The organism is Anaerovibrio sp., from assembly GCF_045637405.1.
Classification (GTDB): domain Bacteria; phylum Bacillota; class Negativicutes; order Selenomonadales; family Selenomonadaceae; genus Anaerovibrio.
Genome location: NZ_JAZTZI010000139.1, coordinates 1 through 40,477 on the forward strand (window position 1 = coordinate 1; position 40,477 = coordinate 40,477).

Consider the following 40,477-nt stretch of genomic DNA (forward strand, 5'->3'; position numbering starts at 1 on the left):
GGCTATGGCGTGGTTTTCTTTATACAAAAAATCAGCCCCCTCCGAAAGCAGCGGACACAAAGTTTAAATAAGAATATTAGTTGCCTTCTTCACTTGAATTAACAACAACAGCAACAGCACCGTCACCAGTAATGTTAACACAAGTACGGAACATATCCAGTACACGGTCGATACCAGCTACAAGAGCAAGACCCTCAAGAGGAAGACCTACAGACTGGAGAACCATTGCCAGCATGATAAGGCCAGCACCTGGAACACCGGCAGTACCAATGGATGCCAAGGTACCAGTTAAAACAACCATCATCATCTGTTCAAAACCAAGTGGAACACCATATACGTTGGCAACGAACAGAGTACAAACACCCATGTAGAGAGCAGTACCATCCATGTTAAGGGTAGCACCCAAAGGAAGTACGAAGGACGCAATTTCGCGTTTTACCCCTAACTTCTCCTGGCAGTTCTTCATGTTTACAGGCAAAGCTGCAGCAGAAGAACAAGTAGTGAATGCAATCATCATCTGCTCAGACATGCCCTTGAAGAAATCGATAGGGCTATGATTGCCGAAAATACGTGCCATGGTGGAATAAACACCAATAGCGTGAATTGCACAACCTACAGCTACGCAGACGATAACGGTAAGCAGCGGAAGCAATACCTTAGGACCATTTGCAGCTACTACAGGAAGCAGTAAGCAGAATACACCGATAGGAGCAAGATCCATTACAATGGCGATAACCTTGTAGCAAACCTCAGCACCTGCATCGAAGAACTTGATGAGAAGCTCCGCCCTCTCACCACCTACTTTTACGATACCTACACCGATAAAGAGCGCAAACACGATAGTTGGCAGAATAGCGGCTTTAGCCATAGAATCAATAGGATTAGAAGGAATCATGTCAAGGAGCACCTGCATAATATAAGGGGCTTCCTTAACCTTTGGCTGAGCACCGGCAACGAAGTCAGCACCTACACCAGGACCAACAATACCAGCTACCACAAAGCCGATGGTGATAGCAATGGCAGTGGTAAAGAGATAAATACCTACTGTCTTAAAACCGATACGGCCCAACTTTTTGGTATCACCTAAGCTGGTAATACCCACAACCAGGGAGAAGAATACTACTGGTACGATCATCATCTTGATCAGATTGATGAACATAGTACCAATTGGTGCAATCCACCATTTGATAAATGGCAGACCTGCTTCACCGGCAATCAAACCGACAATTACGGAGAGAACCAGTGAAATGAAGATTTTTACTGATAAGTTCATAAAAATACCCCTCCTTCTTAGATTATGTTAACCTATTTGTAGTATAACATAACAATATTATCTGTTTCAACTATATAATGCTTTTTTTCTATAGAAGCATAAATAATAATTATACTTTATATACTTTATTATATATAAATTGAATTTATTAACAATTATATTGTATAATGATTACATCAGGAAAGGAGTTTTGTCTATGGATTTAGAGATTATGGGATTTTTAGCCATTTTCGGGTTTTTGGGTGCATTTATTGATGCCGCAGTGGGTGGTGGTGGACTCATTACCATTCCGGCCCTTATGTGGACAGGACTTCCACCGGTTACAGTTCTGGGTACCAATAAAGTGGCTGCTTCCATGGGCTCAGTTTTCAGCTTTCTAACTTTTGTCCGCGCTGGAAAAATGGATATATCCCTTATGAAAAAGCTGTGTCCACTATCCCTTATCGGCTCATTTGCCGGTGTGTTATTAGTTCAACATATATCATCAGAATTCCTGCGTCCTTTGATAATTGTTATGCTGGTTTTGGTATTTTTTTATACTGTATTTAAAAAGGATTGGGGCAAGGATTCCAAACCACAGAAAATAACCGGTAAAAAAATGGTTTTATGCCTGATTATGGCTTTTACATTGGGCTTTTATGATGGCTTCTTTGGTCCGGGCACCGGCTCCTTTATATTATTTTCCTTCATTATGATAGGCTTTGATTTTATATTTGCCACCGGTAACGCCAAGGCCATGAACTTCGCCAGCAATATTGCGGCTGCAATTCTGTTTACGTACTTTGGCAGTGTGGACTTCACCTATGCAGTTCCCATGGGTGTTTTCATGATAATCGGTGCCGTTGCCGGCTCTAAAGTAGCCATATCCAAGGGCGTCAGCTACATACGGCCACTTTTCATCATCGTCACCGCCGTACTTATCGGAAAACAAATCATGACCATGTTTGGATGATTTCATCTTCCGTATGCAACTAGTATAAATATAAAAATAAACCCGCCGTAGGAGCCTCTCTACTCCATCGACGGGTTTTGTTATGCAATGAAAACTATTTCTCTTTATTTATATTTATGGCACCATTATCGGTTTCATATTTTTGGATACCCTTTATTACAAAATATTCTATTTGTGAATTTAATGAACGAAGCTCTAATTCAGAAATCTGCTTCAGTTTCGCGTGAGTGGATTCATCCAATCTAACCTGTAGTGCTATTCTACTAGAAGCCATAGTATAATCACCATCCTTATTAGTATCATAGTATAAGGATTATTATACCGATAGTTTCTTAATGGAATTATAATGTAGTTCAAATTGACTATTTAGTATCTAAATAGTATCATAATGATGTTATTAGGCTAAAGTAAACTATATTAAGTTATGGGCATGTAATTAAATATGAAAGGATGAAATATTGTGAAAAAAGGTATTCGTAATCTATGTGTTGCAGCTACCGCATCAGCGTTGTTGTTCTCTGCAACCCCAAGCGTTGAGGCAGGCATTAACTGGGGAAATATTGCCGGTAGTGTTATCGGAGCTATAGCTGGCAGCGGAAATAATAGCAGCGGCGGTAATAGCAGTGGCGGAAATATATTATCTGGGTTGTCTAATCAAAGCCACGCACATCCAAATCCAACAAATAATGAAAAAGCTTTTTTGCTAGCTATTACTAAAAATGACATCTCCACTGCACAAGCCCTGCTAGATTCAGGTATTGATATAAATGGTGTATATCTATTTTATGATGGTTTTTTAGAAGGAGAAGCAAACTATACCCCATTAGCTGTAGCAATTAAATATAATAAAAGAGATATGATGCAATTCCTTTTGGAACATGGCGCAGACGTGAATGGTTTTTATAATTTAAAAGGAAATTACGTTAACCATTTTGTTTATGCTGCTCATTATGGAGAGCAAGAGTTATTGGAATATTTACATAATTGGGGTGCTGACATAAATGGCAGACATTCAGATTCAAAAGAGAATGCCCTTGATAATATGTATAACACTAAATATGGCAGTAATCTACGCATAAATTGTGCTAAATATCTATTAGAAAATGGCATAAATCCAGATAATGTTCCAAAATCTGGGAAACCAATATTTACCCGTGCTGTAGAATACAAAGATTATGAAATGATTGATTTATTATATAGTTACGGAGCTGACATTACAATTAAAGATTATAAAGGAAGGTCTGCCGTTGACATTGCATTAAACAATCGTGATTTACAGCTATATAAATACCTACAAGAACTATTAGCCAAGGGCCAGCAGCCATCAAAATACCGTGCAGTAAAAGAAGCCGTTCAGGCAGAGGCCAAAGCAAAAAAAACTAGAAATGAAGAACTTGCTGCTTTTGGCAAAAATTTAAACAAAGCCGTACTTAGCTATAACGACTCAATAAAAGCATTTAATGACAATGCAGAAAAAATGCACAAATATCCTGTAAAAGACAGGGTAAATAAGGCCAATAAAATGCTTGCCAACATTAACCATGCCCTACAAATAATCGATGACAATAAAATTTCACTCAGTCATTGTACAACTGAGGAACAGGCTATTTTTAATGAATTGAAACAGACCACCAAAGACGCATTTTTAAAGGAAAAAGAGTTTATAGAAATTTTCACCTCTGAAAATGAATTGTCTCCTGACGACATTCTAAAAGCTGGGGAGCTTTCAGAAGAGGCAACTGAATTATGCAGAGTAGCCAACGAAAAGAAAAAGGCTGCCGAAGAATACCTTAAAACAAAGCTTTAATTATGGTTATTGCTAATTGTCTAAATAACATCACCTGATATGGAGGCAGTAAAATGAAATATACAAAACTTGTATCACTTATTTTATTGATTACGTCAATATGTTTAATAACATTTGGTTGTGGTATAAATAAGGATAAATTTGAAGGAACATGGTCCGGCATAGTTCCAAATTCAACTCGTTTTTTCAAGGAGCAGGAAACGTGGAATAGCATTGTAAGAGTTAAAATTGAAAAAAATGGTGATTCATCGTATTTGATAAAAATGGATACATTGTGTATAAAGGGGTATGTTGGTGATAAAGGCGAGAACGTAGTTGCCCATTGGGTGCATTCCGTTAATAAAAAGACTTATACTGCAACAGCAAAAGATAACATATTGACGGTTAATGGGCCGGAACATCTTACATACACTTTTCTGGAAAAAGATAATACATTGTTGATTCCGGAATGTTTTGGATTAAGCTCAGCCCCTATAACCAAGGATGATGATGGCAAATTGTATGAAAAATATAAAGATGATTTAGCTAAAGATTACCTTGATTCCAACGCAAATGATAAATACAATAGAACATATACAGTATCAGATAAAGTAGTTGAGAGATAATATTAACAGGCCGTCAGCCAAATTTGCGCTGACGGCCCTTTTATTCTGCCCAATCCTCTATTTGCAGTCCTTCAACACGGGAAAACTCACGAGTATTATGAGTCACCAGCGTCAAGCCTAATGCTCTTGCATGAGCAGCAATTAGCATGTCATTGCCACCAATAAGAAGACCTTTTGCTTGAAGTGTTTCTCTTATAGCGCCATATTCCAGTGCAGCTCCTGCATCAAAAGGAAGAACCTTTATACCAGTTAAAAACATCAATAGAGCTATACGGTTTATCTCTGGTTTAGAACTATGACAAATGCCATATTCCAATTCTGCCATGGTAATTGATGAAATGGAAATTTCAGAAGGGTCATGACTCAGCAAGCGTTGTAATACTTGAACAGGTCTTCTTCTTTTTGCGTATGCAATGATATTTGTGTCCAGCATATAATGAATCAAATAATCTCCTCCCGCTCCTCTACAGGTAATTTCTGTATTTCATCCGACAAAAAATCTTCTGTAAACATATCCAGGCTACTCAACAAGCTCTGCCAGCGTTCATCCTTTGGAAATAGAATTACAACATTTCCAATATGATTTACATACACCTCATCACCATTAAATCGACAGTTTTTAGGAAGACGCACGGCCTGGCTGCCACCATTGCTAAATAATTTTGCTGTATCCATAGTAATCATCTCCTTAATAAAAATATATACTAAAATATATACATTTGCAAGGAGATCCTTTGAAGATTGCCAACAACTAAATTATAGCATTCGTCACCCTTTAAATCTACTTTATATAATTCGTATTTTATAGCAATATAAAAGAGACTGTGGTAAAAATCTTAATTTCACCACAGTCTCTTTCTTATTTTACCTTATTTTCTTCAATGAGCTTTAGTTTTTCAACCCTGCTCAATTGTTTTATGTGCCATTCCCGACTCATAGCTGTTTCCTTATCTTTACATTCCTCAAGATAAACCAGCTTTACGGGAAGACGACCTCTGGTATACTTGCTGGCCTTGCCACTATTATGGGTGGCGAGGCGCCTTTCCACATCCGTAGTATACCCAGCATAAAGAGTACCATCAGCGCACTCCAATATGTAAGTGAAAGCCCTCATTTAGCTTACCTGCATATCCAGATAATTACTCAGCAGCCTTAATCTTAATGCTGTTGATAACCACCTCATGCACTGGACGATCCTGAACGCCAGTCTTGGTGTGACCGATTTCACGGACCACATCCATTCCCTTAACAACCTTGCCAAATACTGCATGGTGACCATCAAGCCAAGGAGTAGCTGCAAGAGTGATAAAGAACTGGGAACCACCGGTATTTGGACCTGCATTGGCCATGGACAGAATCCCCTCGCTGTCATGGCGGAGATCCTTGTGGAACTCATCCTTAATGGTATAGCCAGGGCCACCCATACCAGTACCAGTTGGGTCACCGCCCTGAATCATAAAGCCATCAATAATACGATGGAAGATAACTCCATCATAAAAGCCCTCTTCGCTGAGTTTAATAAAATTGCCAGTAGTATTAGGAGCCTTGTCCTCAAAAAGTTCAATTTCAAAGGTTCCCTTGTTGGTATCAAATACCGCAATACGATTTGCCATTTTTCCATTCTCTCCTTTTTCCTTGTCTGAAGCCATACAGCCAGTGGTCATAACCAGCAGAAGCATCATGGCCAGAGCTAAAATCTTTTTCATAATCTATGTACCTCCTTGTCCTTAACGGCTTTTCAGAGCTTCGAAGCCGTAATCAAGCAGCATAGCGCCTTCCGTAAATCTGGTATCAGTATCCTTTGAATGAAGGATTACCACCAGCACCTCTTCCCCATCACGCTGTGCCACCGCCATCAGACAGCCACCGGCAGCGTCGGTATAACCCGTCTTGCCACCAATGCACCCCTGATAATCAGTAAGAAGCTCATTGGTATTTTCACAATGAAGGGTTTCCCCCTGAGGATTTATACTGAAAAAAGTTTTTTCTGGAATAGCTATTATTTTTCTGAACTTTGGATTTTCCATAGCATAATGAGAAATAACAGCCAAATCCTTTGCTGTTGAATAATGCAAATTGGAAGTGAGACCATTGGCATTCTCAAAATGAGTTCTCTTTGCCCCCAACTCCTTGGCCTTGGCATTCATCATCTGCCAAAACTGCCATGCACTACCATTCCCTACAGCCTCAGCCAAAGCTGAAGCTGCCACATTGTCAGAAATCAACATCATCTGGGTCAGCATATCATACTGACGCATGCTCTGACCAGTATAGCAGTAAGAATATGGCTTCTGTCCAGCCCATGGACTCACAGTGATAATTCGGTCATCCCTATCATCCTCCAGCACCAATATAGCTGTCATTATCTTGGTAAGGCTTGCTGGATGCTCACTTTTATCACCATTTTTTTCATAGATGATTTCGCCTGTTTTATTGTCCATGACCACCACAGCATCGGCAGAAACCTGAGGAGCCGCCGGCATAACCCGCTGAGGCTGTTCCGTTTTCTTCTCCTTGCCATGGATTGCCCTTGCATAATCACTATGTACCACTGTCTTAGCTACAGCCATGGATGCCACAACAGAAATTACTGACATGGCCAAAAGCAATGTAACCGCCAAAACAGTTGTCTTTGTATCTTTCTTAAAAATCAAAACCTATCACCTATTTTTCCTGTCAATTCGTTGGCAAACCACCATAGTTAAACTTCTTGGCAGGCTCTTGTTCTTTCTCTTCACCGGTAATAATAATCCCCGGATCCTCAAGGTCCAGATTGGTATAAGTCCAGCTCAAAAGATAGCGATTTTCGGGCTCCATCTCTATAAGCATCTTTTCATTTGGTTCAGCAGGATTGTAGTAAATGTAATAAACATTACCGTCCAAATGCTTGTGCTCTGCCTTGCCAAATGCCTTGCTAAGACCAGCCCTGGTAGCACCATAGGTTACTCCATGAGGCCCCACATAATGCTTGCTTTTGCAGAACATTTCCACCACGTTTTTATTCATGGCATCCACATAAATTTTTTGATCAGCAGAATATGTATAGCGTATAACCTGGACGCCACGAAGATACATATCAGTATCAAAATCAGGCTCCCCCAGCTTTTCCACCATAGTATCGTAGCTGTCCCCAAGTCTCAAGCCTTTAAACTGGAAGTCCTCCGGATTTGCCGCCAAAGCAACAGAGGAGATAATCATTAAAAGCAGGAATAACATCAGCCCTGCTTGGAAGCCTTTTGTTTTCATCATTAAAATATCACCTTACTTAGTCAAGGAAGTCCCCTTGTCCACAACCATATCAATCCATTCCTCATGGAAGCCTGCATCCATCAGCACTTCCTCAAGGGATGTAAGACGATGCTGGGTAAGGAACATGGATACTCGTTCCTTTTCAATGGACTTCTCCATGTAAAAATCCTGACCCTCAGAAGACTCATCCGGGAAGGCCACAGTATATTCATGATATTCCTCGTCAGACATGGAATCTGGCAGACTACAGGAATGGGCCACATTCGCCTTCCATGCAGGTGTCTGCTTTTCCAAAAGCTGCTTTGCTTCATATATTATAGGCTGAATGGTATCCCTATACTCCTGCAGAGCATCCTCCACAGCCTTGGTATCCTGCATAATCACTGCGCAAATAAGATCACGAAGGCTTTCTCTGGTAGACAGATCAAACTGCATCAGATAAGATGACTCTGTAATACCATCCAACCATTTTTGCAGGCTGTTGGTCATATACTTCTTTGCCTTGGCGGCCATAAGCTCATCCTGCATGTGAAGCTCGTGGCACAAATTATAGATGTGCTGGCCATCCTCCTGGGATTCCATAATATCCTTCTTGGCACATTCACTGCATATACCTATTATATGATAGGTAAACGGCTGCTCCATCAATTCCCAATTTGCCGGAAAATCCAGTCCCAAATCCTCATAAACCTTTTTCTGGGCAGCAATACGGCTCTTGGAAAAATAAGTGATACCATCGTTGTCATTACGATATTTAACAGTGAACTCACCCTTGCATTTTGGGCAGTGATACATCTTGTCCACTAGCTTTACCCCAACATACATAGCATCATTTGGCTTATAAAATCCATAAGGCATTGCATCTATAAATGCGTAATTATATACGCTCATGAGATTATCGGTAATTCTTGTCATGTCTATTTCTGGCATCGTCTTTCTTACACCTCGTTAAAAAATTCACTTGAATATTATACCCCAACTGATGATTTTTTGCCATAAGCAATATTTTGATGCGTACTTCTAATTTCCTATTTTTCTGCCTTTAAGGATATTTTAATGATGACTATGATATAATAAATGAAGTAAATAAATAAAATTATAAGGGGCGATTTTAATGTTTAATTTTAAAAAGAAGCTTTCCAAACTCATTGCCAGTGCCATGCTGGTGACTATGCCTATCTTTGCCGGTGCTCCTTCCCAGGCTGATGCAAACTGGCTGGAAGCGGCCATAAATGTAGGTATTGCAGGCTATCAGATGTCTGAGTATAACAAACAGATCGACAAAATCAATAATACCGAGGAAGGTAGACAGCAGTTATATGCTCAGATGAAGGAAAAACAGGGTGTTGACAGTGACCCATATCTTAATCAGCGACTTGATAGTATAATGTCCAACCTTTCCACTGCTGTGGCTGTAACAGAGCCTGCTATCAACGAAAAGCCTTTCCTTTATTTTATTAACCCAAGCAATGAATTTAACGCTGCCTGCTCCTTGGGCCATGTAATGACTGTAAATGCCGGTATCTTCGATTTATTGCGCACTGATGACGAGGTAGCTGTTGTACTGGGCCACGAAATGTCACACGGTATGCGTGATCACGTGGTTAAGGGCTTCAAGAAGTCTGTACCAGTAACCCTCATTGCCACTGCCATTGCTTCCAATACTAATGGTGTGGGCATAGCCGTAACCAATGTAGTTGCCAACTACGTGGATAAGGTTCATATTACCAAGCCTATGGAGTGGGAAGCAGATAACATTGCCTTCCAATACATGGCAAATTCCCACTACAATTTAGGTGCCTGTGCCGCAGTATGGCAGCGCGTAATTGAAAAATCAGGCAGTGATAAAATGACCGGTGACATCTTCTCAGTTTCCGATCATCCATCCCATGCTGAACGCCTTGAAAACTACGTGAAGAAAATGAAGGAATACAGTGGTAACAAGGTTGATGTTAAGGGCAACGCCGTTTATGTCAACGATAAGGAATTTATCGTTCCTGCTGCTACCGAGGAAATGTCTGAAAAGGTTCGTGCCTACTATGTAGCCGGCAATCTTGCCAGAGCCTTCCACGATAACGGCGGTGTTGATGCCACTACCTACAATGGTACTGTTTACATGGGCAACCAGGGTATAATCACCTCCCTGAACACCGATGCCTCTGCCGAGGAAATTGCAAATAAACTTAACAGCATCAAATAATAAAAAGAAAAAGGACTGTGTCAAACGATACAGTCCTTTTAATATGCCTTGGAGGTGACACCCAGATTCGAACTGGGGAATAAAGGTTTTGCAGACCTTGGCCTTACCACTTGGCGATGTCACCATAATAAAAAAATGGAGCGGAAAACGAGACTCGAACTCGCGACCCCCACCTTGGCAAGGTGATGCTCTACCAACTGAGCTATTTCCGCACATTTATTATCAATATTAAGTTAAAACCTTAACTCTCTATCTCTCACAGTTAGTGATTATAGCATTTATGCTGGTTCCGTGTCAAATGCAATTTTAAAAACGCCACTATCATTTTTTATTATTTTATTATGACATAAATCCAATGTACAATATTTTGCACATCCTGATAAAACTAAAAAACGGCTTAATCACCGGATAATCCGTGACTAAGCCGCTTTTATCTGCAGGTTTTCAAACCTTTATATCATTTCAATACTGGAAGCTCCACCAGGACGAATGGTCAATGAGTATACCCTAAAGAGGTCTAATCCCATCCAGTAATCCTCAACACCATTGTCATATACTACCTTTACATCCCAATACTGTACTCCATCTTTTGGGCTAAAGCCAAGAAAGATGTCCTGACCTGGATAGAGAACATTGTTAGGTCCCAGCTCATCCTGATAAATCCAATCATTTTCATTAGTTGGACTTAAATAAATGTAGGTAATAACCTTACCAGTGCCATTTACCAGAGTAAAATCCTGGCTTCCGGCAAAAGCTGTCCCCTGAATACCAACTGCCATAACTACGGCTACCAAGAAAACCTTTAATACATTTAATACCCTCATGTTTTATCCTCCTTTTGTATATATAAAAATAAACAACAATTTGATATGGAGCTTACTTTCCTTTCAACTCCTATTACATCCATATATACGATTGAGTATTATATCTGTTACAGTTTTCTATAAATCATATAAGAGGTAATAATTATTCTCGCCCTAAAATTTGTCGCATAGTGCCCATGGCCCTAAAAAGAATAACACCTACATTAGCCGAAGATATTCCAAGAATTTCTGCTATTTCCTTATTACTCAAATCTCCCCAAAATTTCAATTCAATAATTTGCTGTTCTCTTTCAGAAAGTTTTCCAAGGGCCAATAATAACTCTTTCTTTCCCTCCTGCTCCAATAGCTGTCCATCCGGTCCATCCTTCTCATCCACCTTAGGTGAAAACACATCATCCCATTCAACATTTTGCCGATGGCTTTGCCAACGATAATAATCCGTCAAAGTGCGGGTTGCTATCCGACTCAACCAAGTCGCAAAAGAAGCCTTGGTACTATCAAAGGTATCTAAATGAGTTACCATCTTTTCAAAAACATCACTGACAATATCATCGGCAGTGGCAGCATCCTTTACCCTGACATAAATTAAATTATATATACGAGGAAAAAAATGTTCATATAGCTCATCAAAAGCCAAATCATCCTGCAGAGCTTCCTTGGCTATAATATTCCAATCCTTTTCTTCCATGCTTTCCCACTCCTATGCCACTTGCCGTCTTACCAGCTGTGCAAAAATTCCATTTTTGGCTACCAATTCATCATAGGTGCCACTTTCCACCAGTGAGCCCTTATCCATCACCAAAATTCGGTCACACTCCTTAATGGTGGACAGACGATGAGCTATTACCAGTCTGGTTGTTTTCAACTTATTCAAGCTTTCCGTAACAATGGACTGAGTGCGATTGTCCAAAGCACTAGTAGCTTCATCAAATATTAATATGGCAGGCTTGGCCGCCAGGGCTCTGGCGATCATTATTCGTTGACGCTGACCGCCGGATATATTCTCAGAGCCTTCACTGATTACAGTATTCATTCCCATAGGCATCGCACGAATATCGTCAGCAATACCCGCGGCTTCAGCAGCTGCCCAGGCATCATCCTGAGTAAGTGCCGCCTGCCCCACAATATTAGTGAAAATATCTCCGGACATAAGCTGCCCATTTTGCAATACTACACCCATTTGGGAACGAACCGACGGCAGTGACAATTCCGCCAAGGACTGTCCATCGTAATAAATTGCTCCGCTTCTAGGTTTCTCAAAGCCCAACAGCAAACGCACAAGCGTGGATTTGCCACAACCTGAATGCCCCACTATAGCCACATTTTCACCTGCTGCAACCTGAAAGCTTATATCGTGAAGCACATCTTTATTATCCTCTCCATAAGCAAAGGATAAATGACTCACCTCTATGCCTCCGGATAACGGATCAGCCTCCACTTTATCAGTAGTATTTTCCGGTATTTCCTCCAGGATCGGCCGCAAATTTTCTATATGAGGCTGTATTGAGAAAAATTTCCCAATTAACGGAATCACGGAATTCAATGTGGAATTAAATGCCGTAAACGCCGCCTCAAAGGCCAAGAACTGAGCATAGCCAATACCAATAATCACCTTTTCAGTATCGGCAGCAGCATGGGATGAATCCTGCAGTCCATAAACTGCAAAATAATACAACGCCATGGTCAGAATAAAGGGCTGAGCCGCACCTATAATACTATTATAATTGTTCTGCCATCTTAAGGCTAGATTCCAACGCCAAGTTTCACCAAAAACTTTGCTCCAAAGATTATACGCCTGCTCCTCTGCACCATGAACGCGAAATTTTCCTAAGCCTGCAAATATTTGCTGAACTAGTCCAGCCTCAGCATTGGTAGCAGCTATCAGTTTACGTTGATAACTCAGTACCCTCCAATAAATTACCACAGTTATGACACACCAAACAGCCCAAATCACAACTGCCACGCCTGTTAGCTTTAGGCTGTACCAGCACATTAAAAGCAAGCTCCAAAAAGAAAAAAGTGTGTTAAATACTGTTGACACAAAGGTTCCGCTAAGCACTTCTTTTATGGCTTCAAAGCCTCGCATACGACTGGCCAGCTCACCGGTGGTAAATCTGCGGAAAAATTTCTCCGGCATATTTAGAAGTCGTCCCCACAAGGCCGCTTCTACGGACATATCCAGTCTTGAACCAATTCGTATAACTGATACTGACCGAATCATGCTAAGTGCCGCCATAGTAAAACTTGTTACCATAAGGACCTGAGTAACTGATACCAGCCCTTCTCTATCCATAATAGGTATTATATTTTGGAATACTGTTTCTGTTATAACAGGAGTTATCAGGGGAATAATACCGGCAAAAAAGCTTACCACCAAAATTGTCCGATAGTCGATACGCCAGCACTGACGGAACATAAACCGCAGCAAATCCCTAAAAAGCATTTTGCGCCGTGGAAAACCGGCATAGCACAAAAAGGCATCCATATCCAGCTTCTCAGCCTCGGCTTCAGTTATTTTAATGCCATCCGGCATAGATTTGGTAACAAGCCTGTAATGCCCAGGTGCCTGGGGTATTATGGCCGCCATTTCCTTTTTTGCACCATAATATCCTATCATAGTGCCACAATCCTTTGTATACCAGTTTTTTTCCAGCTTAATCAAACGTAACTGAACATTTGCCTTTTGAGCCACCCGCCGAATGAGGCCAATGCTATCCAGCTTCTTCACTCTTTCAGGTGGAATACTTATATCCGATTGCCCCATGAGCAGGGATTTCTGTACCAAATGTATAATAAAGCTGGCCTCCTCCAGATTTTTGGTACGTTGCTCTGTATTCCGTTCCTCATAGAATATCTCTTCTTCTCCCAATAGGTTATCGATAGCATCACTAACCAACCGTTCTTTTTGGTGGCTGATAATATTCTGTCGACGCTCCAGTCGCTTATCGGCAGACAAAAAGCGAATACCCTGTAGCATTGAGAAGATTCGCTGTTTTTCTTCAAAGCACTTTAATAAATCGCTGGATGAAGCAATATTTTCATCCAGCAGCATACCATTCTGGTCCAGGCTGTTATCACCTAAATCAGCCAGGCTTTTTACCCATCGAATGCCAGAAAGCTGCTTAAACCAGTCCTGCATTTGCGGGTACAAGGCTTCCTTGGAGATGTTAGCTAATTTTTCTACTTGAAGCTGACAGTCCTCCAGCGCATATATGAGTATATCTATTTCCCCAAATTCATCAAATGCGGGAAAAACTGCCTGTCCCGCCTTTAATAGAAAAAGGTATTCCTGACGATATGATTCCTGACTTGCCGTAACGGCATAGACTTCAACCACGCCCTGCTGCACCAGCAAATATTCATCTTCATTTTTTAATCGCCAGCGTTTTCCAGCTTGTAGTTCCATATATCACAACTCACTAAAAATATTATTTACTGTCCCGTTCTTCAATCAATCTACGATACGGGCCATCGTGCTTCATCATATCACGATGACGTCCCCTCTCCACCACTTGACCATTTTCAAGAACAATTATTTCATCTGCGTCCCGAATAGTAGACAGGCGATGCGCAATAATAACACAGGAGCAGCCACGATGTCGGATATTTGTAAGCACCTGCTCCTCAACAACCGGATCCAAAGCACTGGTAGCTTCATCCAGTATTAACAGGGAAGGATTAACTGCCAACGCCCGGGCTATTTCCAGTCGTTGACGCTGTCCTCCGCTAAAATTCAGTCCACTTTCTGCCACCCTGGCATCATATCCGCCATCCAGCTGAAGGATATCATCATGGATGCAGGCATCCATTGCTCCATGTATAATATCACTTTGCCTTAAGGAGTCATCAAAAAGCGATATATTCTGTGCTACAGTTCCAGTTATCTGAAAGATGTCCTGGTCCACAGCTGCCAAGGATGAGGTTATTACATTGCGGGGTATTTGGCGACGGGGTTTACCATCAAAAAGCACCTGTCCATCCCATTCCTCATATAATCCCGTAATGAGCTTGGCTACCGTGGATTTACCACTGCCGGATGAGCCCACGATGGCCACCCAATGTCCCGGCTTTAAATGAAGATTAAAATCCTGTAATAATGGTGGCTCCAACGGACTGTAACCAAATGATACATGCTCCATGGTCAGCTCACCGGACAACCGCTTTTTTGCTTCAATATTTGATATTCCTTCTGATGGATTGGTACCAAAGCTATATTCTTCTCCATCTGGATAGTTTAGTGTATCAATACCATAGCTCCGCACATCATTAAGTCTCTGCATCTGCATTTCAGTAGTCTGAAGGCTGGTATAAAGACCAGTCAGATTATTTACAGGAGCCTGAAAATTCGTCATTAAATGCTGAAAGGCTACGAACATACCTGCCGTCATGGCTCCATCCATAATGGAAAAGCCACCAAAGGTCATTATAAGAGCTCCATTCAAGCCAGATAACAGGGTGGGCAGCATGGTCACGGACAACATCCAGATTTGGGTCTCCTGCATACCATTTAATACCTTTGCCCTGTATCCCGCCCATTTCATGAAGAAATCGCCTTCATTACCATTGGCCTTGATACTGTCAATCATGGTGAGACCATTTATACTTACACCATATTCCTTGCCTGCATCCTGCTGTATGCGCATGGTCAAATCCGTTAGGTGTCGGCGTGTCAGCAGAAGAACCCCAATATTCATCAATAGAAATATAATACCAATAAGGGTAAGAGTAACGTTGTATTGTAATAACAGCAATAAAAAGAATAGTGCTACAAATCCATCCAACACTGCAGTAGCAGCACTGCCGGATAAAACTCCTGCCACAGCCTCATTCATGCTGATGCGCCCTGCCACCTCCGCAGCATATCGCTGATGAAAGAACTGCATAGGCAATCTCAATAAATGCCAGAAAAAACTGGAAGAATCTGCCAATGTCAATTTCCGCTGCCAGTAGGTCAAAAGCACGGAACGAAGCCAAGTCAACACCGCCGACACCACAAAGGATATCGTCATAGCCAAGCATAAATTCGGCATCCAATCCGGGTGTTTATTAGTTAATATTTCATCCAAAAATATCTGGCTGAAAACTGGTGATGCCAATCCAGGAATAATCATAAAAAAACCTAGCAAAATGAGGAAACACATTCCCCATTTGTCCTGCCACAGCTTTTCTCCCACAGCCTTAAATACATTGTACCGATGCCCCTCTGGCTTAAAATTAGGGCCTGGCTTAATGGCAAGGGCAATTCCCGTGTACGAATAGAGAAACTCCTCCCAGTCCACAGTACGGCGTCCTAGAGCCGGGTCATTCAAATATACCTTGTCATTAATGATTCCCTCCAGAACCACAAAATGATTGAATTCCCAATGAATAATCAGAGGATACTCCGGCTCTTCACGTATATTTTCCGCATCCCAGCTATAACCGTGAACCTCACAATTACGCCTTTTTGCCGCCCGCAACATATTGCTGGCCTTGCTACCATCACGATTTACACCGCATTCAGCCCGCAGCTTTTCTAGGGGAATCCACAAGCCATAATGAGCCAATATCATGGCCAAACATGCGGCACCGCACTCGGTGGCCTCCATCTGCAATATGGTTGGCACCTTTACCCGATTTCCCTGTCCAATATGAAGTTTATTTAAGAACTCAAAGGCCATATGACTCACCTATTCCGCAGCCATTGGCTGATTTTATAAAATACTTTTTCAATAGGAGGACGGCGTTCAATAATAATAGAACCAGTGCAAAAGCTACCTGCTGACACTGGTCTGTGAGGTCCCACTACAGAGGTCCACAAATACCCTGAAGGAGAATTTTCATCCCTTACAAGTATGAAACGCACCTCCATTACTGCCCCCTGTCCGCTGGACATAAGACGCTGAGACAATTCCGGATTGCCAATCTGCTGTTCAACTGACTTTAAGGATACAGGATAGCTGGATACAGTGCGCACTACCCCCACCAGGCTTCCGGATTCCTGCGCATCAACGCCGCTTGGTACTATCTGAATAGTCTGACCGGTTTCTATGCGTTTACCCTTGTCCACCGGAACATACAGCACTCCCATTAAATCAGCATTCTTTTGGGTAAGCCGAACACTACAGATAGGACTGCCACTATCAATAATACTCCCCTTACGAACCATCACTTCATCTACTACACCATCATAATCACTGGTCACATCCCTGGCCATTTGCTGCTTATACAGCTTTGCCCGATACTGATATACCTGACTGGAGGTATCACGCATATTGCTGGCCAACTCTGATTCAAACTTTGCAATATTGGTGTCCGCGGACTGGTCTGAGTGCTCCAGTCTGGCAATTAAATCCCCTTTCTTAATTTGGGAACCTTCCCGCACATAAACACCGGCCACTTTTCCCCCTGCGACATGGGTAACATTAGTAACACCGCCATAATCAATAATCATTCCAACACCATCAGCCCTGACAGTGAGAGAACCGAAAATTGACCATATTACAACTGACAGCAACAGTAAACCCACAGCCAACAATCCCATCCAACCAATAGGGGTGGTTATGGGCAAGAGGGCATCCAATCTGTCCGGGGAACGTAGTTTATCTAAAGCCGCCCGGCTAAATAATTTGCTACCATCTGTCATGATCAGTTATCCTCCAATACAATATCAATCTGCGTTCCTTCCTCTATTCCCTCTGTATCTGAAGTAATAACTATATCTCCAGCCTGAAGTCCCGATTTTACTTCAACGTATTTGCCATCGGTTACACCGATTTCAACATTCCGTACAGCCAAGCGGCCATCCTCCTCCATCACAGCCACCTGGGTTTTATTTTCATCTGTAAATGCTCCCACTGGTATCGACAAGCATTTATGTGGCAAATTGGAGTGAAGGCATAGCTTGCTGTATGCTCCAGGCTCCAGCAAGCCCACCCTGTTATCTATGCTCCATACCACCTGACGTATAGAGGCGGGTTCATTTAAATCAGGGGTAATCTTCTCCACCTTTGCACGAAAGACCTGATCCTCCCCCAAATTTCCAGAAGACAAATTTGCTCCATAGGATTTATTAAGTCCCTCGCCGTCTCTTAGGGTAAGATCAAATTCCCGCCCCACATAAAGGCGCTTGGTATATGTATCCTTTAATGTGGAAGTAAAATTAAGATGAGAAAAATCTCCTACCAAAGCTACCGGAGTACCAGCCTTAACATAAGCTCCCACCGTATGATAAAGACTTAATACCTCACCATCAATCGGTGAATTTATAATTTCACGTGACTGCCTTACCAAAAGCTGCTCCCGTTGCGCCTCAAAATTGGACAGTCGAGCCTGAGCTGCCTTGTATGCAGCCTCCGCTTCGTCGAATTTCTCCAGAGAAATAGCATGACTTTCAAGTAATTGGCTATAACGGTTATAGGCATTTCTTGCCTTTACCAGCTGGGCTTCCGCCTCAAAAATATCACTGTTAGCCTGTCGTATCTTAAGCGGTATATCCTCATCAAGCAGCTGTATAATAGGATTTCCTCTGTCAACATGGCTATTTTTTTCGACAAACAACTGTATTACCCGACCATTCTCCAGAGCCACTACATCCGTCATATCCTTTGAATACAGGTTTACCAAATCCAGTTCAACAACAGGCATTAAATTTCGTTCCTGAACTTTAACACCAGTCAGTGGCAGATGATGATTTGACATGCGCTCGGCGATCTGATTTTCACCACGATTATTTAAATAAACACTATAGCCAAACAATGTTACAATCAGCGTAATAATAATGCCTACCCCTAAGTAGAAGTATATTTTCATTGTAAATCCCCACAATTTTTAGATTTTTTTGTAATATCCCTGCCCATGAGTCGTATGTTATGGTAAAATAAGAACTACTAAAAAGATGGGAGTGAATATTATGAGTATCCAGGACGAATTAATGAATACGGATTTTTCACACCTCAGCAATGTTAAGACCAGTCTCAAGGCCCATCTCCATGAAATGCGCAAGCAAAAGAGGGAACTTTCTTGGGAAGAACTGGATGAATTAGCTGCCGCTGGCGGTAATAATCCAATGAATCCTATGATTACGAAGAAACCTTTGTAATTTATTTTGAATAAATAGGCAAATATATTAATAAAGGACTGTGGACGCTATTGAGTGCCTACAGTCTTTTTTGTATAAATGCCTCCGCTTAATATTATAAAAAAATTCATTATATTTTCCAAGTTTTTTTAGTCTATTTTTAATAGCATAAAAACAGAATCAGACCATATTTTAAAAGACTCCCAGATGATTTTTAACCATCTGGGAGTCTGCATATATTTTATTATTTCTTCAGCTTATCGAATTCTTCTCTTGTGAGATATGAATCCTGAGTACCCTTGCGGGTTACACTAAGAGAAGCGTACTGGGAAGCCTCTTTCATAGCCTCCGGAATATTCTGGGTACGGGAGTAGTTCTCCACGAAGCAACCAATAAAGGAATCACCGGCACCAGTGGTATCCACTGCATCGACTTTAACAGCTGGTACTACCAGATAATCATCCTTGGTAAGCCACATGGATCCCTTGGAACCCATAGTAACGATTACATTCTTTAAGCCTTTATCCACCAAGGTCTGAGCAGCAGCCTTAATCTCCTCAAGAGTATTGGTTGGCATACCAGTCAGAATAGACAGCTCAGTTTCATTAGGAACGAAGAAATCACAAAGACAAGCCTTCTCAATAGAAAGCTCCTTGCTGGCTGGAGCCGGGTTAAGGAGAACTGGCACATTGTGCTTTTTGCCCATGTCAATGGCGGCGTAAACCGTCTCCAACGGAACCTCCAGCTGCAACACTATAAGTCCACATTCCTTCAAAGCCTCCTCAGCATCCTCAATGACCTCAGGAGTAAGGCAGGCATTGGCCCCCTTATGAATGAGAATACGATTCTGTGAAGACTCATCAACCAAAATAGTTGCCACACCATTGGCTACACCAGTGGCAGTCCAAACATAATCTGTATTGATGTTATTCTCCAGGAAATTATCCATGGACTTTTCACCGAAAAGATCATCGCCAATCGCTGTAACCATCATTACATCTGCACCTAATTTGCCGGCAGCCACAGCCTGATTCGCCCCCTTGCCACCGCAAGCGGTATGAAAGCCAGTGGCTTCCCTCGTCTCACCAGCCTCAGGAATTTTATCAGTGTAGGATACAACATCCATATTTGTTGAGCCAATAACTGCAATCTTCATATAATCACCTTATTTTTTCAATTTACCCACGCTGCCCCTGATAACCAGATTATTATAAAGTCTGGTACATGAATGGGCCTCGTCGCGGTTTTGTATCTGCTCCACCAGACGACGAACAGCAAGGCGTCCCATGGCCTTGATATCCACACTTATGGTGGTAAGTCCAGGAGAGAAGGCCTCTCCCAAAGTAATGTCATCGAAGCCGATTATAGATACGTCTTCAGGGATTGAAAATCCGTTTTTCTGCAGTGCCTGCATGGCCCCTAAAGCAATCATATCATTATCAGCAAAAAAAGCGGTCGGCATTTCTCTGCCTTCTGCAATGTAACGGTTCAGCCCCTCAAAGGCCCCCACCACATTTGGTTTTACATTAAACACCAGATTCTTGTCCAGACTGAAACCATTTTCCCACAATGTCCTGGTAAAGCTCCGTCCCCTGGCAATGAAGTTTCTGATACGGGTATCCCCCTGGAGATAGCCAATTTTGGTGTGGCCATTCTCCAGAAGATACTTTACTGCCCTTGCTACAGAATCTTCATTATCCATAAGAACAGTATCAAAATTCAGAGATTCAAAATAATTATCCACCATTACCAGCGGAATGCTGGCATCCTTAAAGATTCGGGCATCCTCCTCATTCATTTCGGTGCCCACCAGCAATACCGCCGACGCTGTGTCATTAAAAAGATCACGGACATTGTCCTCAAAATCGCTATGATGTCGGTAAAGATTGACAATAGAAACATCGTAGCCCGAGCGCCTGCTTTCAGCCTCAATACTGTCCAGCAGGGTGGAAAAAAATGGTGATTCAGTAAAGACCTCTCCACTGTCGCGGTAAGTAACCATCTTGATTCGCTTTATTTTTTCATCCTTGATATACCCGTTTTCCCGGGCTATCTTGATTATTTTTTCAGCTGTATCCTTATTTACTCCCCGCTTGTTACTAAGGGCATTGGAAACCGTTGCTACAGAAAAACCAGATAATTCACTGATTTTCTTTATATTTACCTTCATAGCAGTCCCCTTTAAAATACTACTCCTGCCCTCAAAATAACATTTGCATAAGGACTAAACTCACCGGTACGGATAGCGAATTTCACCTGTGCAGAAAATTCCTTTAAAGCATCATGAGGCATGGATTCATGCTCAATACCAGGGAGCTTCTCTCCAACATAAGCCTTAAGCTCCGGATTTTTATCGTCCATCTCATCTGCCAAAAAATAGTATTCTACTTCCATCTCAGTAAGCAGGGCATCAAGGGTCTGCTTAAATGTTGGAATTCCAGGAACAAGTGCCATATCTACAATAGTGACGCCGTCAGGAATCGGCATCCCGGCATCACCAATCATAACCAAATCCTTGTGACCTAAACCAGCAACCAGATAGGAAAGGTCAGCATTTAAAATACCAGTTTTTTTCATAATAATCGCCTCGTAGCTTTCTGCTTTCAAATTAGTCCTTGGACTCGTTGCGGGCCTGGAGAGCCATTTTAGCCTCCATATTGCGCTGGAACTGGTCGATAATTACGGCCAGGATAATTACAAGGCCCTTGATAATCATCTGCCAGAACTCTGATACACCGCACATAACCATACCATCGGAAATAACACCGATAACGAAAGCACCGACGATGGTTCCGCCAATAGTACCGATACCACCAGCCATGGAAGTACCACCAAGTACAGCCGCAGCAATGGCGTTCATTTCCCAGGTTTCACCGGTGGCAGGATGTGCTGCCTCCAGCTGGGATGCAGTAATAAGACCTACGATAGCGGCGCATACTGCAGAGAAAATGTATACCAGGATTTTAACCTTATCAACCTTTACACCGGAAAGCTTTGCAGCCTTCTCATTACCACCGATGGCAAAGATGTGCCAGCCAAATACGGTCTTTTTCAAAAGGATATGAGCGATAATAGCAATTACCACCAAAATCAAAGCACCAACAGGAATCTCAGCAATACGCCTGCCGAAGAAGCTGAAGCCAGTATTTCCCAGAGCCTCATTACCAGCAAGGCTGGAATAGGTTGCACCGTTGGAGTGAAGCATTGCCCAACCACGGGCCATGTACATGGTACCCAAGGTTGCAATAAATGGAGCTACACCAAATTTGGTAATGATGATACCATTTAGCCAACCAATAAAAGCACCGACGATAATGGTGAGAATAACTACCATTGGAACGCTGAAGTAAAGGGTTACTCCGGCAAACTGGAGAGTTACACCATTCTGAATCATACCGCCGGCAATCATGCCGGCCAAACCAACCACGGCACCTACTGACAAGTCGATACCGCCCGTAATAATTACGTAGGTCATGCCAATAGCCAAAATACCATAGAGTGCTACGTGCTTAGCCAACAGCAGCAAGGTATTAGTAGAAAGGAAATTCTCATTTGCAACGCTGAAGAAAATCAGCAGGAGCACCAATACAATCAAGGTACGGCCCTTCAGGAGGGTCATCATCAATGATGTTTTATCTTTAAACATTTTAAGTTATCCACCCTTCTTTAATTCTTCTTCCCAGAGTTATGCCCCTCATAGGAAGCCATAACCAGTCTGTCCTCAGTGATTTCATCTCCTGCAAGCTCTGCAGTCTTGATACCGTTGGAGAGAACGATGATGCGGTCTGCAATGGATTTAATCTCCTCCAGCTCAGAGGAAACAACCAATAATGAAAGACCTGCATCGGCGAAATGATTCATTATTTCAAATACATCTGTTTTGGCACCGATATCGATACCACGGGATGGCTCATCCAGAAGAAGAATCTTTGGATTAGTCATGATGCCCTTACCAATAACTACCTTCTGCTGATTACCACCAGACAGGGAAAGAATTGGCAGGCGCTTATCAGCAACCTTAATGTGGATTTCATCGATTATCTTGTCAATATTGGATTCTTCCTCATTACTCTTGAGGAAAATTCCCTTAGCATAATTTTTCAAGCTGGACAAGGACAGATTCTTACCAATGTCCATAGTCTGAACAAGACCTTCGCGCTGTCTGTCCTCCGGAATAAGGGCAAAGCCGCGGTCGATCTGCTCGGTGATACTGTTAATCTTCAAGGTCTCACCGTTAAGTATAACCTCACCGGTGTGCTCTGGGCGAAGACCCATAATACACTCGAATATCTCAGTACGTCCGGCACCCATAAGTCCGTAAATACCAAGGATTTCACCCTTCTTAAGCTGGAAGCTGACCTTATCAAGGAGCCAGCCGCCACCCTTCTTAGGCAGTGACAAATCCTTAACCTCAAGAACAGTCTCCCGCTTAGACCAATCAATATTACCAGCCCGCTTAGGATAGCTCTTTCCCTTACCTACCATTTTTTGCACAATCCAGGAAATATCAATGTCCTTAACGGCTGCACTATCAACCAGCTTACCATCACGAAGAACAGTTACATAATCACCAATCTGCATGATTTCTTCAAGACGATGGGAAATATAGACGATGGAAATACCTTCTGCTGTCAGCTCACGCATAATCTTAAAGAGAACCTGTACCTCCTGCTCACTAAGGGAGGATGTAGGCTCATCCATAATCAGGATTTTAAGATCATCCTGAATCAGATTACGGGCAATCTCAATCATCTGCTGCTGGCCTACGCGCAGATCGCCTACGATAGTATAAGGATCAATTGGATGCTGGAGCTTTTCCATTATCCGCTTGGTTTCCTTTACATGATATTCATTGTCCAGACCAACGGTGCCCTTTTTGCGCTCCTTGGCCATAAAAATATTCTGATATACCGCAAGGTTAGGGAACAAATTCAGCTCCTGATGAATAATGCCGATACCATGTTCTCTGGCCTCAGTTACATCATCAAAATGAACCTTCTCCTCACCCATGAACAGCTCGCCTTCAGACTCCTGCTCAATTCCGGCTATGATTTTCATAAGGGTGGATTTACCAGCACCATTTTCACCGATGAGTACGTTTACCTTTCCCTTGTACACATTGAAGGAAACCTCATCCAAGGCTTTGGTACCAGGATAAATCTTGCTGATTTTTTCAGCATGAAGGCAAACATCAGGCCCATTTGTTATATTGACTGCCATTTGCAGTTGCCTCCTTTACTTAACAATTAATTCTGCTGGGGTTACAAGAATTTCATCTGGCTTATCAACAGTGAATGCACCAGTGAATTCGATGGTCTTGCCCTTAAGCTCAGTAACCTTTGCAGGGGCAATTACATCCTTTGCCACAACATCATGAATGCTCTGTGATATTTTAGCCCAATCTACCTGATTGGTGTAATCTTCGTACTTAATAAAGCTCAGGCTGTCACGGATAGCTGCGCCCTTGAATACGCTGCCGATCTGGAGCTTAACCACCATTGGCCCATCATAGCCATCCAACTGAACAACCATATAACCAGCTTTCTTTTCGGTGTTAACTTCAGTAACCTGACCCTTGCCCTTTACTACAAAGCTCAGCTCACCGGAATCACCCATGGAATACTTGCCGTACTTGCTTGCTACGGACTTTAAAGTGCCATTAGCCTCAGTAAGAAGCTTTGGCAGCTCTACTGCCTTTTCCTTCAGCTCTGGAACCGCCTGGGACTCCCAAATAGCCTCAACGGACTCAGCAGCATTAAATGCCTTGTTGCCGGTAACCTCATCCTCATGACCGATCTGCACTACCTTAACGCAGCCAGTGAGAGAAAATACCATTACCAGACAGATCATTAAAATTAAGCTAATTCTCTTCTTCATAATTGTATACTCCTCGTTTTCCAATTTTCTAAGGAAAGAGGGTGAACCGCCTATTGTCCACCCTCACCTTTGCTTTTTATACCTTAAGAATTACTCTTTGTATACGAAAGTCTTGAGCTTATCAACATTCTTTGCAGTAATTGCAATGCAGTCTACAAGCTGCTTCTCATCGAGACCAGTGGAACCAGTCTTGAGGTACTTATCAGCCTGCTCAACTGCCATTTCAGCGATCTTTGCAGCCTGCTGCAGTGCAGTACCGGTCATATCGCCAGCCTTAATTGCAGCAGCAGCCTCATCGGAACCATCAACGCCGATAATAGCAATCTTGCCCTGGAGGCCTGCATTCTTAACAGCTGCTACAGCACCAACAGCCATGGTGTCGTTACCGCAGATGATACCCTTGATGTTAGGGTTGGACTGGAGAATAGTCTCAGTCTTCTGGAAACCTTCCGTCTGCTCCCAGTTTGCAGTCTGCTGAGCAACCATCTTCATGTCCTTGTACTGATCAATAACCTCATGGAATGCCTTGGAACGAACGCCTGCATTAGTGTCGGACTCCTTACCGAGTAACTCAGCATATTCGCCCTTTTCACCCATCTTCTCAACGAATGCCTCAGCAATAGCCTTTGCACCCTGATAGTTGTTTGCTACAATCTGGGAGATTGCAACACCGCTAGCATTAATCTCGCGGTCAATCAGGAAAGTAGGGATGCCAGCCTCACGAGCCTTCTTAACAGCTGCTACAGTTGCATCAGCACCTGCGTTATCGCAGATAATTGCAGCAGCCTTGTCGGAAATAGCATTCTCGAACAGCTCAGACTGCTTTGTTGCATCGTCATCATGAGATACCATCTTTACTTCATAACCAAGAGCCTTTGCCTTTGCAGCTGCTGCATCAGCCTCAGTCTTGAAGAATGGATTGGAATGAGATGGAGTGATGATATAAATAATGTTGGAGCCGCCTCCCTTAAGAGCAGCCTTATCCCCTCCATCAGCAGCTTTCTTGTCTGCACCGCAGCCAGCAATCAGCATCATCATCATGCAAAGAGATGCTACTATTGCCAAAACTTTCTTGAACTTACCCATCTTATTTTTTCCTCCTTTAAGATATAATTGGAAAACGTTTATGATTTATCAGGTTTAGGCTCCCTGCTAAATCCAATAATATCATGTACGAGCCAATGTTCTCCTTATTGAGCTCTCCCAACCCGATTTAAGTTGGTCTCTACGGTCCTGACCCATACCCGACACATAAGTATTTCGAGATATACCGTCAAAAACCTTCTTATTTTCATAAATTCCTACAGAAATTCCCGCAGCATAGGCAGCACCCATGGCAGAAAGCTCCTCGGAATCCGGAACCTCCACTGGCCTATCTAAAATGTCGGCCTGGAACTGCATCAGATAATCATTTCTGGTAGGACCACCATCTACCCGCAGTCCCTTCAGTGTCTTACCCGATTCTTCCTCCATAAGAGTGGCAATATCGGAAATCTGATATGCTATGGAATCCACCACCGCTTTTACCAACTCCGACTTCCCCGTTACACGGGTAATGCCAGTAAACATCCCCGTAGCCTCGCTGTCCCAATAAGGAGCACCAAGTCCAGAAAAAGCTGGAACAAAGTAGGTTTTATCTGCAGGATTTGCCTTTTTGGCCAAAGCCGCCGTTTCCGCCGCACTTTCTATTAGCTCAACATTATCCTTGAGCCATGTAATGGAAGCTCCAGTGTAGTTGATATTGCCCTCAAGAACATATTCCGGCTTGCCATTAAGGCTCCAGGCAAGGGATGTAACCAGTCCCTTTTGACTGCTGATTGGTTTTGAACCAATGTTCATCATAACAGAAGATCCGGTCCCATAGGTGGCCTTAACCATGCCCGGCAAATGGCATCCCTGACCATAAAGGGCCGCATGGGAATCACCAAATACGCCATGAATTGGCACCGGTTCCCCGAACAGTCCCTCAAAATCCGTAACCCCATAAAGAGCGTTGGAATCACAAACCTCAGGTAGGGCCGTGGCTTTTATACCGAAGGAATTACATATATCCTCATCCCATTTAAGCGTGTTGATATTAAACAGCTCTGTACGGGAGGCATTGGAATAATCGGTTTTGTGCATCTTACCGCCAGTGAGCTTGTATACCAACCAGCTGTCCATGGTCCCCACGGCCAGTTTATCCTGATCCATCAAGGATTTTGCTTCATCCACATTTTCTATAATCCAGGCCAGCTTGGCAGCTGAAAAATATGGGGATAATGCCAGTCCAGTGTGGGACTTAACCCTTTCACCGAAGCCATCCTTGTCCAGCCTTTGGCAGATAGCGGCGCCTCTGGCACACTGCCACACGATGGCGTTGTACACTGGTTTTCCGCTTTCCCTGTTCCAGGCTACTGCTGTTTCCCGCTGGTTGCTGATTCCAACAGCAGCAATATCCTTGCAACCGACCTTGGTTTCACTTAAAAGCTCCTTGGTAATTTCCAGAAGATTTTTCCAGATTTCTTCAGGATCATGCTCTACCCAGCCCCGTTCATCCACTATCTGACGATGACCCTTGTCCACGCGACATACAGCCTTGCCATTTTCATCGAAGAGCAGAACCTTGGTTCCCTGGGTACTCTGATCAATTCCTAAAATGTATTTGGCCATATCACAGCTGCTCCGTTACTGTTTTAACAATACCTTCTGCATCAAGGCCATAATACTTGAATATTTCTCTTGATTTACCAGTTACCACTGGGGCATCCGGCAAAGTCAGATTTATCACCTTGACAGGAGCATTGGCTGCAGTAATCTGTGCCACCATGGATCCCATGCCACCATACATGGTGTGCTCCTCCACAGTAACTATCAGCTTAGTTTCCTTGGCAGCCTTGATAATTGCATCCTTATCTATTGGCTTTACACAGTACATGTCAAGAACTCTTGTGGAAATACCCTTGCCATCCAATTCCTCAGCTGCAGCCTTGGCATCCCCCACCAGCTCACCGCAGGCTATAATGGTAACATCTGTACCATCCTTAACCAAGGTAGCCTTATCCAGTTCAAAAGGAACATTGCCCTCTTCGTATACATCCTCAACAGCATTACGGCCAATGCGAATATATGCAGGCTTTTCATCCTTTAACACACTTCTTATCAAAGCCTCAGTCTGGAAGCGATCACTTGGGAGATAAACCCGCATATTAGGCATAGAGCCCATAGTTGCAATATCAGTTGCAGAATGATGAGTCATGCCCAAGGCTCCGTAGCTTACGCCACCACTGATACCGATTAGCTTTACATTAGTATTGGAATATGCCACATCCACCTTGGCCTGCTCCATACTTCTTGTAGAAAGGAAGCTGGCAGGTGATACAGCAAAAGGCTTCTTGCCACATGCAGCCAGGCCTGCGGAAATGCCCACCAAATTCTGCTCAGCGATACCTACTTCCACGAACTGCTCCGGACGCTGCTCAGCATAGGATTTCATTCCCGCAGAACCTCTGGAGTCACTGCACAGAACAACGATATCCTTATCCTTTGCAGATTCTTCCAAGAGGACATCATTAATAACCTGCTTATTAGCTATCTTGTTCATAACTTGGCCCTCCTTTCATCAAGCTCCTTAATGGCCTGCTGATATTCAGCCTCAGTAGGAACCTTATGATGCCATGCAGCCTTATTTTCAATGAAGGAAACGCCACAGCCCTTAGTCGTATTTGCAATAATCACAGTTGGCTTGCCCTTGGTATGCTTAGCCAGCTCCACTGCGTTATCGATAGCCTCCATATTGTTGCCGGGAATGGAAATTACATTCCAGCCAAATGCAGCCCAACGATCTTCCTGATCATCTGCGGTCATTACCTCCTCGGTAGTACCGGAAATCTGAAGTCTGTTGCGATCAACAAAGGCAGTAAGATTATCCAAGCCGTAATGAGCACCGGCAGTAATGGCCTCCCAATTGGAACCCTCTGCCATCTCGCCATCGCCCATAACTGCATAAACGCGATAATCACGCTTATCCATTTTACCGGCCATAGCCATACCCACAGCCACGGATAAGCCATGACCCAGGGAACCGGTATTCATTTCCACACCGTTAATCTTGTTATTAGGATGGCCGATGTACTTTGACAAATACTTGGAATAAGTATCAAAAAGCTCCTTCTTGTCAAAAAATCCACGGTCAGCCAGCACACAATAAAGAGCCTCCACAGAATGTCCCTTGCTCAGAACAAAACGGTCCCTGTTCGGATCGTCCATTTTGTTTGGATCAACATTCATCTGTTTATAGTACAGGTCCACCAAAATGTCGGTAACACTAAGGTCGCCACCAATATGGCCGCATCCTGCGCTATAAATCAGCTCGATAATATCCTTGCGGATATCCAAAGCCTTTGCTTCAAGATTCATAGCTCACTCACCTCTCAAATATGCTTTAACCTCTTCCTCTATTGGGTCGTAAAGATCCGGCTTTACCCCAATATATTTACATGCCTCATAAAGTACAGGCACAACATTCTTATGAATACCTACGCAATGGTGGATATATGGGCCTTCAACCACTTTTGCCTCCAAGCGCTTAATATTTTCAACTTCAATCCAGAGATATGTACCCATGCAGCGTGGTCCCTCAACGCCCTTGGCATTACCCAGAAGCATGGAGTATTCGCCGTTATCACCATCAAAGCGGCAAAGGGTTACATCACCATGACGTGCCTCAGCTGTAAGGGAACCTGGATGGTCAAATGCTAATGGATATGTGAGCTGAGCTTTTTCCTTGGCAATAGAAATTGGCCAAGGACCACAATGCTGTAACAGCTCACCATTTTCAATATCAGGATGACGAATAGTCCAGTCAGCAAAGAAGGAACGGGTTTCGCCCATGCCTGCTGCCTCCACCAGAAGTGCAGTAATAGCGCCATGAATATCGGTCTCACAAACCACCGGAATACCTTCATCATTTAACAGTGCATTGGCTGCACAAGGCATAATGCCCAGCTCAGACTGAAGTGCATTCCAGCACTGAATTGCTGCTGCATTACAGCCATATTTCTTTATAAGGTTGGACATACCCACCTTGAGAGCTGCCACGTTCTCAAGCTCATCGTCCTTAACCTTGATTTCCATTTTCTCACGGCAGTAAGCAACCACCTTCTTAACCTCGGTGCCTTCTTCCTTGGCTTTCTTTACGGCATCCATAAGCTCAGGCATTGGAATAGGAGCCAACTGAATATTGAACTTTTCCAGCAGCTCCCCTTCGTTGCACATGGTGGTCCAGAAATCATAAGGACGCGGTGCAATCTGGAGAATACGAATATTTCTAAATGTCTTTACTATATTGCATACTGCCAGGAAATCTCTGATTCCCCTCTCGAAAACAGGGTCGCTGAGGCGGCAGTTGGTCATATAGGTAAATGGCACCTGAAAACGACGGAGCACCTTACCCGTTGCAAACAAACCGCACTGGGTATCACGAAGGCGAACACCATTTGGTTCAGGACGCTCATCAAGAGGTCCCCAAAGAAGAACTGGTACGTTCATGTCTTTGGCAAGGCGTGCACATAAATACTCAGTACCAAAATTGCAATGAGGCAAAAACAATCCGTCGATTTTTTCTCTCTTAAATTTCTCAACTATCTTTAAACGATCATTTTCATCGTAAAGAAGCCCTTCCTCGTTGATATCATCAATATCAACAAATTCAACGCCCAACTCCTCAAGGCGCTGTCGGGTTAATCCACGATACTTAACTGCATCCGGAGCACTGAAGATACTGCGTCTGGTAGGCGCGTAGCCCAACTTGATTTTAACCATGTCATTTCCCCCTAAATAACACATCATTTATAATATAAAATTTTAGTTTTCACCTTATGGGTATCTTCCTTACCCTTCATTCCGATCTCTTTTTTACACTCCCATTATAGCATTGAGCATATAAATTTTTCAATAAAATTTTAGTAAATTACACATGATTTTTTATTATTTACCCGTTTTTTGAGTATATCTTGGGTATGTTTCACTTGTTTTCAGTATAAATCAATAGGTTTACGTTAGATAGTTACATATTTCTACCAGTTTTATATAAATTTCTTATATAAATTTTTATATATAATTTTATACGCATACCACATTATCCTGATATCATCTGATTTGACCGTAATAGACTGAAATGATATCCTTTATTTAGTTTTCTATGGAGGTATTCTCTTATGAGTTTAGATGGTATTTCTATGCATCCACTTGCCATTGAGTTGGACAGAGCTATTACAGGTGGCCGCATAGACAAGATAAATCAGCCAAATAAGCAGTCTGTCATTCTGTCTGTACGACAGCCCGGGAAAAATTATTTGGTTCATATTTCAATCAATCCCCAAAACCCTGCTGTTCATATTATTGAAAAAGCACCGGATAATCCACCAGAGCCGCCTATGTTCTGCATGGTTCTCCGCAAGCATATTGAAACCGCCCGTATAGCCAGGGTATATCAACACAGCCTTGACCGTATTATCATATTGGACATGGATGTACTGGCTGCCGGAGGGCAAATCGTTACAAAATCTCTGATAGTTGAGCTTATGGGCAAATACAGCAACATTATTCTGGTACAGGATGATAACATCATCGACGTACTTCGCAGGGTAGGAGCCAACTCAAGCCGCATTCGAACTGTCCTGCCGGGAGATCCATATATTTTGCCTCCTGTACAGGATAAAATGAATCTTCTTGAATGCCCTGTTGATGATGTGGTTACTGCCATCAAGGTCAAAGGTGACTTAAAACTCAGCAAGGCCATTCTTGATACCTGCCTTGGCTTTGGCCCTGTTACAGCAAAGGAAGCCGCCTATTTGGCCGGGCTCCCCCACAACCAGTTAGTAGCTGAAATGGATGAAAGTGACTTTGCCTCACTTAATAATGCCTTGAAGGAAATAAAGGACGCCTTTAAAGAACCTTGCGGCGAAGCCTGCCTTGTGGTAGATGCGAATCAAAAGCTGCTGGCTACGGCTTCATTTCCACTGCATTTCTACATTAACGACACGATTGTAAAATTTACGACCATAAGTGAAATGCTTGCCAAGGCCTCCAGTATCGCCGGCAGCTTCCAGCTACCGGACCGTGACCGTTTTAAAAAGCTCATCAAAAATGAACTCAGCCGGGCCCAGCATAAGGTGGATAAACTGAAGGATGATATTGCGGCAGCTGACAATGCCGAGGACTACCGCATAAAAGCTGATAATCTGATGACCTTTCAATACCAGCTTCACGATCGTGAGGATGCCGTTGTAACCCTCACGAATATTTACAGCGAGCAGGGGGAAGAAATCTCCATCGCCATGGACCAGCGCCTCTCCGTCAGCGAAAATATCCAGGCCTATTACAAAAAATACGATAAGCTGAAAAGAGGCAAGGAGCTTTTAGAAAAGCAGCTGGAAAAGTGCATTGATGACATAAAATACCTTGCTTCTATCGAAACCTCCCTTGAAGCCTCCACCTCCCTTGCAGAGATAAATGACATCAAGACGGAGCTTATCACCAATAATATTCTGAGGGAAAATTTAAAGAAGCATGCCTCTGTTAAGCAGTCCCAGCCATTTAAGTTCACTGCCCCTGATGGCACCATAATTCTGGTAGGCAAGAACAATTACCAAAATGACCGTCTCACCTTTAAAATAAGCAATCCGGGGGATATATGGCTGCATACCCAGGAAATCCCCGGCTCCCATGTTATTATCCGCTGTGATGGTGATGATCCTTCTGAGGACACATTGCTTCTGGCTTCCTATTTGGCAGTACATTTCAGTCAGGCAGCCGGCTCTTCCAAGGTGCCAGTGGACTATACCCGCTGCCGCTTTGTGAAAAAGCCATCCGGTGCCAAGCCGGGATTCGTAATCTTCACAAATCAAAATACTCTGTACGTAACCCCAGAGGATGAGGTACTTAATCCGATTCTTCTTCAGGCCAAAGAGTAATCGAAAACCATTTCTCAATACTAAAAGGACAGTCTGTTCATCAAAAAGATGAATCAACTGTCCTTTTTTCGATATTATTAATAGTTAAACTATGAAGGCAGCCTTATTTTTTTTCGTCCTTTAAGACCTTAATATCCTCTATACCATAGAACTTGCATAAACCATATTTGGTAACACCGTTATCAAAATCCACAAAGAACACATGACGCAGCGCCCTGTTTGTCATCTTAATAGGCTCCATATAGGCAATAGGCTCACCCTTGGCAGCAGCTTCCTCCACAATAGCAATACGGGCATTGTGCTCCTGTTGCATAGTATACATCACCAAAGTAGCTGCTGAAACAGTGAACAGGCCTATACCAAAGGCACCGGCGTATAACAGCTTGGCTGTGTATTTTTCATAATACCGACGAATGACAGGCTCCCTGAACACAGCGATAGCCGCGATAATAATCATGCACACAGAGCTAAAGGTTGCCCGTGCCGGGAAGGTTGGTGCCGCCATCATTACCATATTATTTAACAGTGCCAGTACCAGCATCATTCCTGCATATCTTACAGATTCATAGGTGTCCCAAATTTCCTTTGCCTTAACATTTTCGGTAAGGAGCTTAATATTCTCCTTGGACAGTCCCAGTCTCTTTTTAACAATGGCATAAATAAAGAAAATAATAAACCAGTAAATGGCCATTTCCTCAAAGCCCCGGAAGATGTTATTTACCTTATCCAATACCTTAGGGTCAGTCAAGCCAACTGGCACCATAACACCGCTATAAAGGGCATCTCTAAGTGCCCAGGCCACAAAGCTGCCATTGAAATAAGAAATAACCAAAAGTACAATAAGCCCTAGAAGAATCCACTGACCAACAGTTATCCTGCTGTCCACAGCTTTCAGTGTAATGCCCTTCTTTTCCGCCAAAACTATTTTAAAAATCCTCCAGGCAATAAGAAGAGCTAGTATTATAGGCAAAATGTAGAGAACCATTTCTCCATTGCCGGCAAACTGGTTGCCTATGTGGGTCAGAACCCCCTTACCCTGTCCCTGGTCATCATAACGGACAAAATTGCCTGGTGCCGCCACCAGACCAATCAGTCCAATCAGGGCACCAAAGCAGCCAGCAGACATCCAGCTAAGCAGATTATGCTTTTTGTAAAAGTGCCAGCTTATAAGAGCAGTAACTCCCACCACCGTAACAGCCAGATTTTCCACCGACCAACCGGCAATTACGCCCAGCAACAGCATAGGAATAACCATCCAGCCCTTAAGGACGGACTCTCCTTTTTTCAGCGAGAGATTATATGGGAGCAAAAACAGGGCCACAGGCACTGCAGACCATAAATAAACAGTGGAACCGCTTTTCCAGATAGCTACTTCACCAAAATGCGGGAATGACAACCATGCCAAAAGGCTGGCAATGGCTACCATCACTGGCTCCCCGAAAAGTTTAATTTCACGGTGGGCATGGAAGTACAGAAGAACCACCAAAGCAACAAACATCAAAGCATTGGCAATATCAAACCATATTTTCCCCAGCCATAGGAACAAATCAAGACAAAATACCGTAAACATACGTCCACCATGCAACATATAATGCACATAGCACGAACGGAGCACATCATCAAAATTTACTATATGAACAGCTGTAGTATAAATCATTGAATAATCATAATCATCACGATGTAGAGGCATCAATATATTAAGCATCAGCATCAGTAAAAACAGCCCCGCCAGTATCAGGCCTGTTTGCCAATTATTATTTTTATCCTGTGACAAAACCTTACACTCCTTAACTCTTAGTTACCTCCGGCTTTTTTACCGGACTATCATATATAACCTTAATACCGTTATATTCATCCACCAGATACGCCGGACGGTGCTTGCTCTCAGTAAACACTCTGCCAAGATATTCACCAATAATTCCCAAGGACAGAAGCTGCACTCCACCCAAAAACAGCATAACCGTAATCAGTGTAGGATACCCTGCCACCGGATCACCATAGCACAAAGCGTTAAAAAGCACGAAGCACATATACCCCAGGGCCAGAACTGAAACCCCCATGCCCAACATGGTGGTCATTCTAAGTGGTGCCGTGGTAAAAGAAGTTACACCCTCTATGGCTAAATTGCACAATGACAGATAATTCCAGGTGGTTTTACCATAGGCTCTTGGTTGAACATGGAAAGGGATTTCCTTCTTTCTATATCCCACCCAAGTATACATTCCTTTGGTAAACCGCTGGTTCTCACGCATAAGCCGCAAAGCTGCCACGCAACGCTTATCCAAAAGACGGAAATCTCCCACATCCCGCTGCAGCTTAATCTTTGAAACAGAGTCCATTCCCGAATAAAACAGATTGGCCGCCGTCCTTTTAAGCCATGCCTCATCCTCACGGCCGGTACGTTTGGCACATACATCATCGTAGCCCTTGTGCCACCAGTCGATCATTTCCGGAATGAGCTGTGGTGGATGCTGTAAATCAGCATCCATAATAATAACCGCATCGCCCTCCGCATAATCAAGTCCCGCCATCATAGCAGGCTCCTTGCCAAAGTTTCTGGAAAGGCCAACGTATGATACATCATTATGGGCAGCCGCCAGCTCCCTGATTTTAAGCAAGGTATCATCGGTACTGCCATCATTTATAAAGAGATAACTAAACTCACAGTCATTTATATCCTTTAAGACATCAGTTACCACCGTATAAAATTGCTCCACACCCTCCTGCTCGTTATAGCAGGGAACTATGATTGTTATTTTATCCATAGGTTCCTTTGTCTCCTTAATTTTCAGCCCACAACGAACGGAAATGGGTTATTTCCACCTTCTGCTCCTCAACCAGCTTCATTACAGCAGGTGAAATCATGGCACTAAATTCCGCCTCAAAATCATGATCCCAGCCAGTATCCGGAATCAGCTGTTTATTATCAGTACCAGGGTGCATCATTACCTCGGTAGTACCAGACTTTAAGCTCTTAATAACGCCCAAAAGATTCTCCTCAGATACTGCTTCCCCAGCCACAATGCCGGCAAAATGATCAGGGAAAGCAATATTTCTGGTTTTTGCCTTGCCGCCCGCCAGCATGGCCAAAGTACCCAGACCGACGCGACCGATAAGCTGTCCTATCCCCCCAAACTCACCGCTAAAAAGAGGCGCCTTTGGTATACGGACTGCCTTAATGCCAGCTTCCTTCGCCAAATCCAAAACCAAATTAATAACTCCCGGCAGTGTGTGCATGTGCTGGTGACTATCTACATGAGTCAGATTAAGCCCCGTCTGCTCCATCTTTCTGAGCTGGGCCCCAAGCTCCGCACGAACCTCCTGCATATTCACCTGACCGGAAATCAGCTTCTTCACAAAGGCTGTATGATCATCAACAAACACGCCATCATCAGTTACCAGAGATGGTATTGCACCTGGTGGCAGCACCGGAAAGCCATTTACCAGGGTAAAATGAATACCCACACCAAGCTCCGGGTGACGTTTGCCGATTTCCACCGCTGAATCAAAGGCCTTTGCTCCAGGCATCAATGTGGCAGAACGCAATATTCCCTTTTCCACTGCCTGTTCCACCGCTTTATTTATAAGCTCATGCCGACCAAAATCGTCAGCATTAACAATTAATCGCTTCAAAAAACTCAATCCAATCTATACAATAAGTATTTCAAATATATGCCTAACCGATAAATTATCTTTTTCCGCTGTATAAACGGGTAACCAAATCAGCTTTTAGCTACTTCTATACTTACCAATAGTTTGCTTTATCATCTCATCATGCCAATCCAAGGTGTCTAACGGCATATTGTAGAAATCATCAAATACCTTATATAAATGTTTGTAATAAACTTTGTTTTCTATCATTTTTTAAGGCATGATGTATCCAATGACAGTATTTTCAACCCATCAATCCTTTTCCCTGCCTTAGTATAGGTGTAAACTTTTCGACAACGAAAATCTGATACTACATTGGGATCCAAATAGGTACTTATGAACACACTATAATCAAAGGGATTGTCACTTTTGATTCTGTAATCCCCTAAATGTCTTGATACCGGCTCCATTTCCATACGTCTTTGATTATCCTTTTCTGCCAATGTGGCTTCAATAAGCAAATCATGTTTTGGATAATAGGCACAAGCATCGTATTGGTAGACAATATCCGCATTTCCACCAGCTGCATGAGTTTTAGGCAATAAATTTGCTTCTAATGACAATTTCATGTAATCCAAAATATTTCCCTGTCGTTCACTAACCTTATACCAAATTATTCCCAATATATATTCAAAAATAGTAGGAATGGTAGCTTCATCTGTTACAAGCTCTTCAATACGGCTGTCATTTCTTGACTCAAAGCAACTCAGCAGCTCAATTAGAACCTCATCACTGAACTTCTTGTCTATAAGGTTGTTAAATCTCCTATATCGCTCATCGCTAATATATGCTGCTACCTGACTAGCTGTATTTATCCTAATCCCTAAAGCCCTGCTTAATGCCGAATATACTGTTTTAATATCCACATCAAAGGCCGAAGATATATCTTTCAGACTTGTACTGCTCACCAATTTATCACATTCAGTAAACATTTCCAGACATAGCTTATCCATTACTTCAGCAAAATAATATTTTGGCAGTATATCCAGTTTAATAGTTCTGTCCTCAAAAATTAAAATATCTGTTAAATTGAAGTATCTTCTGTTTAGGTCAAAATAATCCTCCAATGTAGACTTGGCCTTGAATATATGCAGGTACTTAAAGAACTGTTCTTTTAGGTCAGCTTCACCATTGCACCATAAAAATGGGCATTCAGGAGAGATAGCTTCCTCACCCATTCTTCTAATTACACTAATATTCGTTGTCCGAAAAAGCAACTTCCTCCACATATTACCAGGCCTATGGGTAATCTTCTTGGCAGAAATCAGCAATTGTTCATAATCCGTACCGCCATCAACAAAAATATTTTTTAATTGCCTGTACAGTTCAAAATATGGTTTATCATATTTTCGACTCTTTCTGTTCATGCCTATCAGACAAATCAGTTCCTCATCAACTGGATTATTTTTTAACATTCTTAAGGCAAGCTGATAATTTTCCATTGAACTTAATCTTTTGTATATTATTTCGTCCAATGAAATTTTATTATCTCTGTATTGAACCATATTTTTTACAATATGGTTGTAGCTAACTTCATCATTAATTAGTGGCAATAGATAGATAAGCTCATCATAGGTTAAATATTCCATCTCCAATATACATTTTACAGTCACCAAAAATGGACGTACAACCTTATCATTAACACTTATACCCGTTTTTATTAATTGCTTTAAATATACCAAACTGTCATTAGCTATATTTAAAACATGATCTGTATTATAATCACCTTTGTCAGTGATACTCAATAATTCTTTGCCAGCATCTGTAATAAGTCTGTCAGAAGTAATAAGCCCTATATCGACTAAACCTGATGTTTTCTCCCTGGCATCCTTGTCTTTTCTCTTGGCCTCACCATACAAAAAATCCTTCTCCTTCATAAAGTTGTAATATTTTTCCTGTAAGGCATTATTCCAATCCCAATCAGCATTTTTTGCCACGGTGTTATAAAACTCATTCAACAATACTAATTGTTTCTCAATTTTTAGATTTAATTTTGCCGTTCTAAAGCTTGTTGTACCAATTACCCAACAAAAGCTCTGATATGGAATATTATTTTTTGTCATTTACATCCGTCCTATCTGTAACATAGTTAGTAACAAGAACCTCTACAGATACACTTTGTTTATTTTTTCTATGATAATTACTATTAGAATAGCTTTTACTCAAATAATGGCAATTATACCCCTTAGTCTCAATCCATTTGTCCAAAATATGATTTCTTCTATTTTTGCTTTCTAAAACATTTGATAAAGCAAATTTAAACCCCTGTTCACTGGCATTATCCAAAAAAGCCAGCAAATCTTTTTCATCTGACTCAGCCCACATTCCATTTTCATTGTAGGTTGCATCCGTAACTAAATATGGCGGGTCACAGTAAATAAACGTCTTTGAAGGAAATTTTTCTAACGAAATATTACGAAAATTTTTGGTCAAAAAATGAACATCTTTATTTTTTATTTTTTCCGAAAATAATTCCAACTTTTTCCGCATTCTGGAATTAAAATCCCTTTTCCCCACTGGAAGATTAAACTCGCCCTTTTTATTAAACCGAATTTGATTATTAAACGAATACACAATTAATACATACAGTTGTGCATAATCTATCTCACCATTTAATATATTTGAATTAAAATCTTTTCTTAATTTCAGAAATTTGTTTTTATTATATCTCCCCAAGCCTTTACTACTATCACAATTATAAAATGAATAACCATTTAGAGAAGCATTAGATAGATCATATTTTGCAATAATATCATCTATTTTCTCAAATAATATATTTTTTTCAGTATCTCTAATATATTTTATCAGATAAATTAAATTTTCATTTATATCATTGAAGTATACTGTTTGGGATGATGAATTTATACCAACATTTCCTCCACCAGAGAATAAATCTAAAAAAACATCCCCCTCTGAGAATAGTGGTTGTATCTGTTCCAGCAGCTTAAATTTTCCACCTGTGTAATTAAACGGACAAGATACATTCATTTTTAACCACTCACTTCACACAAAAATAATCTTTCTTTGTTATCCCTAATATTCGATTTGCCTGTTGAAAAGCTCTTATAATCAGACTCAAACACCTTAAGATTACCTTTTTCCCCAAGTATTCTAAAAATATCATCATCTGATATTTTGGCATTTGAACGTTCATTTCCCTTATCAGACATATTATTATAGGACAATAATATATACTTCGCCTTAGCGTGCTTCACCAGTTCCTCAAAAGCTTTTGCAGCTGTAATCTTGCAGTAATCACTCTTGAGAGCAGTTCTGTCCATTTTTCTGGCAATACCAAAAACTGCCGGTTTTTCCCATCTGGCTACATTTTCCAGCAAATGGTAAGCATCGCAATACTGTCTGGAATTATAAGGTGGATCCAAATATAATAAATCACATTTGATACTTTTTATTAACTCATTTGCATCAACGTTATAACAAGAATTATTATTAGTATTTTTCTCAGGCAATAGAACATTCAACACCAATTCTCTGTCAAATTTGGCATTCTTCCTATAGGCATCATAATGTCCTACAGTATTGGCAATTTTATCCATTCCATACAAAAGCGCGGTAATTAAAATTGCATATTCTTTAAAATTGATTTTTTCACTCTGATATTTATATTCAATATCTTCCCTAATATATCCTATTTTGCTGCAATCATCTGCCGAAAAAAAAGTATCAGCAAAATTATCCCGCATATAATTTTTCTCACTAGTTTTTAGCTGATTATATCCATGAACAATCTTAACTATTTTTTTTCTGCAATAATCCTCACTGGCAAACCAAGCATAATTTGAAATATAATTGCTATAAAGCAAATCATTGGTAATCAGTGTTTTATCTTTAAAAGAATTTGCCACCGCTCCAGTCCCTGAAAAAATATCGCAAACAATATTTATATCATTGCAATTATTTTCCACTGTCTCTCTAATGAAATCAGACAGTGAGTATTTATTGCCCAAATATCTTCTATTATTTATATAAGACCTTTTTAATCCCAACTCCGCTAAGCCTATATT

38 protein-coding genes and 2 tRNA genes are annotated in these 40,477 nt (G+C 42.0%); 6 read left to right on the forward strand and 34 right to left on the reverse strand.

Annotated features, from left to right (window positions below; all coding sequences use genetic code 11):
- Nucleotides 1–76: 76 nt before the first annotated feature.
- Nucleotides 77–1,273 (reverse strand): dicarboxylate/amino acid:cation symporter, encoded by a 1,197-nt coding sequence (locus ACKI5G_RS09760; RefSeq protein WP_407399900.1) that lies wholly within the window; start codon nt 1,271–1,273, stop codon nt 77–79.
- A gap of 196 nt (nt 1,274–1,469) precedes the next feature.
- On the opposite strand from ACKI5G_RS09760, the gene ACKI5G_RS09765 reads away from it, so the two are divergent.
- Nucleotides 1,470–2,225 carry a TSUP family transporter gene (locus tag ACKI5G_RS09765; protein WP_407399901.1) on the forward strand — a complete coding sequence of 252 codons (756 nt, stop codon included), beginning with the start codon at nt 1,470–1,472 and terminating at the stop codon, nt 2,223–2,225.
- A gap of 94 nt (nt 2,226–2,319) precedes the next feature.
- Here the strand turns inward: ACKI5G_RS09765 and ACKI5G_RS09770 are convergent, their stop codons facing one another.
- Nucleotides 2,320–2,499, reverse strand: coding sequence for a hypothetical protein (locus ACKI5G_RS09770; RefSeq protein ID WP_407399903.1), 180 nt, complete (start codon nt 2,497–2,499; stop codon nt 2,320–2,322).
- Between the two features lie 186 nt (nt 2,500–2,685).
- Here ACKI5G_RS09770 and ACKI5G_RS09775 point away from each other — a divergent pair, with 186 nt between their 5' ends.
- On the forward strand, nt 2,686–4,032 hold the full coding sequence (locus ACKI5G_RS09775; protein ID WP_407399905.1) for an ankyrin repeat domain-containing protein: 1,347 nt from the start codon (nt 2,686–2,688) through the stop codon (nt 4,030–4,032).
- 53 nt (nt 4,033–4,085) lie between these two features.
- Entirely contained in the window at nt 4,086–4,637 is a 552-nt protein-coding gene (locus ACKI5G_RS09780) for a hypothetical protein (RefSeq protein WP_407399907.1), read from the forward strand.
- A gap of 40 nt (nt 4,638–4,677) precedes the next feature.
- On the opposite strand, the gene ACKI5G_RS09785 is transcribed toward ACKI5G_RS09780, so the two are convergent.
- The 7 genes from ACKI5G_RS09785 to ACKI5G_RS09815 all read right to left on the reverse strand — a co-directional run bounded on the left by ACKI5G_RS09785 (nt 4,678) and on the right by ACKI5G_RS09815 (nt 8,816).
- Nucleotides 4,678–5,082: a type II toxin-antitoxin system VapC family toxin gene (locus tag ACKI5G_RS09785; RefSeq protein ID WP_407399909.1), complete on the reverse strand. Its 405-nt coding sequence runs from the start codon at nt 5,080–5,082 to the stop codon at nt 4,678–4,680.
- Complete coding sequence (locus ACKI5G_RS09790) at nt 5,079–5,312, reverse strand: antitoxin (protein WP_407399911.1); 234 nt, start codon at nt 5,310–5,312, stop codon at nt 5,079–5,081. The genes ACKI5G_RS09785 and ACKI5G_RS09790 overlap by 4 nt, the downstream gene beginning before the upstream one ends.
- Nucleotides 5,313–5,496: 184 nt before the next feature.
- Nucleotides 5,497–5,751, reverse strand: coding sequence for a GIY-YIG nuclease family protein (locus ACKI5G_RS09795; RefSeq protein ID WP_407399913.1), 255 nt, complete (start codon nt 5,749–5,751; stop codon nt 5,497–5,499).
- Between the two features lie 25 nt (nt 5,752–5,776).
- A complete protein-coding gene (locus tag ACKI5G_RS09800) occupies nt 5,777–6,301 on the reverse strand; it encodes a peptidylprolyl isomerase (protein ID WP_407399969.1) in 525 nt (174 codons plus the stop codon).
- Between the two features lie 63 nt (nt 6,302–6,364).
- Nucleotides 6,365–7,291 carry a D-alanyl-D-alanine carboxypeptidase family protein gene (locus ACKI5G_RS09805; RefSeq protein WP_407399915.1) on the reverse strand — a complete coding sequence of 309 codons (927 nt, stop codon included), beginning with the start codon at nt 7,289–7,291 and terminating at the stop codon, nt 6,365–6,367.
- Nucleotides 7,292–7,313: 22 nt separating this feature from the next.
- Nucleotides 7,314–7,886 (reverse strand): hypothetical protein, encoded by a 573-nt coding sequence (locus ACKI5G_RS09810; RefSeq protein WP_407399917.1) that lies wholly within the window; start codon nt 7,884–7,886, stop codon nt 7,314–7,316.
- A gap of 12 nt (nt 7,887–7,898) precedes the next feature.
- The gene (locus tag ACKI5G_RS09815) at nt 7,899–8,816 is read right to left on the reverse strand and encodes a hypothetical protein (RefSeq protein ID WP_407399919.1); all 918 of its coding nucleotides are present in this window, start codon (nt 8,814–8,816) and stop codon (nt 7,899–7,901) included.
- Between the two features lie 184 nt (nt 8,817–9,000).
- Between ACKI5G_RS09815 and ACKI5G_RS09820 the strand changes: the two genes are divergently transcribed.
- Nucleotides 9,001–10,086 (forward strand): M48 family metallopeptidase, encoded by a 1,086-nt coding sequence (locus ACKI5G_RS09820; RefSeq protein WP_407399921.1) that lies wholly within the window; start codon nt 9,001–9,003, stop codon nt 10,084–10,086.
- A 49-nt stretch (nt 10,087–10,135) separates the two neighbouring features.
- Here the strand turns inward: ACKI5G_RS09820 and ACKI5G_RS09825 are convergent.
- The 8 genes from ACKI5G_RS09825 to ACKI5G_RS09860 all read right to left on the reverse strand — a co-directional run bounded on the left by ACKI5G_RS09825 (nt 10,136) and on the right by ACKI5G_RS09860 (nt 18,701).
- Nucleotides 10,136–10,210, reverse strand: a tRNA-Cys gene (locus ACKI5G_RS09825).
- A gap of 12 nt (nt 10,211–10,222) precedes the next feature.
- Nucleotides 10,223–10,298: transfer RNA gene (locus ACKI5G_RS09830), tRNA-Gly, on the reverse strand.
- Between the two features lie 240 nt (nt 10,299–10,538).
- Complete coding sequence (locus ACKI5G_RS09835; RefSeq protein ID WP_407399923.1) at nt 10,539–10,910, reverse strand: hypothetical protein; 372 nt, start codon at nt 10,908–10,910, stop codon at nt 10,539–10,541.
- 142 nt (nt 10,911–11,052) lie between these two features.
- Entirely contained in the window at nt 11,053–11,598 is a 546-nt protein-coding gene (locus tag ACKI5G_RS09840; RefSeq protein ID WP_407399925.1) for an RNA polymerase sigma factor, read from the reverse strand.
- Nucleotides 11,599–11,610: 12 nt separating this feature from the next.
- Entirely contained in the window at nt 11,611–14,316 is a 2,706-nt protein-coding gene (locus tag ACKI5G_RS09845) for an NHLP bacteriocin export ABC transporter permease/ATPase subunit (protein ID WP_407399927.1), read from the reverse strand.
- Nucleotides 14,317–14,338: 22 nt separating this feature from the next.
- The gene (locus ACKI5G_RS09850; protein ID WP_407399928.1) at nt 14,339–16,570 is read right to left on the reverse strand and encodes an NHLP family bacteriocin export ABC transporter peptidase/permease/ATPase subunit; all 2,232 of its coding nucleotides are present in this window, start codon (nt 16,568–16,570) and stop codon (nt 14,339–14,341) included.
- A 5-nt stretch (nt 16,571–16,575) separates the two neighbouring features.
- Complete coding sequence (locus ACKI5G_RS09855; protein WP_407399930.1) at nt 16,576–17,535, reverse strand: NHLP bacteriocin system secretion protein; 960 nt, start codon at nt 17,533–17,535, stop codon at nt 16,576–16,578.
- 2 nt (nt 17,536–17,537) lie between these two features.
- On the reverse strand, nt 17,538–18,701 hold the full coding sequence (locus ACKI5G_RS09860) for an efflux RND transporter periplasmic adaptor subunit (RefSeq protein ID WP_407399932.1): 1,164 nt from the start codon (nt 18,699–18,701) through the stop codon (nt 17,538–17,540).
- Between the two features lie 100 nt (nt 18,702–18,801).
- Here ACKI5G_RS09860 and ACKI5G_RS09865 point away from each other — a divergent pair, with 100 nt between their 5' ends.
- Nucleotides 18,802–18,990 carry a hypothetical protein gene (locus tag ACKI5G_RS09865; RefSeq protein ID WP_407399934.1) on the forward strand — a complete coding sequence of 63 codons (189 nt, stop codon included), beginning with the start codon at nt 18,802–18,804 and terminating at the stop codon, nt 18,988–18,990.
- A gap of 223 nt (nt 18,991–19,213) precedes the next feature.
- Here the strand turns inward: ACKI5G_RS09865 and rbsK are convergent, their stop codons facing one another.
- From rbsK to ACKI5G_RS09920, 11 genes are all read right to left on the reverse strand, one after another.
- Entirely contained in the window at nt 19,214–20,125 is a 912-nt protein-coding gene (gene rbsK / locus ACKI5G_RS09870) for a ribokinase (RefSeq protein WP_407399936.1), read from the reverse strand.
- 9 nt (nt 20,126–20,134) lie between these two features.
- Nucleotides 20,135–21,139 (reverse strand): substrate-binding domain-containing protein, encoded by a 1,005-nt coding sequence (locus ACKI5G_RS09875; protein ID WP_407399938.1) that lies wholly within the window; start codon nt 21,137–21,139, stop codon nt 20,135–20,137.
- Between the two features lie 11 nt (nt 21,140–21,150).
- On the reverse strand, nt 21,151–21,546 hold the full coding sequence (gene rbsD / locus ACKI5G_RS09880; protein ID WP_407399940.1) for a D-ribose pyranase: 396 nt from the start codon (nt 21,544–21,546) through the stop codon (nt 21,151–21,153).
- A 31-nt stretch (nt 21,547–21,577) separates the two neighbouring features.
- A complete protein-coding gene (locus ACKI5G_RS09885) occupies nt 21,578–22,615 on the reverse strand; it encodes an ABC transporter permease (RefSeq protein ID WP_407399942.1) in 1,038 nt (345 codons plus the stop codon).
- 20 nt (nt 22,616–22,635) lie between these two features.
- On the reverse strand, nt 22,636–24,189 hold the full coding sequence (locus ACKI5G_RS09890; RefSeq protein WP_027396106.1) for a sugar ABC transporter ATP-binding protein: 1,554 nt from the start codon (nt 24,187–24,189) through the stop codon (nt 22,636–22,638).
- A 15-nt stretch (nt 24,190–24,204) separates the two neighbouring features.
- The gene (locus ACKI5G_RS09895; RefSeq protein WP_407399944.1) at nt 24,205–24,846 is read right to left on the reverse strand and encodes a DUF2291 domain-containing protein; all 642 of its coding nucleotides are present in this window, start codon (nt 24,844–24,846) and stop codon (nt 24,205–24,207) included.
- Nucleotides 24,847–24,936: 90 nt separating this feature from the next.
- Nucleotides 24,937–25,932: a D-ribose ABC transporter substrate-binding protein gene (locus ACKI5G_RS09900; protein WP_027396108.1), complete on the reverse strand. Its 996-nt coding sequence runs from the start codon at nt 25,930–25,932 to the stop codon at nt 24,937–24,939.
- A gap of 81 nt (nt 25,933–26,013) precedes the next feature.
- Nucleotides 26,014–27,498, reverse strand: coding sequence for a glycerol kinase GlpK (gene glpK, locus ACKI5G_RS09905; protein WP_407399947.1), 1,485 nt, complete (start codon nt 27,496–27,498; stop codon nt 26,014–26,016).
- A 1-nt stretch (nt 27,499) separates the two neighbouring features.
- The gene (locus ACKI5G_RS09910; RefSeq protein WP_407399949.1) at nt 27,500–28,429 is read right to left on the reverse strand and encodes a transketolase family protein; all 930 of its coding nucleotides are present in this window, start codon (nt 28,427–28,429) and stop codon (nt 27,500–27,502) included.
- On the reverse strand, nt 28,426–29,244 hold the full coding sequence (locus ACKI5G_RS09915; protein ID WP_407399951.1) for a transketolase: 819 nt from the start codon (nt 29,242–29,244) through the stop codon (nt 28,426–28,428). The genes ACKI5G_RS09910 and ACKI5G_RS09915 overlap by 4 nt, the downstream gene beginning before the upstream one ends.
- Nucleotides 29,245–29,247: 3 nt before the next feature.
- Nucleotides 29,248–30,648 (reverse strand): L-fucose/L-arabinose isomerase family protein, encoded by a 1,401-nt coding sequence (locus tag ACKI5G_RS09920; protein WP_407399953.1) that lies wholly within the window; start codon nt 30,646–30,648, stop codon nt 29,248–29,250.
- 395 nt (nt 30,649–31,043) lie between these two features.
- Here ACKI5G_RS09920 and ACKI5G_RS09925 point away from each other — a divergent pair, with 395 nt between their 5' ends.
- Nucleotides 31,044–32,801, forward strand: a complete 1,758-nt coding sequence (locus ACKI5G_RS09925; RefSeq protein ID WP_407399955.1) for an NFACT family protein — start codon at nt 31,044–31,046, stop codon at nt 32,799–32,801.
- 103 nt (nt 32,802–32,904) lie between these two features.
- Here ACKI5G_RS09925 and ACKI5G_RS09930 read toward each other — a convergent pair whose 3' ends face one another.
- The 6 genes from ACKI5G_RS09930 to ACKI5G_RS09955 form a co-directional block, all read right to left on the reverse strand.
- The gene (locus ACKI5G_RS09930; RefSeq protein WP_407399957.1) at nt 32,905–34,575 is read right to left on the reverse strand and encodes a DUF6056 family protein; all 1,671 of its coding nucleotides are present in this window, start codon (nt 34,573–34,575) and stop codon (nt 32,905–32,907) included.
- A gap of 13 nt (nt 34,576–34,588) precedes the next feature.
- A complete protein-coding gene (locus ACKI5G_RS09935; protein WP_407399959.1) occupies nt 34,589–35,566 on the reverse strand; it encodes a glycosyltransferase family 2 protein in 978 nt (325 codons plus the stop codon).
- Between the two features lie 16 nt (nt 35,567–35,582).
- Nucleotides 35,583–36,434 carry a ChbG/HpnK family deacetylase gene (locus tag ACKI5G_RS09940; protein WP_407399961.1) on the reverse strand — a complete coding sequence of 284 codons (852 nt, stop codon included), beginning with the start codon at nt 36,432–36,434 and terminating at the stop codon, nt 35,583–35,585.
- A 224-nt stretch (nt 36,435–36,658) separates the two neighbouring features.
- The gene (locus tag ACKI5G_RS09945) at nt 36,659–38,515 is read right to left on the reverse strand and encodes an AlwI family type II restriction endonuclease (RefSeq protein WP_407399963.1); all 1,857 of its coding nucleotides are present in this window, start codon (nt 38,513–38,515) and stop codon (nt 36,659–36,661) included.
- On the reverse strand, nt 38,502–39,440 hold the full coding sequence (locus ACKI5G_RS09950; RefSeq protein WP_407399965.1) for a Dam family site-specific DNA-(adenine-N6)-methyltransferase: 939 nt from the start codon (nt 39,438–39,440) through the stop codon (nt 38,502–38,504). The genes ACKI5G_RS09945 and ACKI5G_RS09950 overlap by 14 nt, the downstream gene beginning before the upstream one ends.
- 2 nt (nt 39,441–39,442) lie before the next feature.
- On the reverse strand, nt 39,443–40,477 hold a 1,035-nt coding region (locus ACKI5G_RS09955; protein ID WP_407399967.1), incomplete at its 5' end, for a DNA adenine methylase.

Coding starts and splice junctions, on each gene's coding strand:
- ACKI5G_RS09760 (WP_407399900.1), bottom strand. CDS start 1,273: ATGAACTTATCAGTAAAAATCTTCATTTCACTGGTTCTCTCCGTAATT.
- ACKI5G_RS09765 (WP_407399901.1), top strand. CDS start 1,470: ATGGATTTAGAGATTATGGGATTTTTAGCCATTTTCGGGTTTTTGGGT.
- ACKI5G_RS09770 (WP_407399903.1), bottom strand. CDS start 2,499: ATGGCTTCTAGTAGAATAGCACTACAGGTTAGATTGGATGAATCCACT.
- ACKI5G_RS09780 (WP_407399907.1), top strand. CDS start 4,086: ATGAAATATACAAAACTTGTATCACTTATTTTATTGATTACGTCAATA.
- ACKI5G_RS09790 (WP_407399911.1), bottom strand. CDS start 5,312: ATGGATACAGCAAAATTATTTAGCAATGGTGGCAGCCAGGCCGTGCGT.
- ACKI5G_RS09795 (WP_407399913.1), bottom strand. CDS start 5,751: ATGAGGGCTTTCACTTACATATTGGAGTGCGCTGATGGTACTCTTTAT.
- ACKI5G_RS09800 (WP_407399969.1), bottom strand. CDS start 6,301: ATGACCACTGGCTGTATGGCTTCAGACAAGGAAAAAGGAGAGAATGGA.
- ACKI5G_RS09810 (WP_407399917.1), bottom strand. CDS start 7,886: ATGATGAAAACAAAAGGCTTCCAAGCAGGGCTGATGTTATTCCTGCTT.
- ACKI5G_RS09815 (WP_407399919.1), bottom strand. CDS start 8,816: ATGCCAGAAATAGACATGACAAGAATTACCGATAATCTCATGAGCGTA.
- ACKI5G_RS09820 (WP_407399921.1), top strand. CDS start 9,001: ATGTTTAATTTTAAAAAGAAGCTTTCCAAACTCATTGCCAGTGCCATG.
- ACKI5G_RS09835 (WP_407399923.1), bottom strand. CDS start 10,910: ATGAGGGTATTAAATGTATTAAAGGTTTTCTTGGTAGCCGTAGTTATG.
- ACKI5G_RS09840 (WP_407399925.1), bottom strand. CDS start 11,598: ATGGAAGAAAAGGATTGGAATATTATAGCCAAGGAAGCTCTGCAGGAT.
- ACKI5G_RS09845 (WP_407399927.1), bottom strand. CDS start 14,316: ATGGAACTACAAGCTGGAAAACGCTGGCGATTAAAAAATGAAGATGAA.
- ACKI5G_RS09850 (WP_407399928.1), bottom strand. CDS start 16,570: ATGGCCTTTGAGTTCTTAAATAAACTTCATATTGGACAGGGAAATCGG.
- ACKI5G_RS09855 (WP_407399930.1), bottom strand. CDS start 17,535: ATGACAGATGGTAGCAAATTATTTAGCCGGGCGGCTTTAGATAAACTA.
- ACKI5G_RS09860 (WP_407399932.1), bottom strand. CDS start 18,701: ATGAAAATATACTTCTACTTAGGGGTAGGCATTATTATTACGCTGATT.
- ACKI5G_RS09865 (WP_407399934.1), top strand. CDS start 18,802: ATGAGTATCCAGGACGAATTAATGAATACGGATTTTTCACACCTCAGC.
- rbsK (WP_407399936.1), bottom strand. CDS start 20,125: ATGAAGATTGCAGTTATTGGCTCAACAAATATGGATGTTGTATCCTAC.
- ACKI5G_RS09875 (WP_407399938.1), bottom strand. CDS start 21,139: ATGAAGGTAAATATAAAGAAAATCAGTGAATTATCTGGTTTTTCTGTA.
- rbsD (WP_407399940.1), bottom strand. CDS start 21,546: ATGAAAAAAACTGGTATTTTAAATGCTGACCTTTCCTATCTGGTTGCT.
- ACKI5G_RS09885 (WP_407399942.1), bottom strand. CDS start 22,615: ATGTTTAAAGATAAAACATCATTGATGATGACCCTCCTGAAGGGCCGT.
- ACKI5G_RS09890 (WP_027396106.1), bottom strand. CDS start 24,189: ATGGCAGTCAATATAACAAATGGGCCTGATGTTTGCCTTCATGCTGAA.
- ACKI5G_RS09895 (WP_407399944.1), bottom strand. CDS start 24,846: ATGAAGAAGAGAATTAGCTTAATTTTAATGATCTGTCTGGTAATGGTA.
- ACKI5G_RS09900 (WP_027396108.1), bottom strand. CDS start 25,932: ATGGGTAAGTTCAAGAAAGTTTTGGCAATAGTAGCATCTCTTTGCATG.
- glpK (WP_407399947.1), bottom strand. CDS start 27,498: ATGGCCAAATACATTTTAGGAATTGATCAGAGTACCCAGGGAACCAAG.
- ACKI5G_RS09910 (WP_407399949.1), bottom strand. CDS start 28,429: ATGAACAAGATAGCTAATAAGCAGGTTATTAATGATGTCCTCTTGGAA.
- ACKI5G_RS09915 (WP_407399951.1), bottom strand. CDS start 29,244: ATGAATCTTGAAGCAAAGGCTTTGGATATCCGCAAGGATATTATCGAG.
- ACKI5G_RS09920 (WP_407399953.1), bottom strand. CDS start 30,648: ATGGTTAAAATCAAGTTGGGCTACGCGCCTACCAGACGCAGTATCTTC.
- ACKI5G_RS09925 (WP_407399955.1), top strand. CDS start 31,044: ATGAGTTTAGATGGTATTTCTATGCATCCACTTGCCATTGAGTTGGAC.
- ACKI5G_RS09935 (WP_407399959.1), bottom strand. CDS start 35,566: ATGGATAAAATAACAATCATAGTTCCCTGCTATAACGAGCAGGAGGGT.
- ACKI5G_RS09945 (WP_407399963.1), bottom strand. CDS start 38,515: ATGACAAAAAATAATATTCCATATCAGAGCTTTTGTTGGGTAATTGGT.
- ACKI5G_RS09950 (WP_407399965.1), bottom strand. CDS start 39,440: ATGAATGTATCTTGTCCGTTTAATTACACAGGTGGAAAATTTAAGCTG.